The sequence below is a fragment of the Streptomyces sp. NPDC058880 genome (genome assembly GCF_042742535.1).
Taxonomy (GTDB): domain Bacteria; phylum Actinomycetota; class Actinomycetes; order Streptomycetales; family Streptomycetaceae; genus Streptomyces.
The window spans coordinates 169,026-225,439 of the sequence record NZ_JBHYMC010000001.1 but is presented as its reverse complement, the minus strand read 5'-3'; the positions used below and the strand labels follow the sequence as shown (position 1 = coordinate 225,439).

Here is a 56,414-nt window from a genome sequence, read left to right as displayed (position 1 = left end):
CGGCCGACCCACTGGTGCAGGCCGCCCTCCGGTACCCCCCGCCCGGCCTCCGTCGCGTCCGTCGCACCGCAGGCGACCAGCATCCGCAGCCACGCCCCGCCGTCGGTGGCCCCGTCCGGGAGGACCTCCACCAGGCCCGCGGCCACGGTGTCCGCCGGCGGATGGGCCGCCAGTACCGGGGAGGCGGCCGTCAGCAGAGCGAGGCGATCATGTTCCGGATCGTCGCACGCGCCACCGGCAGAGCGGCCGGGTGGGCGTGCCGCCTTCGCGCGCACGGCGCGTTCTAGGATCCGGACATGATCGCTCAACTGCAGTGTGTCGTGCTGGACTGTCCCGAGCCGCGGGTGCTCGCCGATTTCTACCAGTCGCTGCTGGGCGGCAACGTCAACCAGCCGGACCGGCGTTGGTCGCTCGACGAGGACTGGGCGACGCTGCACGCGCCGTCCGGCCTGGTGCTCGCCTTCCAGCGCGCTCCGGACCACGTGCCCCCGAGCTGGCCCGACCCCAGCCGGCCGCAGCAGTTCCACCTGGACTTCGGCGTCCCGGACCTGGACCGGGCGCAGGAGGAAGTGCTTGCGGCCGGCGGGACCCTGCTCGACGGATCGGACGGGCGCGGCTGGCGGGTCTACGCCGACCCGGCGGGGCACCCCTTCTGCCTGGTGCGCGACTGACCCGTCGGGCCGCCGGGTCCGCTCAGTCCGCCGACCGGGTCCAGCCGAAGGCCTCCAGGCGGGCCGCATCGTCGGGCCGGTCCTCCGCGAACAGCAGTCGGGCCGGTTCCGCCACACGGACGACGTCCACGTACACCCCGCGGCCGACGTAGCGGCCGGTGGCGGTGTGGCGGAACCGCAGCCGCACCTCGCGGCCGGCCCAGTCGGCGGTGAGGGGGGCCTCCAGGCGGTGCCAGATGCGTCCGGACCAGCCGCCGACCGACCCCTCCGGCCACTCCTCGGCGACACCGCCGGTGGACCGCAGGGTGGTGAACGGCAGCGGCGCCCAGTCCACTCCGTCGGCCGAGGCCTCCAGGTGCAGGGCGCCCGCGCCGGGCACGGTGTCCCACCACACGGCGCAGCGCAGCCGGGCGGCGGCCGTGGCGGGGGTGAGCGGCGGCAGGGTCAGGGTGCCGGAGACACCGGGCACGGTCCCGGAGAACCAGGCGGCGCCGCCGTGCCGGGTGCGGACGGGGACGGCCCGGGCGAAGCGGTTGCCGACGGCGACCCGCGGGGCGCTGCCGGCCCGCCAGGTGCGCACGGGGTGGACGGAGTTGCCGAGCAGGATCAGGAAGGAGTCGGTGGAGGGGTCCAGCACGAGGGAGGTGCCGGTGAACCCGGTGTGGCCGGCCGAATGCGGGGTGGCCATGGCTCCCATGTACCAGTGCTGGTAGAGCTCGAAGCCGAGGCCGTGGTCGTCGCCGGGGAAGGCCGTGTTGTAGTCGGTGAAGAGCAGCTCGACCGAGGCGGGGCGCAGGATGCGCCGGCCCGCGTAGGCCCCGCCGTCGAGGAGGGCGCGGGCCAGGACGGCCAGGTCCCAGGCGGTGCCGAAGACACCCGCGTGGCCCGCCACCCCGCCGAGGGCGTAGGCGTTCTCGTCGTGGACCTCGCCCCACACCAGACCGCGGTCCAGGCCGGACCAGGGCGGGCGTTGCACCTCGGTGGCCGCGGTGACCCGACGCCAGGAGAGCGGCGGGTTGTAGCGAGTGCGGTGCATGCCGAGCGGAGCGGTGATCTCGTCGTGGAGCAGGACGTCCAGAGTGCGGCCGGTGATCCGTTCCAGGAGCAGTTGCAGCGCGATCAGATTGAGGTCGGAGTAGCGGTAGACGGTCCCCGGGGGCTCCTGCGGCCGCACCGACCACAACAGCCTCATCCGGCCCTCGTGCGTGGACTCCTGGTAGAAGGGCGCCCACGAGCGCAGTCCCGAGGTGTGGGTGAGCAGCTGACGAACGGTGATGGCCTCTTTGCCTCCACCGGTGAACTCCGGCAGGTAGCGGTGCACCCGGGCCTCCAGCTCCAGGCGCCCCCGCTCCATCTGTTGGACCGCCAGGATCGAGGTGAACAGTTTGGTCAGGGAGGCCAGGTCGAAGACGGTGTCCTCGGCCATGTCGATCCGCTCGGCTGCGGGGAGCTCGCGGACCCGGTCGGTCCGCCCGTCGTACTCCGCGTACCGGACGGCATGGCCCATGGCCCGGTGCAGGGCGACGGTGCGGCCGCGCCCGGCGAGGACCACCGCCCCCGCGTAGTAGGGGTGTTCGGGTGAGGGGCCCAGGAACCGTCGCGCCTCGTCCGCGACCGCCTCCAAGTGCCGCTCCAGCAGCCCGGCCTGGCGCGCGGATCCGTACCGCAGCCGCAGCCCCTGCAGAGCGCGCCGTCCCACGGGGCCGCCGGCCGCGCCCGGCGCGGCGGGGAGCGCGGCGTGCAGGGCCAGCACTCCGCCGAGCGCGAGCAGCCGCGCCGCGAGCCGCCGCCGGCCGACTCCCGGCCGGGTCACGCGCACTCCGTCGTGCTGCTCCTCCGGCTCCGGCTCCGGCTCCTGAGCCGGCTCCGGCCGCGATTCGCGCCGTCCAGGGCCGGTTCCGCCCGCGCGTACCGCGCGTTTCGTGGGGACTTCCGCCACCGCCTCGGCCTCCGTGTGCACTGCCATGTCCGGCCCTCCTCGTCCGCAACCCGCAACCCGCAACCCGCAACCGAAATACGCGATCCGCGTTCCGCACCGCGCGATCCGCGCCCGCAGTCCCCCGCGGACGTGCCCGAAACCCCGCACCCGCCCGGTGCGCCGCAGGTGAGCGGCCCCGGGTCTGCTGAATCGGCCGAGCGTGCCGCAGGCTAACGGGTATCTGCCCGCAGCTCGGCCACCCTTCCCGCCGACCGGGCCGCAAAGAATCTGACACAGCATCAGAAAATGTCTTCCCTCGGCCGCCGGGCTGCGGCATCCTGCCGCCCATGGAGACGGAGCTGAGCAGGAAACTGGGAGTCGAGCACGCCATCTTCGGCTTCACACCCTTCCCCGCGGTCGCCGCCGCGATCACCCGGGCGGGCGGGTTCGGCGTCCTCGGGGCGGTCCGCTACACGGCACCGGACGACCTCAAACGCGACCTCGACTGGATGGAGGCGCACGCCGACGGCAAGCCCTACGGCCTCGACGTGGTCATGCCCGCGAAGAAGGCCGTCGACGGCATCAGTGAAGCCGACATCGAGGCGATGATCCCGGCCGGGCACCGCGCCTTCGTCCGCGACACCCTCGCCGAACACCGGGTACCCGAGCTCGCCGAGGGCGAGGCCTCCGGCTGGCGCATCACCGGCTGGATGGAGCAGGTCGCCCGCAGCCAGCTCGACGTCGCCTTCGACTACCCCGTCAAACTCCTGGCGAACGCCCTCGGTTCCCCGCCCGCCGACGTCATCGCCCGCGCCCACGAGCGCGGGATCCTCGTCGCCGCCCTCGCCGGCAGCGCCAAGCACGCCCGCCGCCACGCCGAAGCCGGCATCGACGTCGTCGTCGCACAGGGCTACGAGGCCGGCGGCCACACCGGCGACATCGCCACCATGGTCCTCGTCCCCGAGATCGTCGAGGCCGTCGCGCCGCTCCCGGTCCTCGCCGCCGGCGGCATCGGCAGCGGCGGGCAGATCGCCGCCGGCCTCGCCCTCGGCGCCCAGGGTGTGTGGCTCGGCTCCCTCTGGCTCACCACCACCGAGGCCGACCTCCACTCGCGCGCCCTCACCGAGAAGCTCCTCGCCGCCGGCTCCGGCGACACCGTCCGCTCCCGCGCCCTCACCGGCAAACCCGCACGCCAGCTGCGCACCGCGTGGACGGACGCCTGGGACGACCCGGAGGGCCCCGGCACGCTCCCCATGCCGCTCCAGGGCCTCCTCGTCGCCGAGGCCGTCTCCCGCATCCAGAAGTACGAGGTCCGGCCGCTGCTGGGCACGCCCGTCGGCCAGATCGTCGGCCGGATGAACAGTGAACGCAGCGTCCAGGCCGTCTTCGACGAGCTCACCGGAGACTTCGAGAAGGCCATCGACCGCATCAACCGCATCGCCGGCCGAGTCCGAGAGGCGTGACCGCCATGACCACCGCGACGTCCACGACCCCCTCCGTCGATCGGCAGCCGCCCAACGGCTTCTGGGCCCAGGCGGCAGCCGACCCGGGACGCATCGTCCTGACCGCCCCCGGCGGCGAGGAGTGGAGCGCCGGCCGACTGCACGCCGACGTCAACCGGCTCGTCCACGGGCTGCGCGCCGCCGGGCTGGAAAGGGGCGACTCCTTCGCCGTCGTCCTCCCCAACGGCGTCGAGTTCCTGACCGCCTACCTCGCCGCCTCCCAGGCCGGCTTCTACCTCGTCCCCGTCAACCACCACCTCGTGGGCCCCGAGATCGCCTGGATCGTCTCCGACTCCGGCGCCAAGGTCCTCGTCGCCCACGAGCGCTTCGCCGCGGCCGCCACCGCGGCGGCCGACGAGTCAGCCCTGCCCGCGAGCCACCGCTACGCCGTCGGAGCGGTCCCGGGCTTCCGTCCGTACGGGGACCTCCTCCATGGGCAGCCCGCCACGGCCCCCGCGGACCGCACCCTCGGCTGGGTCATGAACTACACCTCCGGCACCACCGGTCGCCCCCGCGGCATCCGCCGCCCCCTGCCCGGCAGGCTTCCGGAGGAGACCTACCTCGGCGGATTCCTCGGCATCTTCGGCATCCGCCCCTTCGACGGCAACGTCCACCTGGTCTGCTCGCCGCTCTACCACACGGCCGTCCTCCAGTTCGCGGGCGCCGCCCTGCACATCGGGCACCCCCTGGTCCTCATGGACAAGTGGGCCCCGCAGGAGATGCTGCGCCTGATCGACGCACACGCCTGCACGCACACCCACATGGTGCCGACGCAGTTCCACCGGCTGCTCGCCCTCCCGCAGGAGACGAAGGACGCCTACGACGTGTCCTCGATGAGGCACGCCATCCACGGCGCCGCCCCCTGCCCCGACCACGTCAAGCGGGCGATGATCGACTGGTGGGGCGGCTGCGTGGAGGAGTACTACGCGGCCAGCGAGGGCGGCGGCGCCTTCGCGACGGCCGAGGACTGGCTGAAGAAGCCGGGCACGGTGGGCAGGGCCTGGCCGATCAGCGAACTGGCCGTCTTCGACGACGACGGCAACCGGCTGCCCCCGGGCGAACTGGGCACCGTCTACATGAGGATGAACACCGGCGGCTTCAGTTACCACAAGGACGAGGACAAGACGAGGAAGAACCGCATCGGAGACTTCTTCACCGTCGGGGACCTCGGCCTGATGGACGAGGAGGGCTACCTCTTCCTCCGCGACCGCAAGATCGACATGATCATCTCCGGCGGGGTCAACATCTACCCGGCCGAGATCGAGTCTGCGCTGCTCGCCCACCCGGCCGTCGCGGACGCCGCCGTCTTCGGCATCCCGCACGCCGACTGGGGCGAGGAGGTCAAGGCGGTCATCGAACCGGCGGAGGGCGTCGCGGCCGGCGGCGCCCTGGCGGCCGAGATCCTGCACCACTGCGAGCAGCGGCTCGCCGGGTACAAGCGACCCCGGACCGTCGACTTCGTCGAGCACATGCCCCGCGACCCGAACGGCAAGCTCTACAAGCGCCGGCTGCGGGACCCGTACTGGGAGGGCCGCGAGCGCGCGATGTGATCCACCAGGGAGCCCGCGAGCCCGTCGTGCCGCGAGGATCCGTGAGAAACACCACGTCAAGGCGCCAGGAGCGCGCCGTGCGACGCACCAGGGGAACACTTCTGGCAAGTTGGACGATATGGGTACGACGAAGCGCAGATCCCCCCTGGCCGACTGGACCGTCCTGGTCCCCGTGGTGGCGCTGATCGCGCTGGTCCTCAGCTGGGGGCGGGAGCTACCCGGCTTCGCCGTGCTGGTCGTCGCCCTGTGCTTGGCCGGTGCCGTGTTGGCGGCCGTGCACCACGCCGAGGTCGTCGCCCACCGGGTGGGCGAACCCTTCGGCTCCCTCATCCTCGCCGTGGCGGTCACCGTCATCGAAGTGGCCCTCATCGTCACCCTGATGGCCGACGGCGGGGACAAGAGCGCGACCCTGGCCCGGGACACCGTCTTCGCCGCCGTCATGATCACCTGCAACGGCGTCGTCGGCGTGTCCCTGCTCGTCGGCGCCCTGCGCAACCGGATCGCCGTCTTCAACCCCGAGGGTTCCGGCGCCGCCCTCGCCACCGTCGCGACGCTCGCCACCCTCAGCCTCGTCCTGCCCACCTTCACCACGAGCAAGCCCGGCCCGGAGTTCTCCACCGGGCAGCTGACCTTCGCCGCCGTCGCCTCACTCGCCCTGTACGGGCTGTTCATCGCCGTGCAGACGGTCCGCCACCGGGACTACTTCCTGCCCGTGAACACCGGCCGGGCCACCGGCCGCGCCGCGGACCCGCAGGACGACCACGCGGCGCCGCCCACCTCCCGAGCCGCCCTGCTCAGCCTTGGCCTGCTGCTGGTCGCGCTCGTCGCGGTCGTCGGCGACGCCAAGGCCGTCTCGCCGACCATCGAGTCGGCGGTGGCGAAGGCCGGCCTGCCCCAGGCGGTCGTCGGTGTGATCATCGCCCTGCTCGTGCTGCTGCCGGAGACCCTCGCCGCCGTCCGCGCCGCCCGACGCGACCGCGTGCAGACCAGCCTCAACCTCGCCTACGGGTCCGCCATCGCCAGCATCGGCCTGACCATCCCGGCCATCGCACTGGCCTCCATCTGGCTCGCCGGCCCGCTCACGCTCGGCCTCGGACCGGTCCACATGGTGCTGCTCGCCCTGACCGTGGTGGTCAGCACGCTCACCCTCGCCCCCGGCCGCGCCACGCTGCTCCAGGGCGGAGTGCACATCGTGCTGCTGGCCGCGTACCTCTTCCTGGCCGTCAGCCCGTGAGGCACAGGGCCGGGGCAGGGGCGAGGCGTGCGCCCCCGGCCACCGCCCTCCCGTCTCCGGCAGGCCACCGTCCTGCCGGAGACGGCACCGCGTCCCGCCCCTCCGGACGGACCGACAACCTGTCAGCATCCCGCCGGGGAGCGCGTCATTGACCCCGGCCCGCCCGACGGCGAGGATCACGCCCATGACGTCAGCACGCACGGGGCAGCCGGGACAGGCGGGGCCGGCGGCCGGCGCCGTACGGGGCAACACGATCGACGGGCTGGTGCGCGACAGCGCGCGGCGGGTTCCCGACCGCCTCGCCGTCCGCCACGGCGAGCGGACCTGGACCTACGCGGAACTCGACGCGGCGGTGACCACGGGGGCCGCCCTGCTGCGGGAGCACCACGCGCTGGCCGCAGGCGACCGGGTCGCCACCTACGCCCACAACTCCGGCGCCTACTTGCTGGCCTTCCTCGCCTGCGCCCGGGCCGGGCTCATCCACGTCCCGGTCAACCAGAACCTCACCGGAGAGGACCTCGCGCACATCCTGGACGACTCCGGGAGCACCCTCGTCCTCGCCGATCCCGACCTGGCCGGGCGGGTCCCCGACGGCTTTCCCGTACGGGCCCTGCGCGACGCCCCCGACTCCTTCTTGACCGCTCTGGCCGAGCCGCTCCCCTTCGCGCCCGACCCCGATCCCGACCGCATGGCGCAGCTGCTCTACACCTCGGGAACCACCGCCCTGCCCAAGGGCGCGATGATGACCCACCGGGCCCTCGCCCACGAGTATGAGAGTGCGATCGGGGCGCTGGACCTGGCCGAGGGGGACCGGCCGCTCCACGCTCTGCCGCTCTATCATTCGGCGCAGATGCACGTCTTCCTGCTGCCCTACCTGGCGGTGGGGGCCCGCAACACGATCGTCGAGGCGCCGGTCGCCGAAGAGCTCTTCGACCTCGTGGAGGCGGGTGAGGCGGACAGCCTCTTCGCCCCGCCGACGGTGTGGATCGGCCTGGCCGGCCATCCGCGGTTCGCCGCGGGCGGGCTCGCCGGACTGCGGAAGGCGTACTACGGAGCCTCGGTCATGCCCGTCCCGGTTCTGGAGCGGCTGCGCGAACGGCTGCCGGGGCTCGCCTTCTACAATTGCTTCGGCCAGAGCGAGATCGGGCCGTTGGCCACGGTGCTCGGCCCCCGCGAACACGAGGGGCGGAGCGACTCCTGTGGGCGTCCGGTGCGCCATGTGGAGGCGAAGGTCGTCGACGAGGACGGCGCGGACGTACCGGACGGCACCCCGGGCGAGATGGTGTACCGCTCACCTCAGCTCTGCCTGGGCTACTGGAACGACTCGGCGGCGACCGGCCAGGCCTTCCGGGACGGCTGGTTCCGCTCGGGCGACCTCGTGGTGCGGGACGCGGAGGGCTACTTCACGGTCGTGGACCGGGTGAAGGACGTCATCAACTCGGGCGGGGTGCTGGTCGCGTCGAGGCAGGTGGAGGACGTGCTCTACACCCATCCGGGGGTGGCCGAGGCGGCGGTGATCGGGCTCCCCGACGACCGGTGGATCGAGGCTGTCACAGCGGTGGTGGTGCCGCGCGGTGCGGTGACCGAGGCGGAGCTGGTGGCCTACGCCCGGGAGAGACTCGCCCACTTCAAGGCCCCGAAGCGGGTGCTGTTCGTGACCGCTCTTCCGCGCAACGCGAGCGGCAAGATCCTCAAGCGGGAGCTGCGGGACCGTTTCGGAGGGCGGGCCCGCTGACACCCGTACGGGAAGGCGCGGCCGGTGTCAGTCCGGTGCTGCGTGGTGCTGGGCTCCGTCCCGGGGGAGGAACCCGCTGCGGCGCAGGCGCCGCAGGGTGAGGTGCTCGTGCGCCAGGCGTCCGACGAGCGCGCCGCCGTAGACCACGAAGCCGACCCCGACGAGCCAGGACTGGACGACCAGCAGCGTGCCGAAGGGGCCGTAGGTCACGGCGTTGGACGCGATCAGGGGCGAGAACACCAGCTGAGAGAAGATCCGCAGCCCCAGCAGCCCGAGGCTGGTGGCCACCGCTCCCGGCACCAGAGCCCGCCAGCGCACCCGGCCGCCGAGCAGCAGGCGCTGGGAGGCGATGAAGAAGAGGCAGGTGCCGAAGAGGTCGCCGAGCGTGCCCAGGACCGTGCCGAAGACGTCGTCCGACGGTGCGGGGATCACCACGAGCAGCGCGAGGTAGCAGACGAGCATGGCGAGCCAGACCACGTGCCGCCACATGGTGTGCCAGCGGGCCGTCGGCAGGTCCCACACCTTCTCGTAGCCGGTCTGCACGGCCGAGCCGAAGGTCAGACCGAAGACGGCGAGCGCGGCCAGCCCGAAGGCGGTGGTCCGTTCCAGTGCGGTGTCCGCCGCACCGAAGACCATCTCGATCCTGATGCGCGAGGACGCCGTCACGCCGAGGGCCTGCCCGAGCCAGCGCCCGAACCCCGAGCCGCTCCCGGGCACCGCGGCGGCCACGACCACCAGGAGCGGCACCAGGGTGAGGAATCCGAGGGCCGCGAAGCCCATCGACCGGTGCATCAGCTCCATCTCCCGGCCACGGCTCCAGGCCAGCCCGGCATAGGAGCCCTGGAAGCGGTCGTGGAGCCGCCGAAGGGTCGAGGTCACGCCTCATGCACTACCCGGACCGGTGCGCCGCCTCCCGGAGCCCGGACCGAAATGGGCCCGAAGGGGTGGTTTCGGCGACCCGACTCGGCGTCAGCCCGGTCAGCGGGCCGTGGTCGACGCTCCGCGCGAGGCGGGGCAGGCCTGCCGGGCCCGCTCCGATGCGTCGCGGAGTCGTCTGGTCAACTGGTCGCATGACGCGCACCCTGTACCTCCTGTGTTCGGCCGCCCCACCCGTGTTCGACGTCGCCCGCGTGATCGAGGACGCGCAGGTACGCGGTTGGGACGTGTGTCTCGGACTGAGCCCGACGGCGGCGGACTGGCTCGCGGAAGGCACCGACGGCCTGGCCGCGCTCACCGGGCACCCGGTTCGCAGCCGGTACAAGCGGCCGGCCGATCCCGACGTGTGGCCCTCGGCGGACGCGATCCTCGTCGCCCCCGCCACGTTCAACACGGTCAACGGGTGGGCGCTCGGACTCACCGACCGGTTCGTGGTGGGCGTGGCGGCCGAGGCCCTGGGCAAGGGCACGCCATTGGCCGTCATGCCGTGCGTGAACACGGCGTTCGTCCGGCACCCGCAGTTCGAGCAGAGCTTGGCCGTGCTCCGCGGTGCGGGGGTCCGGGTGCTGTACGGCGATGACGGCTTCACCCCCCACCCGCCGGGACAGGGCGCTGCGCGGCCGTACCCGTGGACCCTCGCGCTGGATGCCGTGGACGACCTCGTCCGCGGGGACTTCCAGGAGCGGGGGAGGTAGCCCCGGAGCCGGGCGGGGGAGACGGGCCCGACGGGTCCGGGCCCGCCGCGCCTGGTCGGCGCGAGCGCCGTGACCTGCGCAGACGTCACTCGTCCCGACATGTGGCCCGATCCATGCCGGTCGGCCCGAAGGGGGTATCGTCCCCCGGTCACGGACGGCGATCGGACCGCCGCCCGGCCAGACCGAGGGAGCCGATATGACTGATCTGACTGCGCTGCGGGCGAGTCTGGCGTCGGGCGAGCACGAGTTCGCCGACACCCTGGCCTTCGTCGCCGCGTGCTACGAGTACCGGCCGCAGGCCTTCCGCAACGGGGAACTGGGAAACGCCGCGGGCGAGAACGAGGGCTCCTGCAAGACGCTGGGACTGGCCGTGTTGGAGGGTCTGAGCGATCAGGAGGCGCTGCTGGCGTTCGGTGAGCACTATCGCAGTGTGCTGGCGACGCCCGACGGTACTGATCACGGCAACATCCGCAACCTCATGGCCCATGGCCTGGCGGGGGTGAGCTTCGCGGGGCAGCCGCTGGCCCGCAGGAGCTGAAGGCCGCGCCTCGTGCCGCCCCACCCCCGCTCCGGCCGGGCAGGTGCCACCCGGCGACCGGCACCCGCGTGCCCCCTGCCCTGCTCCCTCGGACAGGCCCTACTCGGAGTCGAGTTGGTGGTCGTCCCAGACGTAGCTCTCGGGGAGCAGTTCGGTGATGGGGACCGCGCGGATCGTCTCGCCCGATCCGACGATGACCTCGATGGCGGGGAAGTAGTCGAGGAGGACCTGGCGGCACCGGCCGCACGGGGGAACGACCCCCCGGTCGCGGTCGCCCACGGCGACGATCCGGTCGAGCGCGTAGACGCCCTGGGCGGCCGCCGTGCCGATGAGGACCAGCTCGGCGCACGGTCCGCCGGTGAAGTGGTAGGCGTTCACCGCGGTGACGATGCGGCCGTCCCGCGCCCGGGCCGCCGCCGCCATGGTGTGGTGGTCGCCCCGGCAGCGGTTGCGGGCCACGTCGGCCGCGGCCTCGACGAGCGCGTGGTCGACGGGGCGGGTCCTGATGGTCATCCTCTCCGCCTTCTCAGGTGGTCCGTGGCCGGGGCGAGGCCGGGTCGGGACACTGGATGTGGGTGTAGGGCCATGATCCTGACTGGACGTCGCCGTTGGTGACGGTGTCGGCCACGTTCTGGTCGGCATAGTACGTGGCGCGACAGACGGCGCTGCCGGAGCCCTCGGACCGGACGACGCGGACGGTGAACGTCCGGCGCCCGCGGAGGTTGGCGCCGACCCAGCGGTTCAGCAGCAGGGCCGCGGTCTCCTCGCTCACATCGGGCGCCAGCAACTCGGCCGCGTCGCCAGTGTCCTTGAGGACCCGGTGGGCGGGGGTGGGCTTGCCCTCGTCGCTCATGCCCGCGTGGTCGGCGTCGGGGTCGGCGCAGCCGGTCAGTGCGAGCAGGACGGCCGCCCCGACCGCTGCGGCCGTGTGGTGTGTACGCATCACACCAGGCTGGCCCGGTCCGGACGACCGTAGGGCTGCTGTGACAGCCCTGTTACGCGCCGAAGTGTCCTGTCAGGGAGCCGGGGGCCGGCCCGGGGCTCGGAGGTCAACAAGCCTTTTGATCTTGCCCACCGAGCGTTCCAGGGTCTCCGGGGCGAGCACCTCGACCCGGACGGAGACGCCGATCCCCGCCTTGACCGCCTGGACCACGGCGGCGGCCGCGGCCTCCCGCAGGGAGGCGTCCGACTCCCGACGGGCCTCCACCCGGACTGTCAGGGTGTCCATCCGGCCCTCCCGGGCCAGCCTCAGCTGGAAGTGGGGCGCCAGCCCCGGCGTCCGCAGCAGGATTTCCTCGATCTGGGTCGGGTACAGGTTCACCCCGCGCAGGATGATCATGTCGTCGCTTCGGCCCGTGACCTTCTCCATCCGGCGGAAGGCCGGTCGGGCCGTGCCGGGGAGCAGCCGTGTCAGGTCCCGCGTGCGGTAGCGGATCACCGGCATGGCCTCCTTGGTGAGGGAGGTGAACACCAGCTCCCCGAGCTCGCCCTCCGGCATCACCGCACCCGTCAGGGGGTCCACCACCTCGGGATAGAAGTGGTCCTCCCAGATGTGCAGGCCGTCCTTGGTCTCGACGCATTCCTGCGCCACACCGGGCCCGATGACCTCCGACAGGCCGTAGATGTCCACCGCGTCCATGCCGAGGCGCTCCTCGATCTCCCGCCGCATCTCCTCGGTCCACGGCTCCGCGCCGAAGATCCCCGTCCGCAGCGAGGTCGTGCGCGGGTCGACGCCCTGGCGCTCCATCTCGTCCAGCAGGGTCAGCATGTAGGAGGGGGTCACCATGATGACCTCCGGCCGGAAGTCCTGGATCAGCCGGACCTGGCGGTCCGTCATGCCGCCCGAGGCGGGTACGACGGTGCAGCCGAGGCGCTCGGCGCCGTAGTGCGCGCCCAGGCCGCCTGTGAACAGGCCGTAGCCGTAGGCGATGTGGACGATCTGGCCGGGCCTGCCACCCGCGGCGCGTATCGACCGGGCGACGACGTCGGACCAGGTGGACAGATCCCCGTCGGTGTATCCGACGACGGTCGGGCGCCCGGTGGTGCCGCTGGAGGCGTGGATGCGGCGCACCTCGGAACGCGGCACCGCGAACATGCCGAAGGGGTAGTGGTCGCGCAGGTCGGCCTTGGTGGTGAGGGGGAACAGGGCGAGATCGGACAGGGAGCGGCAGTCGTCGGGATGCGCACCGGCCTTGTCGAACGCCTGCCGATAGAAGGGCACCCGCTCGTACGCGCGGTGCAGGGTCGCTCGCAGCCGCGTGAGCTGGAGTGCCGCCAGTTCGTCGCGGCCCAGCCGCTCGCCCTCGTCGTGGAACCCCGCCTGCACCGCCATGTCGTCACCCCATCGTGAGCGCGCCCAAGAACCAACCGATCATTCGGTAGATTGCCAGGGGTGTGCAGGCTAAAGCAATGACTCGAACGGGTGATCGCCTGATCTGGCGGCCTCCATGCCGCGCTTCACCACGCGCGGCGGCCTCGCCCCGGACCCGCCGGTCCCCTCAGTGCGCGGGACGGGTGGTCGTGCCGCCGGTGTCCGCCTCCGTCGCGACCGCCTTCGCCCAGCGGTAGTCCGCCTTGCCGCTCGGTGAACGCTGCACGGCCGGCGTGATGACAAGCTGCCGCGGGATCTTGTAGCCGGCGAGCCTGGTGCGGCAGTGGCTCTGGATTTCGTCCAGCGTCGGGGCCTCCGCTCCCGGCCGCACCTGGACCACCGCGGCGACATGGCTGCCCCAGGTCGGGTCCGGGACCCCGGCCACCAGCGCGTCGTACACGTCGGGGTGCGACTTCAGTGCCTGCTCGACCTCCTCCGGATAGACTTTCTCGCCGCCCGTGTTGATGCACTGCGAGCCTCGGCCGAGCACCGTGACGATGCCCTGTTCGTCGACGGTCGCCATGTCTCCCAGCAGTACCCAGCGCTCACCGTCCTTCTGGAAGAAGGTGTCGGCGGTCTTCTCCGGGTCGTTGTAGTAGCCGAGCGGCACGTGGCCGCGCTGGGCGAGGCGCCCCGGCTCGCCGACCGCCACCGGTTCGTGCGTCACCGGGTCCACCACCCGGGTGCGGTCGTTGACCTCCAGGCGGAACCCCTTCTCCGGGCCGGAGTCGTCCGTGGCGCGGCCGTTGGAGCCGGACTCGGAGGACCCGAAGTTGTTCAGGAGCAGGACGCCGGGCACCAGGCTCCGGAATTCGGCGCGCACCGTCTCGGACATGATCGCCCCGGACGAGGAGACACTGAACAGGGATGACAGGTCGGTGCCCCGGAGCGGTCCCCTGAGGGCGTCGATGAGCGGCCTGAGCATTGCGTCGCCGACCAGCGACACGCTCGACACCTTCTCCTTCTCGATCGTCCGCAGCACCTCCTCGGGGGCGTACTTGCGGTGGATGACCACTCGCTGGCCGTAGTTGAAGGCGATGAACGACGTCAGCGTCGACGTCCCGTGCATCAGCGGGGGAGCCGGGAAGAAGGTCAGCCCGGCGCCGCGCGCCGCCACCCGCTCCGCCAACTCCTCCGGCCGTTTCACCGGCTCGCCCGAGGGCTCGCCGCCGAAGAGTCCCGCGAAGAAGAGGTCCTCCGCCCGCCACATCACGCCCTTGGGCATGCCCGTGGTCCCGCCGGTGTAGATGATGAACAGGTCGTCCGCGCTGCGCGGCGGGAACCCGCGCCCGGGTGCCCCGGCCGCCTCAGCGTCCGCGTACGCGAGCGGGGCGATCGACGGCTCCGCGGCCCCCTCGGGCGCCTCGCCGACCCGGATCAGGTGCCGCAGTCTCGGCGTCTTCGGCAGCGCGGCCGCCACCCGCCCGGTGAACTCGCCCTCAAAGACGAGCGCGGCGAGATCGGCGTCGTTGTAGAGGTAGACCAGTTCCTCTTCGACATAACGGTAGTTGACGTTCACCGGGACGAGCCGGGCCTTGAGGCAGGCGAGCACGGTCTGGAGGTACTCGATCCCGTTGTAGAGGTGCAGCCCCAGGTGCTCGCCGGCGGTCAGGCCGCTGTCCAGCAGGTGGTGGGCGATCCGGTTCGCCGCCGTGTCCAGCTCCGCGTACGTCAGGCGGCGCTCCGCGCCCGTCCCGGGGTGGTCCACGTACACCAGGGCCTCGCGGTCCGGGACCACGTCCACGACCGACTCGAACAGGTCGGCAAGGTTGTACTCCACCGTTCCTCCTGACCCCGTTGTTCCCGATGGCCGGCCCCGCGGCCGGCGGCTCCGGCGGTCATTAGAGCGCCGTGGCCGGCAACTGGGAAGGGCACCGTCCAAGAAAACTGACTGAGTGTCAGAAAACTCTTGAAGTGCACCCTCCCCTACTGCAACCTGTTCTAGGTCTTGAGACGGGAGGACGGCAATGGGTGGGACGGAACACCTGACCGTGGAACGCCGCGGCGCCACGCTGGTGCTCACCATGAACAGGCCCGAGGCGAAGAACGCGCTCTCGCTGCCGCTGCTGGTGGGGCTGTACGACGGCTGGCTGGAGGCGGACGCCGACGACGAGATCCGCTCCGTGGTCCTGACCGGTGCCGGCGGCGACTTCTGCGCAGGCATGGACCTCAAAGCGCTGGCCGGCCGGGGCATGGCGGGAGACCAGTACCGGGACCGCCTCAAGGCCGACCCCGACCTGCACTGGAAGGCGATGCTCCGCCACCACCGGCCGCGCAAGCCGGTGATCGCGGCGGTGGAGGGCCACTGCGTGGCCGGCGGCACCGAGATCCTCCAGGGCACCGACATCCGGGTGGCCGCCGAGGGTGCCACCTTCGGGCTGTTCGAGGTCAGGCGGGGGCTCTTCCCGATCGGCGGCTCCACGGTGCGCCTGCCCCGGCAGATCCCGCGCACGCACGCGCTGGAGATGCTGCTGACCGGACGTTCGTACGCGGCGCAGGAGGCGGCACGGATCGGGCTCGTGGGGCGGGTCGTTCCCGACGGCGCGGCGCTCGCGACGGCCCTGGAGATCGCCGAGCAGATCAACGCATGTGGGCCGCTGGCGGTCGAGGCGGTCAAGGCGTCGGTCTACGAGACCGCTGAGCTGACGGAGCGGGAGGGCCTGGCGTCGGAACTCCTGCGGGGGTGGCCGATCTTCGACACGGCCGACGCGAAGGAGGGGGCGCGGGCCTTCACGGAGAAGCGGCCCGCGGTGTACCGGCGAGAGTAGTCCGGTCGGGGCCCGGCCGCGGCCCCGATCGTGCGCCGGGTCCGGCGCCGTGACCGCCGCCGGGAGGCGCCCGCCCCCTGCCCCCACCCCCTGCCCCCTGCCCCTGCCCCCGACCGCCGGCGGGGCCGAACACACCGGAACCAACCGCATCGGAGAGCCCCATGACAGCTGCCTCCCCGCCGGAGGTGCTCCGCGCGCCCCTCGTCGTCGAGTTCCCGTTCACCCGCTCCCTCGGGCCCGTCCAGAGCGCCTTCCTCACCGGGCTGCGCGAGGGTGTCGTCCTCGGCGTGCAGGCCTCGGACGGCAGGGTGGTGGTCCCGCCCGTCGAGTACGACCCCGTCACCTCGGAGGAGATCCGCGACCTCGTCGAGGTCGCCACCACCGGCACCGTCACCACCTGGGCCTGGAACGACCGACCCCGCCCGAACCAGCCCCTCGACACCCCCTTCGCCTGGGCACTGGTCAGGCTGGACGGGGCCGACACCGCCCTGCTGCACGCCCTCGACGCCCCCGGCCCCGACGCCGTGCGCACCGGCATGCGGGTACGCATCCGCTGGGCCCCCGAACGCACCGGGGCCATCACCGACATCGCCTGCTTCGAACCGTGCGACGCCACCACCGCCCCCCAGAGCCTCCCCGCCCCGCACGACGGCACCTTCCGCGAAGCCGTCACCGGCATCGTCGCCGAGGCCCGCCTGGACTACGTCTACAGCCCCGGCCGCGCCCAGACCGGCTACATCAACGCCCTGTCCGAGCGGCAGACCGTCGGAGAGCGCTGCCCCTCCTGCCACAAGGTGTACGTCCCCCCGCGCGGAGCGTGCCCCACCTGCGGGGTGGCCACCACCGACCGGGTCGAGGTCGGCCCGGCCGGGACGGTCACCACCTTCTGCATCGTCAACATCAAGGCGGCGAACCTCGACATCGAGGTTCCCTACGTCTACGCCCACATCGCCCTCGACGGCGCCGGCCTCGCCCTCCACGGCCGGATCGGCGGCATCCCCTACGACCAGGTCCGCATGGGCCTGCGCGTCGAGCCCGTCTGGACCGAAGGCGGCCGCTACCCCGACCACTACCGCCCCACCGGAGAACCGGACGCGGAGTATGACGCGTACAAGGAGCTCATCTGATGACCGGGCCCAGGACGACCGGGTACGCGAGGGACGTGGCCGTCGTCGCCTTCGCGCAGAGCGACCACCTGCGCCGCACCGACGAGCTCAGCGAAGTCGAGATGGTCATGCCCGTCCTCCACGAGGTGCTGGCCGCCACCGGGCTGAAGGCCGGCGAGATCGGCTTCACCTGCTCCGGCTCCAGCGACTACCTGGCCGGCCGCGCCTTCTCCTTCACCATGACCCTCGACGGGGTCGGCGCCTGGCCACCGATCTCCGAGTCCCACGTCGAGATGGACGGCGCCTGGGCCCTGTACGAGGCCTGGGTCAAGATCCAGACCGGCGATGCGGACACCGCGCTCGTCTACGCGTACGGGAAGTCCTCACCCGGATCCGTGCGCGACGTGCTCACCCGCCAGCTGGACCCGTACTACCTCGCCCCCCTCTGGCCCGACTCGGTGGCCCTGGCCGCCCTCCAGGCCCAGGCCCTCATCGACGCGGGCGAGACCGACGAGCCCGGCCTGGCCGCCATCGCGGCGCGCAGCCGGGCCGACGCCGGGGCCAACCCGCACGCCCAGCTGCGCGGTGCGGTCCCGCACGGCGACTACCAGGTCCGGCCCCTGCGCACCGGCGACTGCCCGCCCGTCGGCGACGGCGTGGCAGCCGTCGTCCTGGCCGCCGGCGACCTCGCGCGGCAGCTGTGCCGACGCCCCGCCTGGATCACCGGCATCGACCACCGGATCGAGGCGCACGGCCTGGGTCTGCGCGACCTCACCGACTCCCCGTCCACCCGAACCGCCGCCGAACACGCGGGCCTCTTCGACGCCCCCGTGGACACGGCGGAACTGCATGCGCCGTTCTCCTCCCAGGAGGTGGTGCTCCGCACGGCACTCCGGCTCGGCGACGGCGTCACGATCAACCCGTCCGGCGGGGCACTCGCCGCCAACCCGATGATGGCCGCCGGACTGATCCGCATCGGCGAGGCCGCCGCCCGCATCCACCGCGGCGCATCCGACCGGGCCGTCGCGCACGCCACCTCCGGCCCCTGCCTTCAGCAGAACCTGGTCGCCGTCCTGGAAGGGGACCGCGCATGAGCACCTCCGCCACCTCCGCCACCTCCGCCACCTCCGGTTCACGGGGCGCCACCGGCAAGGAGCCGGTCGCGGTCGTCGGCATCGGCCAGACCAAACACGTCGCCGCCCGCCATGACGTCTCCATCGCCGGGTTGGTCCGCGAGGCCGCCACCCGCGCCCTCGCCGACGCCGAACTGACCTGGGCGGACATCGACGCGGTCGTCATCGGCAAGGCCCCCGACTTCTTCGAGGGCGTGATGATGCCGGAGCTGTACCTGGCGGATGCGCTCGGAGCCGTCGGCAAGCCGATGCTGCGCGTGCACACGGCCGGATCGGTCGGCGGGTCCACCGCGCTGGTCGCCGCCGGCCTGGTGGCCGCCCGCGTCCACCGCACCGTCCTCACCCTCGCCTTCGAGAAGCAGTCCGAGTCGAACGCCATGTGGGGCCTCTCCCTCCCCGTTCCGTTCCAGCAGCCCCTGCTCGCCGGCGCCGGCGGATTCTTCGCCCCGCACGTGCGCGCGTACATGCGGCGCACCGGCGCGCCCGACGGGGTCGGCTCGCTCGTGGCGTACAAGGACCGGCGCAACGCCCTGAAGAACCCGTACGCGCACCTGCACGAGCACGACATCACGCTGGAGAAGGTCCAGGCCTCACCCATGCTGTGGGACCCGATCCGGTACTCCGAGACCTGCCCGTCCTCCGACGGCGCGTGCGCGATGGTCCTCACCGACCGGGCGGGCGCGGCCCGCTCGCCGCTGCCGCCCGCGTGGGTGCACGGCGGGGCGATGCGCAGCGAGCCCACCCTCTTCGCCGGCAAGGACTTTGTCTCTCCGCAGGCCGGCAAGGACTGCGCGGCCGACGTCTACCGGCAGGCCGGGATCACCGACCCGCGCCGGGAGATCGACGTGGTGGAGATGTACGTGCCGTTCTCCTGGTACGAGCCGATGTGGCTGGAGAACCTGGGCTTCGCAGAGGAGGGCGGGGGCTGGAAGCTGACCGAGGCGGGCGTCACCGAGATCGACGGAGACCTTCCGGTCAACCCGTCCGGCGGCGTGTTGTCCACCAACCCGATCGGCGCGTCCGGCATGATCCGTTTCGCCGAGGCCGCCCTCCAGGTGCGCGGCGGGGCCGGGGAACACCAGGTCCCCGGAGCACGCCGGGCGCTGGGGCACGCATACGGCGGCGGCGCACAGTTCTTCGCGATGTGGCTGGTGGGGGCGCAGGAACCCACCACGTGAACGGAAACGGCCGTCCGGCCCGGGGCCCGGACCGGTCACGAGTGACTCACCGTGGCCTGTGCGGCACCGGCTGCGATGGTTAACCTGGCCCCCGGACGACGTACCGGGAGGAGCACGCACGTGGCCGAGAGCATGACTTCGCAGCCCCTCGCTGGCTGGGGGAAGCCGGACCTCGATCTCACCGAGGCGGACTGGCAGTCGAGCAGCCGGGGAGCGGGCGACGTCCAGATCGCCTTCGTCGAGGGCTTCATCGCGATGCGCAACAGCGAGCGCCCCGAAAGCCCCTCCCTGATCTTCTCGCCGGACGAGTGGCACAAGTTCGTGCTGAACGCCCGGGGAGGGGAGTTCGACCTCACCTGACCGCCCGCCACCGCCCGGTCCGGCCCCGCCCCGCCGGGGCCGGCGAGCGGCGGTCACCGCGGACGGGGCACTGCCGGCTGTCGCAGGAGGTGCCGCCTGCCGCGAGGCGGCGCACCGCGGGCCCGCACCCCCCGACCGACCCCGCCCGGTCGGTAGGCTGGCGGCATGAACGCAGAGAGAGACCTGCGGACCCTGCTGAGCGGGATGCGGCCCGAGCTGAACGAGGGCGTGTACGTGTTCTGCACCGTTCCTTGCGGTACGGTCCCCGCCGGAACGGCGCCCGTCGCCACCATCCTGGAACCCGAGGGCCTCACGCTCGTGCTGCGCCAGGAGGACGCCGACGCGGCCGGACTGGCCTACGACTACACCGCCGGCTGGATCACCCTGAGGATCCACTCCGCGCTCGACGCCGTCGGTCTCACCGCAGCCTTCGCCACCGAACTCGGCGCCCACGGCCTGAGCTGCAACGTCATCGCCGGCCATCACCACGACCACCTCTTCGTGGCCGCGGACCGGGCCGCCGAGGCCGTGGCCGTCCTGGAAGACCTGGCGGCACGTTCCGGACCGGACCGGTCGGCCCGGGGTCCGCACCCGGACCTTTCCTGAACCCGGCCGGAACCCCTTCGAAATCCGCCCACGAGCCCGCCGCGCGTCCGCCGGGAGCCCGACCGGGGCCCGTCGGTAAAGAAGATCGGATTCTTTCCGGCAGTGGGGCACCCCGAGATGTGCGCGGGCGTACGCTGATCTCCCGGAACAGGCCTGGGGGGTACCAGCCATGACGGACCACCGGACGCGCACACGGCGCACCATGGTCGAACGCGACGCCGAACTCGCCATCGTCGAAGAGGCCCTGGAGCGGCTCACCGGTCCCGGGCCCGACGCCGGCGGCGCGCTGCTGGCCTTCTCCGGCCCCGCCGGCCTCGGCAAGACCACCCTGCTCGCCGAGCTGCGCCGCCGCGCACACGCCCGCTCCTGCACCGTCCTCGCCGCCCGCGGCGGCGAACAGGAGCAGAGCCAGCCCTTCCACGTCGCCCGCCAGCTCATCCAGCCCCAGCTCGCCGGCACCTCCGAACCGGAACTGCGCGCCGCCCTCGGCGGCTGGTACTCCATCGTCGGCCCCGCCCTCGGACTCTGCGCCCCCGAACAGGGCGCCCCGCCCGACCCGCAGGGCCTGCGCGACGGCCTCGACTGGATCCTCACCCACCTCGTCGTCAAGCGCGCCCCCGTCACCCTCGTCCTCGACGACGCGCACTGGGCCGACCCCGAGTCGCTGAGCTGGCTCGCCGCCTTCGCCCCGCGCGCCGAACACCTGCCGCTGCTCCTCGTCGTCGCCTACCGCCCCGACGAACTGCCCGCGCACGCCGACGCCTTCCGCACCCTGCCCGGCCGCGCGGGGCACCGCCCCCTGCCGCTCTCCCCGCTCACCCCGGCCGCCGTCGCGGCGCTCGTCCGCGGGGTCATCGGCGACCACGCCGACGACGCCTTCTGCCAAGAGGCCTGGAACGTCACCGCAGGCAATCCCTTCGAAGCCGTCGAACTCACCGCCAAGGTCCGCGGCAGGGGGCTGCGCCCCGTCCAGGAGAACGCTGCCCAGCTGGCCGACCTCGCCGCCGCCCAGCGCGGCAGCGGCCTCGTCGCCCGCCTCGAACGCCTCGGCCCCTCCACCGTCCGCTTCGCCTGGGCCTGCGCCGTCCTCGGCACCGCCATCCCGCAGGACATAGCCGCCAGGGTCGCCGCCCTCGGCACCGAGGAGGCCGCAGGCGCCACCGCACGCCTGCGGGACGCCCGCATCCTGTCGGCCGCCGGAACCACGCCGGGCCATGAACCGGAAACCGGACTGGAGTTCGTCCACCCCCTCATCGCCACCGCCATCTACCGCGCCATCCCCGACGCGCTGCGCGTCGCCCTGCACGGGAAGGCCGCCGCGGCCGTCGTCGACGCGGGACTGGGCTCCTCCGCCGCAGCCCGCCACCTGCTGGAGACCCACCCCGAGAACGACCCCTGGGTGGTGCGCACCCTGCGCGAGGCGGCCGCGGAGAACCTCCGCGCCGGAGCCCCGGACGCCGCCCGCCGCCAGCTCGCCCGCGCCCTGCGCGAGCCACCCGACTTCGACGAACGCGCCGCCGTCCTCTACGAACTGGGCTGCGCCTCCCTGCTGACCGAGCCCGCCAACACCGTCAACCACCTGCGGGCGGCCCTCACCGAATCCTTCGACGACCCCGCCCTGCGCCAGGGCATCGTCATCCGGCTCGCCCAGGTCCTCGCGCACAGCGACCGCCTCGCCGAGGCCTCGGAATGCCTGGCCCGCGAGATCGCCCAGACCCCGGACGTACGGGCCCGACTGCGCCTACAGTCCGAGCAGTTCATGTGGGACGCCTTCAACGCCGCCGAGACCGACTCCCCGGCCCGGTCCCGGCGCCTCACCCGGCTCGCCGACCGCCTCACCGGCCGCGACCTCACCGAGCGGTACGTGATCGCACTGCGCGCCTGGGACGCCTGCCTGCGCGGCGAGCCGGTCGACGTGGTGCTGCACCACGCCGGCCGGGTGCTGGAGCAGCCCTTCAGCTGGGCCCACGAGGACCGCGGCTTCGAAGTACCCGTACTGGCCGCGATGGTCCACATGTACGCCGACCGACCCGGCCGCGCGGAGGAGCTGTTCGAGGCCGGTACCGCCGAGTTCGAGCGCCAGGGCTGGCGCGGGGCCCACCTGTCCTTCGCGTACAGCCTGCGCGCCTACATCCGCTACCGGCGGGGACGGCTCGTGGAGGCCGAGGAACTGGCCCGGTCCGGCCTGCGGCTCGCCGAACGGGTGGGCCGGCGCACCCCCGTCCACTGGTACGCCATCGCGATCCTCCTCACGACACTGCTCGCCCGCGGCCGCGTCGACGAGGCCTGGGAGCTGGCCCAGGAGCACGAGTTCGGCGCGCCCTTCCCGGCCGCCGTGGTCTTCCCCGACTCGCAGACCGTCTACGCCGAACTGCTGCTCGCCCGGGGCGAGGCACGGGCCGCGATCGCCGAACTGGAGGCGGTGGAGCGGCGGCTGACCCCGCGCGGGATCCAGAACCCGGCCTGGTGCCCGTGGCAGCTGCACCTCGCGCGGGCCGTCGTCGCGGACGATCCGCAGCGGGCCCGCGCCCTGGCCGCCGACGCCGTCCGGCGGGCCAGGGCCTTCGGTGCCCCCTCCGCCATCGGCCAGGCCCTCAGGGTCGCGGCGGAGGTCGCCGCCCCACAGGACCGGACAGCACTCCTCCGGGAAGCCGTCACCCTGCTTTCGGCGGCACCCGCCGGATACGAACTCGCCCGCGCCCTGAACGCGCTCGGCTACGGGCTGCGCGACGCGGACCTGCTGACCGCGGCCGTGGTCACGGCCCGGGAGTGCGGCGCGGACGCACTGGCGGAAGAGGCCACCGAGACGCTGCTGGGCCTCGGCGGCACGCTGCCCGGCGGGTCGCCCCGGGTGGACTGGGTCACCGAGGAGGAGATCCGGGCCGCGGACCGGGCCGTGCGTCACGGCAAGGACCCCGAGCCGGCGTCACCCGACTGGGTGCTGTCCGCGGCCTGCCGCAAACTCGGCACCGACCGGTCCGGGCTGCGCGCCGCACTGGAGTCGTTCGCCCGTAGCTCAACGTGAGCGGGGCCGCCTCCCGGCGGGCAGGGTCACCCCATGGACCACACCGACAGAATCCCTCTGTTCCGGGCCGAGGCGGCGGCCTTCGAGGCGGCGGTCCGCCGGTCTGCGACCAGGGCGATCCGGTGCCGGAGGTTCCCGCGGGCCCCGGCTGGACGGTCACCGACCTGGTCCGCCATCTCGGCGGAGTGCACCGCTTCCTCGCGCACGTACTGCGTGGACGGCTCACCGTCCCACCCGACCCGGCCGGGCTCGACCTCCCTGCGGTCCCCGACGCTCCGGGAGGGCCGGCCGACTGGTTCGCCCGGGGCGCCCACGAGCTCGTGGAGATCTCGCACGAGCTGGGGACGGACACCCCCGTGTGGATCTGGTCGGCGGAGCAGACCTCTGGCTTCTGGCTGCGGATGCAGTGGATCGAGCCGGCCGTCCACCGGTGGGACGCCGAATCGGCGATGGGCACCCCGCTCCGCTCGCGGCCGCCGTGGACGCCGTCCCCCAGCCCCTCGACGTCATGGCCCCGGCCCGCCGCGCCTGGCAGCAGGCGCCGCCGGGTACGGGGAAAAGTACCGCTTCCGGTGTACGGACGGTCCGCAGTCCTGGACCGTCCTCCTCTCGGGTGACCAGGTGCTGCGCGACCCTGGATCCACCGGGCCGGTCGCCGTCGAGGCCGCCGGTCCTGCCGCGGACCTGGCCCTCTTCCTCCGGCGGCGCGTCCCGCCCTCCGTCCTGCACGCCATGGGCGACACCCGCCTGCTCCGGCACTGGTTCACCCTGGTCCCGCCCGTCTGAGGGGCCCGCCCGCGCACCGCGGCGGGATGAGGGGCCCCCGGGCCGTGAAACCCCCGCGGCCACGTACCATGGCCGCATGTCCTTCCTCCGCCGCCACCGCGCCGCCACACCCGCCGGCCCGGACTTCGATGTCCTGGCCATGGACCCGGGGGACTGGCCGGGCAATCTCGGGGCCGGGCTGCTGCCCGCGCCCGACGGCAGCTGCCAGGGGGTCTTCCTCCGCTACGACCTGTTCGGCGGACGCGGCCCCGCGATGATCATCGGAAACCTCCCCGAGGGCTCCCCGGCCCGGGACCTCACCGACGGCCAGGTCCCCTTCGAGGTGGCCCAGCTCCTCGACGCGCTGGAGAACGACGAGGACGTCGAGGTCACCGGTGTCGAGGACTGCCCCGTCATGCAGGGCGACAACCTCCTCATCGTCCGGAAGATCAAGCTGTCGGAGTCCCGCATCTCCTGCGTCCAGTTCGACCGCAGCGACAACGTGCTGGTCACCATCGCCAGCTGGGACCGCCCGATCACCGACGACCTCTACGCGCTCCTGAAGCCGCTCCCCGCCGAGCTCTTCCAGCAGGGCTGACCCCACCGGTTCCCCCGACCGGCCCCGCGGGTTCCCCGGAGCGACCCCGCGAGGCGACCGGTGGCGAGCCCGCGCGGTCGGCGCCACCCGATCACGCGTCCGCGATGTCGTTCGCCGCCACGTAGCCGAACGTCATCGCGGGGCCGATCGTCGACCCGGCGCCCGCGTAGCTGTGGCCCATCACCGCGGCACTGGCGTTGCCCGCCGCATAGAGGCCCCGGATCACCGAACCGTCCGGGCGCAGCGCCCGGGCCCGCGCGTCCGTGACGATGCCGCCCTTGGTGCCGAGATCACCGGGCACGATCTTGAACGCGTAGAAGGGCGGGACCCAGATCGGCGCCAGGCACGAATTCGGCTGGACGTTCGGGTCCGTGTAGTAGTGGTCGTACGCGGTGTCACCCCGATGGAAATCGGGATCGGTGCCGTTCCACGCCTGCGCGTTGAACCGCCCCAGCGTCGCTCGCAGGGCCGCCGCCGGCACGCCGATCCGGCCCGCCAGCGCGTCCCACGTCCACGCCTTGTGCGCCGCACCCGCCTCGTACCACGAGTCCGGGAAGGGCAGCGTCGGCAGGATGTCCTTGAACAGGTACTTGTTGCGGTAGTGCTGATCCACGATCAGCCACGCCGGGATGTGCGAACCGGTCGCGCCGCGGTCCTTCTCGTACATCACGTGCACCACATCGCTGTACGGGGCCGCCTCGTTGACGAACCGCGTCCCGTGGGCGTTCACGATCAGCCCGCCCGGGAGGGTCCGTTCGGCCAGGCAGAAGTACGGCTCCCCGGGCAGCGGGATCGACGGCCCCCACCACGCGTCCTCCATCAACGCCAGCGACGCCCCGGCCCGCCGGCCCGCCAGGATGCCGTCGCCCGTGTTCTCCTTCGCGCCCACCGACCACTGGGTGCCAATCGGCTGCTGCTGGTACTGCGCCCGCATCGCCGCGTTGTGCTCGAAGCCACCCGATCCGACGATCACCCCCTTGCGGGCGCGTACGACGCCGCGCGCACCCTCCTTGTCCACCACCACACCGGTGACGGCACCCCCCTCCTGGACCAGGTCCACCAGAGGACTGTTCAGCCACAGCGGTACTCCGGCGCGCTGGAGCCCGGCCCGCAGCCCGGCCGCCAGGGCCTGGCCCATCGTCAGCGGCTTCTCGCCGCGCAGGGCCGCCTTCGTACCGCGCGCCAGACACTCGGCGGACACGGCCAGGCCCCGCGCGCTCACCGCCGCGAGGTTCAGCCACTTGTAGTCCTGGCCGAAGACCACCATCCCGGCCGGCACCGGCATGTACGCCGGGTTCAGGCGGGCCAGTTCACCGCCCAGGATGTTGCCGTCGATCTGGTCGGGCTCGATGGACCGGCCGTTCGGCAGTCCGCCCGGCAGGTCAGGGTAGTAGTCGCTGTACCCCTCCATGAAGCGGAACCGCAGCGGGCTGTTGGCCATCACGAAGTCCAGCATGCGCGGGCCGTTGGCGAGGAACGCGGCCTGGCGGTCGGCCGGTACCTCGGGCCCGACGACGGCCGCCAGGTACGTCGCCGCCTTCTGCGGGGTGTCGGGTACGCCCGCGGCCAGGATGACCGCATTGTTGGGCAGCCAGATTCCGGCCCCCGAACGCGCGGCCGACCCGCCGAACGTGGGGGCCTTCTCGATCACCAGGACAGTCAGTCCGCGCCTCGCGGCGGTGAGCGCGGCCGTCATCCCGGCCGCCCCGGAACCGACCACGACCACGTCGTACTCGCCGAGCAGCGGCTCGGTCTGGACATCCTCGGCCCGGGCCGTGCCGGACGGCAGCACGGCGGCGGCGAGCACCCCGGCCCCGGTGCCGGCGAGGACGGCGCGTCTGGACGGGAGGGGGGCGGGGGAGGTGCGTGAAGCGCTTGCGGACATGGGCAGGCTCCAGCGGAGTGGGGAGGAGTGGATCACTCCAGCATGTCTGATGCTGAGTCAGAAAAGGTGTTCGGGGGATCATGTGATGTCAAGCCATCCGGCATCCCGCATCCGGGCCCGAGGCCGGTCGCCCAGCCCGCGCCGACGGGGCCTCGCGCGGCACCCCGGGCCGTGAACGAGCGAAGTCCCGTGGCGGTGGGAGCCACGGGACTTCGCGTTCAGGGGGAGAGCGGGTCAGCGGGTGCCCACCGCCGCGCGGACCGCTCTGCGGGCCATGCCCGCGTCGTCGTGCAGGCGGCGGAGCAGCAGTCGCTGCTCCTCCCCGGAGGACAGGGCGCCGGCCGCCAGCGGCTGGGCCGGGGCGGTCGCCAGCATCGAGCGCTGCACCGCCGTCTCGGACATCCGGATCTCCCGGGTCAGTACCAGCATCAGGTTGATCAGGAAGGCGTCCCGGGCCACCGGGCCGGCCGACTGCGCCAGCCGGCTGATCTGGGCGCGGGCGGCGGGCGCGTCACCGAGCACCGCCCACAGGGTGGCGAGGTCGTAGCCGGGCAGGTACCAGCCCGCGTGCTCCCAGTCGAGCAGCACCGGACCGGCGGGGGACAGCAGCAGGTTCGACAGCAGCGCGTCGCCGTGGTTGAACTGGAGAGCCGCCCCGGCCAGCTTGACCCCGCGCAGCAGCTTCTGCAGGTCGCCGAGGTCCCGGTCGGTGAGCAGACCCAGCTCGTAGTCGCGGGCGATCCGCCGCGCGTAGTTCATCGGGGTTCCGAACAACTCGGCCGACGGCCGCCACTGGTTGACCCGGCACACCGCGCCCAGCGCGGCCCGGAGGTCGACCCGCGGCGGCGGCTCCACCGGGTGCCGCTGCAGCGCCGCGACCCGGCCCGCCATCCGCTCCACCACCAGGGTGCAGTTCTCCGGGTCGGCGGCGATCAGCCGCGGCACCCGAACCGGTGGGCGGTGCCGGACGAACGCCCGGTACGCCGCTATTTCGTGCCGGTAGCGTTCACGCCACTCCGGGGAGTGGTCCAGTAAAACCTTCGCGACGGCGGTCATCCGTCCGGTCGTGCCCACCAGAAGGACCGAACGGCCGCTGCGCCGCAGCACCTGCACCGGCGCGAACTCCGGACAGATCCGGTGCACCGAGGCGAGCGCGGTGCGCAGTTGCGCCCCCTGCGGCCCGGAGAGGTCGATTCTTCCGCTGACGGGCTGCGATCCCGTACCCGGCATCCGCCGCGCCCGGACAGTGCCCTGCGCCGGGGCCGACGGGCGGCCGGGGGCGAGGTAGGGGCCGCCGCCGACGGGGAGCGTGCGGTGCGACCGGACCGGTGCGGACACGGAGGACGGTGCTGCGTACATGGTGATACGGATCCCTTCGTGCGCCGACGAGTTGCGTACGCCACCCCGCCGATCCCGTACTTCACCCTGGGGAGTTCCGCCGGTGACCGGGGCGGGGAGGCGCATTCCTACCTGACACCCGGCGCAAGGTGGCGAACCATCGGGCGTGCCCTGGCGAAGCCTGGCGAATAGTCGCTGGGCATCTGACGGGGGGCTACTGTCAACTCAGCCGAGAACCTGGGGGCTTGACGTGAGCAAAGGTCCAAACACCCGCTTGAACGACCTGTTCGGCCTGGCCGGCTGGTCGAAGGGCGAACTGGCGAGGATGGTGAACCGGCAGGCGGCGGCCATGGGCCACCCACAGCTGGCCACCGACACCTCCCGGGTGCGGCGCTGGATCGATATGGGGGAGAGCCCCCGCGAGCCGGTGCCCACGGTACTGGCAGCCCTGTTCACCGAGCGGCTCGGTCGTGTCGTGACCATCGAGGACCTCGGGTTCGTACGGCAGCGGCGCACCTCCAGACGGCAGCCGGACGGGGTTCGCGAGAACCCCGACGGCATGCCGTGGGCGCCCGAACGCACAGCCGCGGTCCTCACCGAATTCACGGGAATGGACCTCATGCTCAACCGTCGCGGTCTGATGGGCGCGGGTGCGGTGCTCACCGCCGGCTCCGCCCTCACCAACGCCATGTACGACTGGCTGCACACCGCCCCCGCCCCGTCGATGCGGGCCCCCGGGCGCTTCGGCGACTCCTTCCAGGCCGACCCAGCGGGATACGACCGCTACGAGGCCGCCCCGATCGGGTCCCAGGAGATCGAGGCGCTGGAGCGCTCCGTCGAGGTGTTCCGGGCCTGGGACGCCTCCAGGGGCGGCGGGCTGCAGCGCAAGGCCGTGGTCGGCCAGCTCAACGAGGTGGGCGGGATGCTCGCCTACCACCACCCCGACCACCTCCAGCGGCGGCTGTGGGGGGTGGCGGCCAACCTGGCGGTCCTCGCCGGCTGGATGTCGCACGACGTGGGACTGGAGCCCACGGCGCAGAAGTACTTCGTCATCGCCGCACACGCGGCCCGTGAGGGCGGCGACCGCCCGCGCGCGGGGGAGGCGCTCTCCCGCGCCGCCCGCCAGATGGTCCACCTCGGCAAGCCGCACGAGGCCCTGGACCTGATGAAGCTCGCCAAGTCCGGGTCCGGCGAGCAGACTCTCCCACGCACCCGTGCCATGCTGCACACCATCGAGGCCTGGGCGCAGGCCGCCATGGGCAAGGGCCAGGCGATGCGCCGGACCCTGGGCGAGGCCGAGGAGCTCTTCGTCTCCGACAAGGGCGATGTGCCGCCGCCGAGCTGGATGCAGCACTTCGACGAAGCGGACCTGCACGGCATGCAGGCGCTCGCCTACCGGACCCTCGCCGACCATGACGCCACGGCGGCTCCGGTCGCCGCGCGCCATGCCAAGGAGGCCCTGCGGCTACGGGGTGAGGGCTACCAGCGCTCGCAGATCTTCGACTACATCTCCATGGCTTCCGCCTGCTTCATCGCCGACGAGCCGGAACAGGCGGACCGCTACGCGCGCCTCGCCCTGGTCTCGATGAACGAGACCTCCTCGCACCGGACGTGGGACCGGTTGCGCGAGATGTACCGGCTCACCGCGCAGTACGCCGGTTACGCGCGCATCGAGGACCTGCGTCAGGAGATCAAGCTGGCGCTCCCCGACGCCCCGGCGCCAAGTGGCCGGCCGGCCACGGGCGTGTAGGCCCCGGCCGCCCCGCCCACGGGTTCCGCATGCCCGCCACGCCCCCCCGCGCGGCCGGTACCAGGACGAGACCGGCAGGTCGGGACCGGGTACGCCGACGACAGCAACAGGTACGCCGCAAGGCGCTGTGCCCACAGGTACGCAGACGCGAAGGGCCGCGCCCTCCGGCGCGGCCCCGAAGTCCCCACGATCGGCTCCGCGGCCGGCCGTGACCGGACCGGCTATCCGGCGACGCGGGCGACCAGCACGCAGGCGTCGTCCTCCCGCTCGTTCTCGGTGAACTCCTCGATCACGAGCCGCATACAGTCCTGCGCCGACCGCGCCGCACAGAGCCGCGGCGCGAGGGCCAGCAGCCGCTCGGTCCCGTCCGCCCGGCTGAACTCGATGCTGCGCGGTGTCAGGCCGTCGGTGTGCAGGACCAGCAGGTCGCCCACCTCCAGCCGCTCCTCGGCCTGTCCGTACGAGGCCCCTGAGGTCGCGCCCAGCAGCACGCCCTCCGGCGGGGTCAGGGCGCGGCCCGAACCACGGCGGAACAGCAGGGGGGCGGGGTGGCCTGCCTGGGCCCAGGACAGTACCCGGCGCGCGGGATCGTAGCGGCAGCAGACGGCCGAGCCGAGCGCGGGCTGGACGGAGGTCTCCAGGAGCTGGTTGAGCCATCCCATCAGCGGGCCCGGCGCGATCCCGGCCATGGCCATACCGCGCAGGGCGCCCAGCATCATCGCCATTCCGGAGGTGGCCGTCACACCGTGCCCGGTGAGGTCGCCGACCGTCAGCATCGATCCGCCGTCGGGGAGTTCGAGTGCGTCGTACCAGTCCCCGCCGATCAGCGCGCTGGTCGCGGAGGGCAGGTAGTGCGCGGCCACGTCCAGCGTGCCGGTGTCGCTGTGCGGGAACCGCAGGGAGCCGCGCCACGGGGGGAGCACGGCTTCCTGCAGCTCGACCGCCAGCCGGTGCTCGGTCTGCGCGATCTCCCGCTGGCGCTGCAGCGAGTCACGGGACTCGCGCACCGCCCGCTGGCTCCGGCGCAGTTCACTCACGTCCCGCAGTACGGCCCACATGGAGGCCGCACAGCCGTCGGAGTCGAGTACCGGCTCGCCCCTCATGTGTAACGTCCGGACCCGGCCGTCGGCCCGGACGATGCGGAACTCGCCGTCGATGGGCCTGCCGTCCACGAGGCAGGCGGTGACCCACGCGGTGAGCAGCGGCTGGTCTTCCGAGAACAGGGTGGAGCCCAGTTCGTCGAGGGGGAGCGCACCCGACTCGGGGGACCGGCCGAAGATCTGGAACAGCTCGTCGGACCAGTGGACCTCGTCCGTCAGCAGGTTCCACTCGGCGCTGCCGACGCGGGTCTGGGCCTCAGGTGCCACTTCCGGCGCCGCCCGCGGGAACGCCACCGCCTCGGGGACCGGGGGCAGGCCCTCCTTGAGCTGACCGAGGTGCTCGCGGAGGTCATCGAGGTGGTGCACGGCGAGGTCGCACAGCGCGCGCTGCCAGCGGCCCTGGGCGTCGTCGTCGTCCACGACGGTTTCGCGGCGGACCGCGTCCACGTCTCCCCGCAGACGCCGGGTCTGAGAGATCAGTGCGTCCACCGACCCCGGCTCCGGCGGCTGCGCGGGACGGTCCGCGAAGAGGTGGGACGGCATGAGAACTCCGATACAGGCGCGGCACGGCCAAGTCTGAAGGAAGGACCGGTAACGACTGTTGCACAGGCGGCGACACTGTGTAAGGCGTTTGGCAACATCCGCTACGTTCTTGCTTCTGACATATGCCCGAGTCCTGTCGGGCCCTTCGCGACGTGCGAACGAATCCGGTCAGAGGGGGCTCGGCGGCTCGGTGCGCAAGTCGGCCGGTGGGGCGGGTGGTGCGTCCGCGGCAGGTGGCTGGAATTCGGCCACCCATCCCCTGTGGCTCGATCAAACGCCCGATGTGTGCGAGGTGTTCACGCGGACGTGTGCCCGCGGCAGTCGGTTCAGTGCGCGCCTCGCGATACCCCCGAACGGATGACACCTTCCGAGTGGGGCGACGGTCTCGAGGCTTCCCACCGGCCCGCCCGATCGCTACTCTACGTGCCGGTAATAAACCGGAGGCGGTCCGTACGGTCGTCAGCCACGCCCCGATGGAGACCAACTGCGCTGTCGCGGACGTGCGCGACGACCGCGCCGAGATCTGGTCCGGCCTCACGTCACCCGTCGTCGCCCGCCAGACCATCGCCGCCGACCTCGGACTGCCCTTGGACAAGGTGACGGTGCACGTCGTCCAGGCCGGCGGCTCCTTCGGTCGACGGCTCTTCTTCGACGCCGCCCTGGAGGCCGCCCGGGTCTCCAGGGCCTGCCGCCTCCCGGTCAGGCTGATGTGGACCCGGGTGGACGACACCCGCCATGGGCGGATGCGCCCCGCCACCCACCACAAGATCCGCGCCACGCACCTGCTGGGCGAGGTCCTCAGCTTCGAACACCGTGTTGCCGCCGCCGAGACCGACTTCCGGCACGGGCTAGGCGAGATCATCAGCGCGACGGCGGCGCACCTGCCGCCCGGCATCGGCAACGCCACCCTCGCCCAGACCCTGTTCCTGACCACCGTGAAGTCCCCGTACCACTTCGGCCTCACCACCCAGGCGCTCGCCGAGGTGCAGACCGGGATCCCCACCGCCTCGTGGCGCTCGGTGTACTCCGCCAACACGCGCGGGGCCGAGGAGATCATGGTCGACGAACTGGCCGCCGCCACCGGCAGGGACCCGTACCGCTTCCGGCGCACCTTCCTGAAGACCGACGCCCAGCGCGCTGTACTGGACAAGGTGGCGGCGGAGGGCCACTGGGGGCGGGCGATGGAGCCCGGCTGCGCGCAGGGCATCGCCTTCCACGAGGAGTACAAGTCCCGCACGGCCTGCCTCGTCGAGATCGACACCCGCGACCGGCGGCACGTGCGCGTCACCAGGGCCGTCATCGCCGTGGACGTGGGCCTTCCGGTCAACCCGCGCGGGTTGGAGGCCCAGATGGCGGGCGGCCTCACCGACGCGATCTCCACCACGCTGCGCGCCGGACTCCACATCGACAAGGGGCTCCCGATGGAGGGCAGTTACAGCCAATTCCACTGGGCGCAGCAACGCGACACCCCGCGGGACCTGCGCGTCTTCGTGCTCCCCGCCACCGGCGCGGAGCCGGGCGGCGCGGGCGAGCTCGGCGTGCCCGCCGCGGTCGGCGCGATCGCCAACGCATGGGCCCGGGCCACCGGTTCGAAGCCGCGCAGCTTTCCCCTCGACTTCGACGTCGACTTCACCCCCTACCCCCGCTAGTGCTGTGACCGGAAGAGTTCACCGCCTCACGGCCCCCGGCACGGCGCCTCGCTGCGTCGTCGGACCGCGCGAGTACGCCGAGTACGAGCCGCGGCCCTCTCCGCCGTGCGATGCACCGCACCGGACGCCGCGAGCCGGCGCACCCTTCCGGCCACCGCACTGGCCGCAGAGCCAGGAGTACGCCATGCCGTCGCACACCTTCACCGTCAATGGGCGGAGCGTCACCGTGGAGGCGCCCGACGACCTGCCCTTGCTGTGGGTGCTCCGCGACCTACTGGGTGTACGCGGCCCCAAGTACGGCTGCGGGGTGGACGTCTGCAAGGCGTGCACCAGCCACCTCGACGGGGTGGACGTCCGCCCCTGCGTGGTGCCCGTGTCGGCGTGCGCGGGCCGGGCGGTGACGACGATCGAGGGCCTCGCGAACGGGGAGGACCTCCATCCGGTGCAGGAGGCCTGGCTCGAACAGAACGTCGCCCAGTGCGGTTTCTGTCAGCCCGGTCAGATCATGGCCGCCGTCGCGCTGCTCAGGCGCACCAGCGAGCCCACGGACGAGGACATCGACGAGATCGCCAACATCTGCCGGTGCGGCACCTACTTCAGCATCCGGGAGGCCATCCGCAGCGCGGCAGCCAGGATGTGAGCGGCGGATCCCGGCGCCTCCCCCGTGGTGTTTCCTGTGGACCCCGGGACCCGTCCGCTCGTGGACCAACTTATGCGGGAGAGCGCCCGTACGCAGGCTTCGACCTGCCCAGTGAGCGGGCGAGACCGGTATCACAGCGCACAGTGTGCGACGGGTGGTTGAATGCGCCGGTGTCACGGTCCGACGACGTACTGAAAGTCCACCGGCTCGCCCACGGCGGAGGGTCGGCCGCGCTGCTGGAATGGCTCGCCACCCGCCTCGGCGGATGGACCGGGGTGGTGCACTCCGATCCCGCCGCCGAGCACGGCGCCTTCGCCTCGGAAGCAGCCCGGCGGGGGCAGCGGCCGCCCGAGGCCGCCGTCCGCGGCGCCGCCGAGATGAGCGCCCGCGGCGTACGGTCGGCCGTCCTGCACGGCGCCGGATCCGCCACCCTGCTGTTCGCGCTGGACGCCGGGCGCGTGCTGGCCGCCGTACTGCCCGCGTCGCACCCGCCCGACGCGCCCGCGCTGATGGCGGACGCGGCTGTGCCGCTGGCCCTCGTGCTGCGCGCCGAGGACGCGGAGCGGCGGGAGGAGCGCGCCGCCGTCGCCGAGGCGCGCGCCCGCGAAGCCGTGCTCCACCTGCTGATGAACGGCAGGCTCTCCACCGCCCACCAGATCGCCGAGGCGCTGCGGCCGCCGCTGCCCGACCCGATGCGGATGTACATCGCCGAGTGCCGGACCGGCCGGCGCGCCGAAGTGGCGAGGCTGTGCCAGGAGTTGACCGGAGGCCGGGCCTGGATCGTGCGCTGCCCGGTCTACGTGAGCCACCTCATCATCCTGGTGCCCGCCGACGCGGAGGCGGTGTCCGTCGACCACGACCCCCTCGCCGGGGCGCTGGCGGCGGTGGCCCCGGACTGCGCCATCGGGGTCAGCGGGGAAGTCGCCTTGAGCCAGGCGCCGACCGCCTACTCCCAGGCCTTCCACGCCCTGGCGGTCGCCCGCGGCCGCGGTGAACGGCACGCCCGCTTCGGCCCGGGCCCGGAGCTGGCGCTCGCGGCCCACGAGGCCGGGGCCGACTGGGCCGCAGCTCTGCTGGCGCCGCTGCACGCGTACGAGCCCCGGCGTCCGCAGGACCCCGGCGGGCAGGAACTGCGCGCCACCGCCCATGCCTGGCTCGACTTCGGCTCGCACGCCACCCGGCTGCTGAAGGTCCACCGCAACACCCTGTCTGCCAGGATCCGGCTGGTGGAGACGCTGCTCGGACTGGACCTCGCGCGCCTGGGCGACCAGGCGGCGCTCTCGCTGGCGCTGCGGCTGACGCCGGGAGCCGGGCCGGGCGGCGGCGCGCCGGCCCCGGTGGCCGCCTCCGGGCTCGACGCGGTCCTGCGCGATCCGCGGCTGACCGACTGGGCCCGTGCCCACCTGGGCAGGCTGACCGGACCGGAGGCCCCCGCGGGGGCCCGCGCGACCGTCCGCACCTGGCTGGCGCACGACGCCCGGCTCGTTCCGGCCGCGGCCGCGCTCGGGGTCTCCGTACCCGGCGCCCGCAAGCGGCTGGCGCGCATCGAGGCCGTACTGGAGCGTTCGCTGCTGCAGTCCCCGAGCGTCCGGTACGACCTGTGGCTGGCCCACCGGGCCGAGGAGCTCGCCGAGTGACACAGCCCTGCAAAGGGATGTCCACCGGGGGAAATGGACGATCATGCCCGAATGAGGCGAATCCATGCGAAGCGTGTGCTGGTCGGTGAACCCCTCGACACCGCACGGCTCGGCGAGACCCTGCTTCCCAAACGGCTCGCCCTGCCGATCTTCTGCAGCGACCCCCTCTCCTCGGTGGCCTACGCCACCGAGGAGATCCTGCTGATCCTGGCCCTCGGCGGGGTCGCCCTGCTCCACCTCACCTGGTATGCGGCCGCCGCCATCGTCTTCCTGCTCGTCGTCGTCATCGCCTCCTACCGCCAGACCTGCCACGCCTACCCGGGCGGAGGCGGCGCGTACGTCGTCAGCTCCGAGAACCTCGGGCAGACCGCCGCGCTCACCGCGGCCAGCGCCCTCCTCGTCGACTACGTGATGACCGTCGCGGTCTCCGTCGTCTCCGGGGTCTCGGCCATCACCTCGGCGATCCCCGCCCTGACCGAGCACGACGTGGTCCTGTCGGTCGCCTTCGTGGCGCTGCTCACCCTGATGAACCTGCGCGGCGTCCGGGAGTCGGGCCGCGTCTTCGCCGTTCCCACCTACGGCTTCGTGCTCGTCATCTACCTCATGTTCGCCGTCGCCGCCGTACGGCTCGGCACCGGTCAGACCATCCGCGCCGAATCCGCGGACCTGCCGATCGTCGCGGAGGGCACCTACACCGGGCTCGCCCTCGTGCTCCTGGCGATGCGCGCCTTCGCCTCCGGCTGCACCGCGCTCACGGGCGTCGAGGCGATCAGCAACGGCGTCCCCGCCTTCCGCAAGCCCAAGGCGAGGAACGCGGCGACCACCCTTGCCGCGATGGGCTTCCTCTCGGTGACGATGTTCGCCGGCATCACCGCCCTCGCGATGGCCTACGAGGTGCACGTCGCGGCCGACCCCACCGAACTGGGCCTGCCCCCCGGGACCGCGACCTCCACCGCCCTCGCCCAGATCGGCCGGGCCACCTTCGGCAGCTGGCACTTCCTCTTCTACCTGCTCCAGGCCGTCACCGCCGGGGTGCTGATCCTCGCCGCGAACACCGCCTTCAACGGCTTCCCCACGCTCGCCTCGATCCTCGCCAGGGACCGCTACGCGCCCCGCCAGCTCTACAACCGCGGCGACCGGCTCGTCTACTCCAACGGCGTCGTGCTCCTCGCCCTCGCCGCCGTCGCCCTCATCGTGGCCTTCGACGCGGAGCTGACCCGCCTCATCCAGCTCTACATCATCGGCGTGTTCGTCTCCTTCACCCTCTCCCAGTCGGGCATGGTCCGGCACTGGCGCAAGGCGCTCGCCTCGCCCGCCACCCCGCGCGAGGAGCGGGTCCACATCCACCGCAGGCTGGCCATCAACGCGGTGGGCGCCACCCTGACCGCCCTGGTCCTCGTCATCGTCCTCGTCACCAAGTTCACCCACGGGGCCTGGCTGGTCGTCATCGCCATGCCCCTGCTCTTCCTCGGCATGAAGGGAGTGCGCCGCCACTATGACCAGGTCGCCCGGCAGGTGGACGTCGCACCCGGCGGCACGCCGCGTCGGCCCGCCCGCCACCATGTGCTCGTCCTGGTCGCCGCCGTGCACGCGCCCACCCTCAAGGCCATCGGCTACGCGCAGGGGCTGCGCCCCGACACCCTGACCGCGGTGACCGTCGCCGCCGAGGAGGCGGAGGCGGCACGGCTGCGCGAGGCGTGGGAGGAGCACGATCCCGGGCTGCCGCTGAAGATCCTCCACTCGCCCTATCGCGAGGTGGTGGGCCCGATCCTGGCGCACGTCGAGGAACTGGCCGCCGACCCGGCCACGGACATCCTGTCCGTGGTCATCCCGGAGTACGTCGTGGGTCACTGGTGGGAGCAGCCCCTGCACAACCAGAACGCCCTGCGGCTCAAGGCGCGCCTGCTGTTCACGCCGGGCGTCGCCGTCATCGACGTGCCGTTCCTGCTGGAGTCGGCGAGGCAACGGAAGGCGGCGGGGGCCGCCGGGCGGGAAGGGTAGCGGGCGCAGGCCCCCGGGGGAGGCCGGAGAGGCCGGGGAGGCGGGGGAGGCCGGAGGCAAGGCGTCCGCTACCGTGGGCAAAGCACTGCACATGCAGTGATCCCGAGTGCCGGGAATCCGGCCGGAAGCCCGCTGGGGAGCGGGCGCCCACCGACCCAGGGAACCGCCCCATGCGCCAGAACCCGCAGCGCCGCACCGCGCTGCTCGACGCCGCCATCGAGGTACTGGCGCGCGAGGGCTCGCGCGGCCTGACGCTGCGCGCGGTGGACGCGGAGGCCGCGGTGCCCACCGGCACCGCCTCCAACTACTTCGCCAACCGGGCCCAGCTGCTCGTGCAGATCCTCCACCGCACCCGGGAACGACTGGTGCCGGACCAGGCGGACCTGACCGGCCCGCTCGACACGAAGGTGCTGCTCGGGCGGCTCCTGGAGCGCATGCGGCGCGAGCGCAGCGTCCACATCGCGATGCTGGAGCTGCGGCTCGAAGGCCTGCGGCGCCCGGAGCTCCAGGCCGAGCTGGCCGCCTTCCACGGCGCGGAGCTGGAGGCGAACATCGACTGGCACCTGGGGGCCGGCCTGCCCGGCGACCGGCAGGGCGTGGTCCTGCTCTACCTGGCGATGCTGGGGCTGATCGTGGACGACCTGACCGTTCCGGCCATGCTGGAGGCCCACCCGGTGGAGGGCCTCATCGAGACGATGGTCGAGCGGCTCCTCCCACAGCGGCCCGCGGACTGACTATCGTGCCGGTGGGGGAAGCATCAGCGTCGCGGCAGGACCGTGGGGAGCGCAGGATGACCGACATCGCCGAGAGCAGGACCTACGGGATCCAGTGGCTGGCGGACTGGGGTGAATGGTTCGCCGGCCTCACCTTCGCCCGGGGTATCGAGCCCGGCGAGCTGGCCGTGCGGCTCGGCGCGGTGGCGGGCGTCCGCCCCGGGCCGCTCGACGCGCCGGCCGCCTGGAACATGGTCGGCGAGACCGAGGACGGCGACGGCGTGGCGCGGGTCGGCAGCTGGGGCGGCTGGTCCTTCGCCGTCGAGCACGGACTGCCGGCCGGGGCGGAACGCCTCGCAGAGGTCTCCCGGGCCGGCGCCGAGGCCGTTCACCTCGACCCGCAGCCCGACCGTCCGCCGAAGCAGTTCGCGTACGCCCGGGACGGCGAGCTGGTGTGCTGCTTCGGGCTCGGCGAGGAGTGCTGGCGCGGCGGCCACCGGCCGGACTTCCTGCTCCCGGAGCTGGTCGGGGCGGGCATCCTGGGCCCCGACGGCGCCGACGCCGGAGCGGGTGATGAGCCGGACGGGGACCGCGAGCGGCGCTTCCTCGCCGTCCTGGAGCGCCGCTTCGGGCTGGCCCTGCCGCACCGCCTGATCGCGGACACCCCGCTCCCCGCGTACGTCACCCGCACCCGCTGACCGGCACCCGGGTCCGGTGATCTTATGCTCGGGTTTACGCGAGTCCGCTGGTTTTGCGGCCTGCGAAGGACTTTGATGGTTCCGCCAGGCGTCGTAACGGAGCAGGGGGACCATTCATGGGGACCGACCGCATCCACAAAGACAGCACACCCACCCTGATCGGTTCCGTGCAGCGGGCCCTGCGGCTCGTGGAGGCGATGCACGCGGAGGGCGGGGCGACCGCCAAACGGCTCGCGCGGGTCACCGGGATCCCCCTGCCGACCGTCTACCACCTTCTCCGCACCCTCAGCCACGAGGGCTACGTCGAGCGGGAGGGCGGCGCGTTCCGCCTCGCTGACGATCTTCCGCTGGCTTCGTGATCAATTTCCGACGCGTTCCGGCCAAGCTCTTACACGCTGAATGGCATGTTCCAGCGGAAAATGCCAGAACGCCCTTTCGCCCTGCCGAACTTGAGTAAGTTCCCTCCTGTCGCGCCGCACAACCGTGCACACCGCACGTCCGGCCGGGAGGGGAGCCCGCGTGCCCGGGATCGACGAATGCCTGCTCGAAGCCATGGCCCTGCCTGGTGCGCGGGGGGCCGCGCTGGTCGACTGGAGCAGCGGGCTGGCTCTCGGCACCATCGGGGAATCACCCGTGGGGGACCACGAGACCACCGCCGCCGAGACCGCCGAGCTGGCCCGTGCGGCCGCGGAGTACGAGTCCTTCGCCCGCGCCGAGGAGGGTCCGGCCCTCGGTGACGTGGTGGGCCCGCCCGGCCCGCCCGTCGAGGACCTGATCGTCACCACCCGCAGTGGCTACCACGTCCTGCGCTTCGTCGAGACGAGCTTCGACAGCAGCGTCTTCCTGCACGTCTGGCTCGACCGGGCCGAGGGCAACCTCGCCCTCGCCCGCCTCAAACTCAGGGCCCTGGCCGAAGGGCTGGTGCTCCGGTGACCACCCCGGCAACGGCCTCGAACGCCCTGGCGGCCGTGTCCCCCCTCCTCACCCGGCTCGCCGCGGAGCGGGCCACCGGTGCCCTGCTCCGCGACCGCGGCACCCTCTTCCTGGAGGACGGCCGAATAGTCCACGCGGAGAGCCCCGCCACCCCCGGTCTCGACGTCCTCCTCACCACCGGTGGCGGCCTCGCCCCCGAACGGTGGCGCGAGGCGGTGGACCGGGCCGGGGCCCGCCGCCAGGTCGCCCGCTTCCTCGTGGACAGCGGCGGGCTGGCCGGCGGGGAGCTCGAAATATGCCATCTCGCCGCCATCTTCGACGCCGCCTTCTTCGCCCTGTCCCCGGGGAGCGGCCCCTCTCGGTTCCGCCGAGGAGCCACCCACTGGATCGGCTCCGTCCGCTCCGTTCCGGCTGCCGCCGTCGAACGGGAGACCCGGCGCCGCCGTGAACTGCTCGACGCGGTCTGGCCGTACCCGCTGCTCGACACCGCCCCGGTGGTGCCGCGGGCGGCCGCGCCGGGTCAGACCGTCACCGCGCGGCAGCGGACCCTGCTGGAGCGGGCGGACGGTGTGCGCACCCCGGCCGACCTGGCCTGGGTACTGGGGCGGCCCGCCTTCCACACCCTGCTCGACGTACGCCGCCTCGCGGCCGCCGGACTGGTCGAAACGCCGCACAGCCCGGCCCCCCCGCCGGTCGACGTACCCCTGCCCGACTGGATGACCCAGGCCCAATCCCCGGACGTGGCGCTGCTCCGCCGGTTACGCGACGCACTGGAGGCAAGCCTGTGAGGCTCCCGCTGCGACCGGCCCTACGCGCCGACCGCTCCGAGCGTAGGCAGCCCGAAAGGAGAAAGGCCGACATGAGTACGGTGCCCCCCGAGGCGGAGGCCGAGATACTCGCCGAGCTCCGCAGGCTGCGGGCCCGCGTACCCCAGCTCACCGGTGCCCTCGCCGCGAGCTCCGACGGCTTCGTCCTCGCCCAGGACAGCGCCGCCGCCGAGGCCGAGGCCGTCGCGGCACTGACCGCCGCCGCCCTCGGCGTGGCCCAGCGGCTCAGTGACAGCACCGGTCAGGGAGCGTTCCGCGAGCTGCTCGTACGCGGCGCCGACGGGTACGTGGCCACCTACGCGGCGGGCGCGGCGGCCGTCCTGACCCTGACCGCCGAGCCGCGCGTCAATGTCGGGCGCCTCCATCTGGAGGCGCGGCGCTCCAGCGTGCGCATCGCTGAACTCATCGAACGCGTGCTCGCGCGCCGGGGCTCCGGCGCCGGGCCGGTCTGATCCGGGCACGGGCCCGACCGCACACGGGCCCCGCCGCGCGCGGGGCGACTCCAGCACGTCACATCACATCGCAATCGGTTACAGCACAACGAGAAAGAGGTACCTCTCATGGTCAACGTGGAGACCGCGCTCAAGGAAGCCACCACCCTCATCGAGGGCGCGATCGGCGCGGCCCTGGTCGACTACGGCAGCGGCATGGCCCTCGGCACCATCGGCGGTGGCAAGGACCTCGACCTCTCGGTCGCCGCGGCCGGCAACACCGACGTAGTGCGTGCCAAGGTCCGCACGATGGAGCTCCTCGGCCTGAACGACGAGATCGAGGACATCCTCATCACGCTGGGGAGTCAGTACCACCTGATCCGGCTCATGAAGGGGCGGACGTCCGTGGGCTTCTTCCTCTACCTGGCGCTCGACAAGAAGCGGGCCAACCTCGCCATGGCACGCCATCAGCTGAAGAGGATCGAGGCCGAACTGGAGATCTGAACCGGCCGCCGACCGGGACGGACAGCGTTCCATCGCAGCGTCGAAGTGGCGGACGGCTGAATTCTTTGCCGTCCGCTCCGGCGATCAGTTCCCGATGCCCCATATGGGTGGAGTTTATAGCTCTGTTACAGAGTAAGATGCTGTGAGCTGATCATCGAACAAGCAAAAAAACGCTGGAGAAACCGCCACCCATGCCCCCGCGCCTGAGCATCGTCGTCCCCGTCTACAACGTCGAGCTCTACCTCGACGAGTGCCTGGAATCCATCGCCGCTCAGACCTTCGGCGACTTCGAGGCCATCCTGGTGGACGACGGCTCCACGGACACCAGTGCCGTCATAGCCAAGGCCTTCGCCGCGCGTGACAAGCGCTTCCGGGTTGTCATGCAGGAGAACGCCGGTCTCGGCGCGGCCCGCAACGCCGGCGCCCGCCACATCCACCCGGACAGCGAGTACCTGGCCTTCGTCGACAGCGACGACACCATGCCGGACTACGCCTACCAGCGGCTGATCGAAGCCCTCGACGAGACGGGCTCCGACTTCGCCGGAGGCAACGTCAAGCGCTTCCGCTCGGTCGGCATGAACCCGTCGTGGGGCCACCGGGCCGCCTTCGCCAGGACGCAGTTGCGGACGCATATCTCCAGGTTCCCGGCGCTGGTCACCGACCGCACCGCCTGGAACAAGGTCTACCGGCGCACCTTCTGGGACGAGCACGGCTTCCAGTACCCGGAGGGCATCCTCTACGAGGACGCCCCCGTCAGCATCCCCGCGCACTACTTCGCCTCCAGCGTCGACATCCTCAGCGACTTCGTCTACAACTGGCGCGTCCGCGAGACCGGAGAGCGCTCCATCACCCAGCGCTCCACCGACCCGGTCTCCCTCATCGACCGCGTGAAGTCCGTCCGCCTGGTCCGCGAGTCGCTCAAGGCGAAGCCGGGCGCCACGTACGAGCGCTATCTGCGCGACTACGACCACAACGTGCTGAGCGAGGAACTCCCGCTCATCTACAAGTACGTCGCCGAGGGCGGCCCCGACTTCCGCGCCGCGTTCGTCAAGGAGGTTGGCGGCCTCGTCCGTGAGATCGGCACCGGTCCCTGGTCCGACCTGACCGTCGCGGACCGTCTCAAGGCCTACCTCGCCGGCGAAGGCCGCGTCGAGGACTTCATCGCGCTCCTGAACCACCAGCGCGACTTCAGCTACAGCGTGCCGGTCAAGGGCCTCGCCCGCCCGCAGGCCGACTACCCCTTCCTGCAGGGCCGCCCGCCGGTCCCCGCCAGGATCCTCACCCTGGGCACGCGCGAGCTCCGCGTCGTCAGCCGCTTGGAGCAGGCGGCGTGGTCCGACGGCAAGCTGCTGCTGCGCGGCTACGCCCTGCCCGGCCACCTCGGTGCGGAGAGCCGCCTCGGTTCGCGCAAGATGCTGGTCTTCCGCGAGCGCGGCAAGCGGCGCCGCTCCGTCGTCAGCACTCGTACGGTCGCCTCCCCGATGGCCACCGTGAAGTCGCCGCACCTCGCCCTCCGGCACGCCGACTGGGCCGGCTTCACCGCCGTCGTCGACCCCGCGATCTTCCAGTCGGGCGGCAAGTGGCACGACGGGACGTGGACCACCTCCATCGCCGTCACCGGCGCCGGCGGCCTGCACCGTGCCCGCCTCCGCGGCGGTGAGCACGACACCGGCCAGAACCCGCCCCCGTTCTGGGTCGCCCCCGACGTCCGCATCGTCCCGGCCGTCTCCGGCGCCCTCACCATCCAGGTCGAGACGACCCGCGCCCGCGGGCTGGACGCCCGGCCCGCCGGTGACGACGCCGTCGAGATCATCGGCGAACTCTCCCCGGGGGTCGACGCCATCCGCCTCAAGGCCGTCCACGTCACCACCGGCACCAGCCTCGAATTCCCACTGGAGACGGGCGCCGCCACCGCCGGCCCGACCCCCTTCACCGCCCGGGTCGGGCTGGCCGACCTGGCCGCCGTACCGGACGCCGCGTGCGAGCCCGGCGGGTGGAGCCCCGAGCCGTGGAGCCTCTCCGTGGTCGGTGCCGACGGCGTCGAGCACCGCCTGGCCCACGACGAGCGCGGCGGCTTCAACGGCCTCGTCCTGCCCCTGCCCGGCCAGAGCGCGGGCCGCGCCCTGTTCGTCAAGCGCGGCAACACCGGCCACCTCACCCTCTCTGTGCAGCCCTCCCCGCCGCTCGTCGACGAGGTCCGGGCCGAGGACGGCACCCTGACCCTGCGGGGCCGTTTCGCGGCGCCCACCGACGAGCCCTACGAGCTTGTCCTGCACAACGCGCACGGCATGGAGTTCAGCTACCCCGTCACCCGGGACGGCGGCGCCTTCGAAGCCACCTTCCGGCCCGTGCTCCCCGAGCCCTTCGCCGGCCGCACCACGCTTCCCGAGGGCCGCTGGTGGCCCACGCTGCGCCCGGCCGCCGAGGGCGGCACCACCGCGGGCCTGCTCGGCGTGGACCGCGGTGCCCCGGTCCAGATGTGCCCCGGGCTCCTCTTCTCCGGTCCGCACCCCGTCACCGTCCAGGGCCGCCGGATGCGCATCGAGACCCGCTTCCACGACCGCATGGCGCTCGTCGCCGACCCGCTGCTGAGCCCGCACGACCGCTCCCGCCACGCGCAGCGCGTCGCCCGCTTCGAGACCTACCCGGCGCAGCGCGCCCTGCCGGTCAAGGACATCGTCGTCTACGACACCTTCCAGGGTTACGGCGCCGGCGACGCGCCGCGCGCCATCCACGAGGAACTGCTGCGCCGCGGCGAGAAGGTCGAGCACGTCTGGTTGGTCAAGGACGGCCGCGCCGAGGTCCCTGCGACCGCCCGCGCCGTGCAGTACGACAGCGTGGAGTCCTGGGAACTCATGGCCCGTGCCCGCTACGTCGTGACCAACGACAGCGTGCCGGCGCTGTTCCAGCGCCGCGCGGGCCAGGTGGTCGTGCAGACCTGGCACGGCACGCCGATCAAGCAGATCGGGCACGACTTCGTGCACGACTACTACACGAGCCCGGAAATCCTGGAGGGGCTCGCGCACGACAGCGCCCAGTGGTCGCTGCTGGCTTCGCCGAGCTCGTACGCGACGCCCGTGCTCAAGCGCGCCCTCGGCTACGACGGAGAGGTCATCGAGGTCGGCAGCCCGCGCACCGACGCGCTGGTGAAGCCGGACGCGCAGCGGATCGCCGAGGTCCGGCGCCGGCTCGGCCTGCCCGAGGGCAAGAAGGTCGTCCTCTACATGCCCACCTGGCGCGAGAACTGCGAGGGCTGGTCCGGCGGCTACAAGCTCGACCAGCGGATCGACCTGGAGCAGGCCCGCCGCGAGCTCGGCGAGGACCACGTCCTGCTGATCCGGGGCCACCACCACGTCACCGAGCAGGTCCGCGAGGGCGTTCGTGACGGTTTCGTCGTCGACGTGTCCCGCTGGCCCGACGCCACCGACCTGCTGCTGGTCGCCGACGTACTGATCTCGGACTACTCCTCCGCGATCTTCGACTTCGCGCTCACCGACCGGCCGATCCTGCTCTTCACGTACGACCTGGAGCACTACCGCGGCACGCTGCGCGGCTTCAACTTCGACCTGGAGGAGAAGGCCCCCGGCCCGCTGCTGGCCGACTCGCCGAGCCTGATCGAGGCCGTGCGCAACGTGGACGCGATCGGAGCCGAGTACGCCTCGGCGCGGGCTGCGTTCCGCGAGGAGTTCTGCGACCTGGACAACGGCGACGCCGCCGAGCGGGTCGTCGACCGGATGCTCGCCATGGGCGCGGAGCCCGCGAAGTAGGCCGTACGGTCGCATTCCCGGCCGAAGGAGGACCGGCCCCGGACCCGCCGATGAATTTCGGGTTCGGGGCCGGTCTGTATGGGTGGAGCGCTACCACCCGTCCACCCACCGGCCTGGAGGCAGAGATGAGCGGCAACGGATTCACCACGTGTCTGTGGTTCGACGGCGACGCGGAAGCGGCTGCCGCGTACTACCTGTCGGTCTTCAAGGACGGCAGGCTCGGGCGGATCGCGCGCTACACCGAGGCGAACCCCGAGTCGGAGGGGTCGGTGATGACCGTCGAGTTCGAGATCAACGGGCAGCGGTTCGTAGCCCTCAACGGTGGGCCGCAGTTCCGCTTCACCGAGGCGATCTCCTTCCAGATCGACTGCGCCGACGAGTCCGAGGCCGACTACTACTACGATGCGCTGACCAGGGACGGTGGCCAGGAGTCCGCCTGCGGGTGGGTCAAGGACCGGTTCGGTGTGTCCTGGCAGGTCATCCCGCCGGGGGTCGTCGACCTGGTCAGCGACCCGGACCCGCGGCGGGCCGCCCGGGCCATGGCCGCGATGATGACGATGAAGAAGCTGGACGTGGCGCGGATGCGCCGGGCCGCCGACGCGGATCAGCCCCGCTAGCGCTGTGGCCGGCAAGCCCTCCTGGTCACAGTGTCAGGCCGTCTCTTCCGGATCTTGCCTGACCCGTAAGACCCGAATGCGACAGCCTAGGCGCCGCGCTCGGCGATTCGGTCCAGCAGTGCCGGCAGCGCGGTTCCGATCGGCTCGCGCACGACCTCGTCGGCGAGGGCGTCGTACGGGGTCTCCTCCGCGTTCACGATGATCAGCCGGGCCCCGGCCTCCGCGGCCATTGCCACCAGCGAGGCGGCCGGCTGCACCTGCAGCGTCGACCCGACGGCGACGAAGATCTGGCACCCCTTCGCCACGGCCGTGGCCCGTCCCAGCACCACGGGGTCGAGCCGCTGGCCGAACATCACGGTGGCCGCCTTGAGGATCCCGCCGCACGCCAGGCAGGCGGGATCCGGTTCCCCGGCGGCCACCCGGGCCAGTGCCCGGTCCATTCCGGACCGCGCGTGACACGCCGTGCAGACCACCGACCGGGCGGTGCCGTGCAGCTCGAACACCTTCCGTTCGGGCATCCCGGCGCGCTGGTGCAGCCCGTCGACGTTCTGGGTGAGGACCCGGACCGGGGTGCCGGCGCGCTCAAGCCCGGCCACCGCCCTGTGCGCTGCGTTCGGCCGCGCTCCGAGGGCGCCGATCTCGGCCCGCATCAGCCAGGACCGCCGCCGGATCTCCGGATCGGCCATGTAGTACTCGTACGTCACGAGCTTCTCGGCTTCGGGTTCACGGCGCCACAGGCCCTGTGGTCCCCGGTAGTCCGCGATTCCGGAGTCCGTGGACACCCCGGCCCCGGTGAACACGGCTACGAGTGGCTTCCTCATGCCTCGACCCTACGTACGGCCGCCACCCGCCCGCGAGGCCTTTTGCGGCCCGGGGGCCGCAGGGGGCGGGCGTCTGCGGTGAATCCCGGCCCCCACAGGAGTGAGATCCGCGGCGAGTGCTTCCGGGGGACCGACCGGGCGGGTACAGACCGGACATGACGCTGACGTCCCACAGCCTTGGTGCCCTGCTGCTGCCCCTGCTGGCGCTGCCGTTCATGCCGCCCGACCCCGCGGTCGCCGCGCCCACCGTGCTCGCGGCCGTGGTGCCCGCACCCGTCGCGCCCCCGGTCGCCTCGCAAGGGCACACCGCGGATCGGATCGGCCGCTTCCTCACCCGCTTCTACCGGGAGCACGGCCCGTCCGAGCACGACCGCCTCCACCACGTCTCGCAGGTCCTGCGGGACAGGCAGCAGGCGAACGCGGAACGGGACGTCCTGCTCTGCGCGCAGGGCGAACCGCAGGACATCGGCATCGGTCCGGTCACCGTCGCCCCGGCGGCCGGGGTCGGCTGGGCCACCGTCACCACCCACTGGGGCTCGGACGGCACCGACACCTTCACCGCGTACGTACGACTCGACTCCCGGCCCATCCGGATCGACGACGTGATCTGCGCGGGCTGAGCGGTCCGTTCGGCGATCGGCCGCCGCCCCGCCAGCGCGGGCGCGCCTGCCCGCGACGGGCCCGGCGGACGGTGTCCGGTGCGCCGCCGACGAGGACGGCGGCCGATCGGGCGCTCCTGCGCACATCATCCGTATCTGGTACAACACGGCTATGACGGGATTCGAGATCATCGGGGCGAGCGCCGCGGACATGGAGATGATCCGCCGCTGGGCCGAGGACGAAGGCTGGAACCCGGGGGACTCGGACCGCTTCGCCTTCGCCGTGGCCGACCCCGAGGGCTTCCTCGTCGGGCGGCTCGACGGGGAGCCGGTCGCCTGCATCTCCGCCGTCCGCTACGGAGCAGGCTTCGGTTTCATCGGTTTCTACATCGCCCGCCCGGCCTTCCGGGGCCGCGGCTACGGCATCCGGCTCTGGCGTGCCGGGATGGAGCGCCTCGACGGCCGGCTCATCGGCCTGGACGGGGTCGTCGAGCAGCAGGACAACTACCGCAGGTCCGGGTTCCGTTCGGCCTGGAACAACATCCGTGTCGAAGGCGTGCCCCAGGGCGGTGACGACGCGACCAGTGAGGAAGGGGTCGAGATCGTGGACGCCGCCACGCTCCCCTTCGGCCTCCTCGCCGCCTACGACCGGCGTTTCTTCCCCGCGCCGCGGGACGCCTTCCTGTCCGCGTGGACCGGGCTGCCCGGCCGGACCGCGCTGGCGGCCGTCCGCGACGGCCGGATCGAGGGCCTCGGGGTGATCCGCCCGTGCAGTGCCGCCCACCGGATCGGTCCCCTGTACGCGGCCACCCCGGCGGTGGCGGCGGCCCTGCTGCGGCGGCTCGCACGGCATGCACCGGGCGGGCTGGTCGCGGTGGACGCCCCGGACGCGAACCCGGAGGCGACCGCGCTCTTCAAGGGCCTCGGGCTGGTTCCGACCTTCGAGGCCGCCCGGATGTACACCGGTCCGGTCCCCGAGCTCGCCCTGGCCGAGCTGTTCGGTGTGACCAGCCTCGAACTCGGCTGAGGAGCCGCCGACTCGGGCGGTGGGCCGGGCGGCGGTCGCACGGCGCCGCCCGGCCGGTCGCCTCACGCGGGATCAGAAGCCGAAGAGGGCGCCCGTGGTGTTCCGCAGCCCGCAGGGGTTGGCGAAGGTGTACGTGTAGTGCAGCCGGCGGCCCTGCCACACCCCGTCGGCCGTCACGGTCATCGGGTCCCACTCCCTCGTGCAGACGGCGTCGGGGGCTGGCGCCGCGAGCGGGTCCAGCTGCGAGCCGACCGCACGCAGCTCACGGCATGCGGTCACCGGGTTCGGGTGGGTTCCGCCGGGCCGGGGCGCGCAGACGAGCGTCACCGCCCGCAGTACCGTGCCGGTGTCGGCGTCCGGGCCGGCCGTCACACTGAGCACCAGCGCGGACGGCGCGTACAGACTCTGCGCGCCGGCCGGCGCGGCGCCGGCCGTGCCGGGCCAGGCCACCGCGGTGAGCGCGGTGAGCGCCACGGCGGCGGAGCCGAGTCCGAGACCCCTTGCAATGGACCGCATTTCGAACACTCCCTTGGGTTGGTGTTTCGGATAGCGGACGCAGTCTTGCCGACGCGGGCCGCGAACGCCCGTTCGCACCTCCAATTTTCGTCACTGATCGTGTGCGAATGACAGCAGACCGCAGCCGTGTGGGAGGGGTGACCTGTGCGGGAGCGGGTCCGTGAATCGGCCGAACACCGACCGGGACATCTCCCCGAAACATGCGGCGGCCCGCCGTAACCGGCCCGCAACAGGGCGGGGAGGGCCACGTCCGGGGGCTTTCTCCGCCCCGGACGCAGGGGCCTCGACTGCGGCTTCCCTTCGGCGCCGTCCGGAACGCCCGCTAGCCGGCCGCGCCGAGACGCGGGGCGTACAGGTCCAGCAGCCGGGTGCGGGTCTGCTGGAGCCGCATCGCGAGTACGCGGCCGACCCAGTGCCCGATCGCGGACCCGAAGGCCGGGTCGGCGTCCATCAGCATCCGTACGGCCGCCGCGTCGAACTCGTACGCGCGCACCGGCGTCATCGCCTCCGCACCCAGCTGCCAGACGTACGGCGGGAAGAGCCAGGACCAGCCGACCAACTCGCCGGGGCCGAGGTTCTCCACCTGCGCCGGCCGGCGGCCGGCCACCGGGACCTCCAGGGTCACTGTGCCGGAGCGCACGATCCAGAAGGACACCGCCCGGTGGCCCTCGTCGAAGATCCGCGCGTTCTCCGGGAAGTTGACCTCATGGGCCTGCGCCATCAGTCGTCCACGGTGCTCCGCGGACAGCACGGCGGCGATTCGGATGGGGGAAGGTGTGCTCACGACGGCCTCCGATCGGACCCCCCGCGACGCTCCTGCTGCTCCCAGTGTCGCCGAAGCGGGTCGAACGGGCCCTGGCCGTGGCGCTCCTTTCCCGCTGACGCGTGGGCCCCGGGTCGGGGCCGTGTCCGGCGGGGCAGGCGCCGGTCTAGTCCTCCGCGTTCGCCTCCATGCACGCCAGCTCCATCGCGTCCAGCACCGCCTCGTGGCTGCGCCCACTCAGCTCGGAGACGTTCTCGATCTGGGCCGTGGCCCAGGCCGCCAGCGTCATCACCAGGACCCGGAGCCCGTCGGTGCCGAACTCGGCCAGGACCGCGTCGGCCACGATCATGGCCTCCTCCGGGACCTGTTCCGGCGGCTCCAGGCCGGCGAGGCCGCGCAGCATGACGAGGGTGCGCCGGGAGATTTCGGGCGTCATCCCCGCCAGCCGCATGTCCTCTTCCTCGTTCATCCCGCCCCGCCCTCCGCTGCCGAGCCCCCGTTCCCTCAGGGCACGGTAGAGGGGCGCGGCCCCATGCGGGGCCGTTTCCGCAGGGTGGCCGTGGGTGAGCGGGCCAAGGCGGCCGGATCTGGTGGTTCCGGTCCGGGCCGCGACAGCGGTGGGGCTGCACCGAACGGGTTCGGGTGTGCGACTTCCCACGGTGGCGACCCGCCGGTAACTTGACCCGCGGCAACCGCCCGGCCGGGCGGCCGGACCCGGTAGGAGCGAGATGAAGAGCCTGTTACGCACCGCCCTGTGCGCCCTTCTGCTGGCGGCCGGCGCCGTGCCCGCCCAGGCCGCGCAGATCCCGGCGGCAGCCCCGGCGGCCGAGACCGTCACGGCCGCCGGTCCCGGTGACTCCTGGACCCCGCCGCTCTCCACGCGCGGCCGCTACATCGTCGACGCGCAGGGCAACCGGTTCCGCCTGCGCTCCGGCAACTGGGACGGTGCCCAGGGCTCCTGGAACGGCTCCGGCGACCGAAACGACCCCGCCACCCACCACAGCGGCCAGAACGCCAACGGGATCCCCCTCGGCCTGGACCGAGTACCCCTGCCCACCCTGCTCGCCGACTTCCGCGCCCTGGGTCTCAACAGCGTCCGGCTGCCCTTCTCCAACGAGATGCTGCACACCACCACCCCGGTCCCGGACGCGGCCGTGGCGGCCAACCCGGCCCTGCGCGGACGCACCCCGCTCCAGGTCTTCGACGCCGTGGTCGCCGCCCTCACCGAGGGTGGTTTCGCCGTCATCCTCAACAACCACACCGTCACCACCCGTTGGTGCTGTGGTCTCGATGGCAACGAACGCTGGAACAGCGGACGTTCCACGGCCCGATGGGCGGACGACTGGGTCTTCCTCGCCCGCCGCTACCGCGACAACCCGCGCGTGGTCGGAGCCGACCTCTACAACGAGGTCCGCCGGGACGTCTGGGACGACCCCAACTGGGGCCTCGGCGACAACCACGACTGGCACGCGGCGGCCCAGGAGGCCGCCGACCGCATCCTCACCGAGGCCAACCCGAACCTGCTGATCGTGGTCGAGGGCATCAACTGGTTCGGCCTGCCCGTGGACGGCTTCCCGCACGGCCGTCCCGCCCTCACCCCCGCGCGGACCCTGTCGCACACCCTGGTCGTTTCGAACAAGCTGGTCTACTCGGCCCACTTCTACGGCTACACCGGCCCCCGCCACAGCGGAGCCACCGGCATCGGCGAGACCAGCGACCTGCGCTACCAGGACATGACCGCCGCGCAGCTCGAACAAACCCTCTATGACCAGGCCTTCTTCGTGTCCGCGGAGACCGGCGCGCATTTCACCGCCCCCGTCTGGATCAGTGAGTTCGGTATCGGGGCCGACGAGACCGGTGCCGCCCCGCGCACCTGGTTCGACCGCCTCACCGGACACCTGGCCCGCACCGACGCCGACTTCGCGTACTGGCCCCTCGTCGGCTGGAGCACCGGCGCCCAGGGCGCCCCCGGCGGGGACACCTGGGCGCTGCTCCGCTACGACGAGGCCGGCCATCGCCGCGGCGTCCTGGACGCGGGGGACTGGCGGACCTCCCGCTGGTCCGGGCTCCTCGCCGCCCCCGGCCGTACCGGGTCCGTCCCCGCCGCCACGGCCTGGCACCAGTTGACCATCGACCACCGCGACCACAACGCCTCGCTGCTCACCCTGGCCGGCGGCGACTGGGACTCGGGCGCCCGCAAGGCCGTCTGCCCCGACGGCTCCCTCCTCGCGGGTCTCGCCCACACCGGGGGACGCGGCCTGTGCACCGGCTCCGGCCTGCGCGCCGCGACCGGCGGGCACAGCGTGGTCCGCGACGAGCGGTACGTCCCGGCGGGCGGCGACTGGGCCGGCGGATACACGAAGTTCCAGTGCCCGGCGGGGCAGTTCCTCATCGGCTACAGCGTGCGCGGAGAGCGGGTCTCGGCCGCGCTGTGCGCCCCGGCCCGCACCGCCCTGCCGACGGGCGGGCGTACGCTCTGGTTCGACCGCGGTGACAACCGTCCGGAGGATGGCCCCGGCGGCGACTACGCCCTCGGCCACTACAAGGGCCAGTGCCGGCCCACAGAGTACGCGGCGGGCATCGCCTTCACGACCCGGGTCGCCTCGCGTCCCTCCCCGGCCGCCCTGCTGTGCCGTCCCCTGCCCGGCCCCGAGGCGAACTGAGTCCGGGCCGCCCCACCGCCCACCGGCGCGGAAGCGGGGCGGCCTGCGGAGGCTCTCGGCCCGTTCGGGCGGCACGGGGCGAGCGGACGGGCGTCCGGGGCCGAGCGGCTCGGACGCTCGTGGAGGACCGCACGCCAGCCCCGGTTCTGGCGTGATCTCGTCGCCGAAATGCGCCAAGTGGGGTGAACCGAGCGCCGAACCGATCTAAAGTGCGCCCGTAAGCATCGTCGCGGACACCTGTTCGGCGGTTTTCGGCCATGCCTCGCCAGTGGCGCCTTCCGGCCGCACCGCACACTCAACTGGGGGGTTCATGCGCAGATCCCGTAGGCCGGCGCTCTCTCTCGCCCTGTCCCTGGCCCTGGCCGCCACCGGAGCCGGGCTGGGCCTCGCCGTCGCCCCGCAGGCGGCGGCCGTCACCCCGCCCGTCGCCTTCACCGCCGACGCGCTGTCCGCCTGGCAGCCCAACGGCGTCGTATGGGCCCTCGCCGAGGCAGGCGGACAGGTCTTCGCCGGCGGCACCTTCTCCACCGTGCGACCGCCCTCAGGCGGCTCTGGCAGCGAACGGGAGGCCGTGAACTTCGTTGCGCTGGACGCCGCGACGGGCACGCCGACCTCCTGCGAACTGTCCTTCACCCTGGCCTCCGGCACGGCGACGGTCCGGGCGCTCGCCCTGTCACCTGACAAGACGACCCTGTACGCCGGCGGGTACTTCGGCGCGGTGAACGGCACCGCCGTCTCCAGCATCGCCGCCATCGACGTGGCCAGCTGCACGGTGAAGACGGGTTTCCGCCCGGCGTTCGCAGCCACCGTCCGGGCCCTCGCCGTCACGGGCGACACCGTCTACGCGGGCGGTGACTTCCTCACCGTCTCGGGCCAGCCCCGCCGGCGCTTCGCCGCCGTGGGCGCCACCGACGGGTCCCTGAAGCCCTTCACCGCGGACGCCGACGAGCCCGGCCGCGCCGTCGAGGTCACCCCCGACGGTGAGAACGTGGTCCTCGGCGGTGACTTCTTCACCGTCAACGGCACGAACACGCACGCGCTGGCTGTCGTCGACGCGGCCAGCGGTGCGCTGACCAAGGCCTACCCCGGCTTCATCGAGACCAACTCCGTCGTCAAGGACATCGCGACCGACGCGACCGGCTTCTACACCGCCAACGAGGGCACCGGCGGCGGCGTCTTCGACGGCCGCATCGCACTCGACCTGCCCGGCTTCGGCCAGCGCTGGCGCGACACCTGCCTGGGTGCCACTCAAGCCGTCCTGCCGTACCAGAACGTCCTCTACAGCGCCTCGCACGCCCACGACTGCGCCAGTGTGGGGGAGTTCCCCGACGGCCGGCGCCACCACCTGCTCGCCCAGCCGACCACCGCCGTCGGCAAGCTGGGCTGGTCCCCCGACACCAACGACGGCATCGGCGAGGGCATCGGCCCGCGCGTGATGACGGTCGCTTCGAAGAACGGGGTGCAGTACCTGTGGGTGGGCGGTGAGTTCACCACCGTCAACGGCGCGCCGCAGCAGAGCCTGACGCGGTTCGCCTCCACTGGCGATACGGGCGCCCCCACCGTTCCCGTGGCGAGCGCGGCGAGCTTCGCGCCGGGCGAGGTACAGGTGCGCTGGCGCACCAGTCTCGATCTCGACGACAGCGCGCTGACCTACCGGATCTACCGCAACGGCGCGGCCACCCCGATCGCCACGGTCGCTGCCGACTCGCTCTTCTTCACACGGCCGCAGGCCTCCTGGACCGACACCACCGTTGCGGCGGGCCAGACGTACACCTACCGGGTGACGGCCACCGACGCGGCCGGCAACACCAGCGCCCTGTCCGCCACGGCGAGCGTGACCGTCCCCACCGGGCCCGAGAGCTACCCCAGCCGGATCCGTGCCGACGGGGCCCAGCTGTACTGGCGCTACGACGACGCGATCTTGCCCTACGTCGCGGACTCCTCGGCCGGAGGGAACCAGAACGGCGTGCACATGAACGCCCCCGCCCTGCGCCAGACGCCCGGAGCGGTCTCCGGTGCGAGCACGGCGATCGGCTTCAACGGCACGGACTCCCGGATCTACGCGGACAAGCGGCAGACGGTGGGCAGCGCCTACACCGTCGAGACCTGGTTCAAGACGAACACCACCCGCGGCGGCAAGCTCTTCGGTTTCGGGAGCAACCAGGACCGCGGCAGCTATCAGTACGACAAGCACGTCTACATGACCAACAGTGGCCGGCTGGTGTTCGGCGTCTACACCGGGGCCACCCGCACCATCACCACGAGCGGCGCGTACAACGACAACCAGTGGCACCACGTCGTGGCCACCCAGGGCCCCGGCGGCATGACCCTCTACGTGGACGGCGTCCAGCGCGGAACCCTGGCCGTCACCGCCCACGAGAACTACTCCGGCTACTGGCACGCCGGCGGCGACAGCCTCGGAGGCTGGCCCGACCGCCCGACCAGCGATCTGTGGGCGGGACAGCTCGACGAGAGCGCCGTCTACCCGACCGTCCTGAGCGCGGCGCAGGTACAGAACCACTACGCCCTGGCCACCGCCCCCGCCGACTCGGTGGTCCAGGTCACCGCCGCCGAGGACACCTACGCCAATGCGGGCGCCCCCGGGAGCAACTTCGGCGCCTCCTCGTCGCTCGCGGTCCGTGGCACCTCCTTCTACGCGAGTTACCTGCGCTTCGACCTGCCGGCGGCGCCCGCCGGCACGGTACTGAAGTCGGCCGTGCTCAGCGTGAAGACGAGCACGATGAGCGGCGCCGGAACGACCGACACCGTCTCGGTCCTCCCGATCACCGGCACGTGGAGCGAGAGCGGCACGACGTACAACAACCGTCCCGCCCTGGGCGGCCCCGCCCTCGGCGCCTACCCGGGAGTCCCGGACGGCTCGGCGGTGCACACCACCGCGCTGACGACGGGCTCCGTCGCAGGGGCGCTCGGAGGCAGCCTCTCCCTGGCGCTCAGCAGCTCCGGCACGGACGCCCTGTGGCTGTGGTCCTCCGAAGCCCAGGCCAACGACGGTACGCCGCAGCTGACCCTCACCTTCGGCGCACCGTGACCCGAGGCCGACCGGGCGCCGGGGGCGCGGACCACTGCGGTCCGCGCCCCCGGGCGCGTCCGACGGGTGCTCAGTCCAACGTGTAGGTGAAGGCGTACTCGACGGAGCTGGCGCCGTGGCGGCAGGTGAAACCGCCCGAACCCGTCAGGCCCACGAGGTCCCCGGTTCCGGAGCCGGGGACCACCTCGAAACGGCAGACGGTGCCATCGGCGTCGAAGGTGCCGCGCTCCTCCAGCACGAACCGTCCCTCGCGGCCGTCGACACGGCCCGACAACAGCTCCATCCCGCTGTAGCTCCCGGTGCTCTCGCCGGTGTACGCGATCGTGTAGTCGCAGCTGGTGCCGGTTGCCTCGACGCCGCCGGTGAAGCTGTTGGTGACGCGGGCGTGAGCGAGCCGAGGCGCCCCCTCCGCCGCTCCGACGGCGGTCTCCTCCCAGTCGGCGAAGGTGAAGCGGCCGCGGGTCTCCACGGGTGTGGGCATGAGGTCCTCCCGGTGGCCGGACGGTCCCTCCGCCCGGCGCCCTGCCAGGCTGGCAGCCGTACCTGACACCTTCTGTCAGGTACGGCGAGAATGGGCGCCATGCGTGCCGACCGGCTCCTCTCCCTGCTCCTGCTGCTGCAGAACCGCGGCCGGATGACCGCCCCCGAGATCGCCCACGCGCTGGAGGTGTCCACGCGCACCGTTTACCGCGACATCGACGCGCTCGGCGCCGCGGGCGTGCCCGTGCTGGCCGACCGGGGTCCGGCGGGCGGCTACCGGTTGGCCGACGGCTACCGCACGCGCCTCACCGGCCTCACCGACGTCCAGGCGGGCTCGCTCTTCCTGGCGGGCGTCCCGGGGCCCGCCCAGGACCTCGGGCTCGGCGCGGATCTGGCCGCCGCCACGCTGAAGCTCCAGGCGGCGCTGCCCGCCCAGCTCGCCGGACGGGCCCGGCGGGTCCAGGACCGCTTCCACCTCGATGCGACGGCCTGGTTCCGGGATGCCGACCCCGTGCCGTACCTCGCGCGGATCGCCCAGGCCGTCTGGGACCAGCGGGTCCTGTACGCCCACTACCGTCGCTGGAGCGGTGAGGTGCGGCGCGCACTCCACCCGCTGGGCCTCGTCCTCAAGGGCGGCATCTGGTACCTGGTGGCCGGGACCGGGGCGGGGACCGGATCCGGGGCGGGCGCCGGGGGGAACGGGGTCGACAGCGTACGGACCTACCGCGTCGCCCGGTTCCTCGGGGTGGACACCGCCGAGGACGGCTTCGAACG

General features: G+C 72.7%; 50 protein-coding genes (1 of these 50 only partly in view). 36 read left to right on the top strand and 14 right to left on the bottom strand.

Translation table 11 applies throughout. From position 1 onward, the window contains the following. Positions 1-296: 296 nt before the first annotated feature. The gene (locus tag ACFW2G_RS01005; RefSeq protein ID WP_037921946.1) at positions 297-671 is read left to right on the top strand and encodes a VOC family protein; all 375 of its coding nucleotides are present in this window, start codon (positions 297-299) and stop codon (positions 669-671) included. Positions 672-693: 22 nt separating this feature from the next. On the opposite strand, the gene ACFW2G_RS01000 is transcribed toward ACFW2G_RS01005, so the two are convergent. Next, entirely contained in the window at positions 694-2,637 is a 1,944-nt protein-coding gene (locus tag ACFW2G_RS01000) for a serine hydrolase (RefSeq protein WP_384580139.1), read from the bottom strand. Between the two features lie 299 nt (positions 2,638-2,936). Here ACFW2G_RS01000 and ACFW2G_RS00995 point away from each other — a divergent pair, with 299 nt between their 5' ends. From ACFW2G_RS00995 to ACFW2G_RS00980, 4 genes are all read left to right on the top strand, one after another. Then, the gene (locus tag ACFW2G_RS00995) at positions 2,937-4,052 is read left to right on the top strand and encodes a nitronate monooxygenase (RefSeq protein WP_037921948.1); all 1,116 of its coding nucleotides are present in this window, start codon (positions 2,937-2,939) and stop codon (positions 4,050-4,052) included. Positions 4,053-4,057: 5 nt separating this feature from the next. Then, complete coding sequence (locus tag ACFW2G_RS00990; protein ID WP_384580141.1) at positions 4,058-5,641, top strand: acyl-CoA synthetase; 1,584 nt, start codon at positions 4,058-4,060, stop codon at positions 5,639-5,641. Positions 5,642-5,759: 118 nt separating this feature from the next. Beyond that, positions 5,760-6,875 (top strand): calcium:proton antiporter, encoded by a 1,116-nt coding sequence (locus tag ACFW2G_RS00985; RefSeq protein ID WP_384444749.1) that lies wholly within the window; start codon positions 5,760-5,762, stop codon positions 6,873-6,875. A gap of 184 nt (positions 6,876-7,059) precedes the next feature. Then, positions 7,060-8,610, top strand: coding sequence for a fatty acyl-CoA synthetase (locus ACFW2G_RS00980; RefSeq protein ID WP_384580143.1), 1,551 nt, complete (start codon positions 7,060-7,062; stop codon positions 8,608-8,610). A gap of 27 nt (positions 8,611-8,637) precedes the next feature. Here ACFW2G_RS00980 and ACFW2G_RS00975 read toward each other — a convergent pair whose 3' ends face one another. Continuing rightward, the gene (locus tag ACFW2G_RS00975; RefSeq protein WP_384444745.1) at positions 8,638-9,489 is read right to left on the bottom strand and encodes a YhjD/YihY/BrkB family envelope integrity protein; all 852 of its coding nucleotides are present in this window, start codon (positions 9,487-9,489) and stop codon (positions 8,638-8,640) included. Between the two features lie 191 nt (positions 9,490-9,680). Between ACFW2G_RS00975 and ACFW2G_RS00970 the strand changes: the two genes are divergently transcribed. Both ACFW2G_RS00970 and ACFW2G_RS00965 read left to right on the top strand, forming a co-directional pair. Next, positions 9,681-10,241, top strand: a complete 561-nt coding sequence (locus tag ACFW2G_RS00970; protein ID WP_384444743.1) for a flavoprotein — start codon at positions 9,681-9,683, stop codon at positions 10,239-10,241. 196 nt (positions 10,242-10,437) lie between these two features. Further along, positions 10,438-10,779, top strand: coding sequence for a HopJ type III effector protein (locus ACFW2G_RS00965; RefSeq protein ID WP_384444741.1), 342 nt, complete (start codon positions 10,438-10,440; stop codon positions 10,777-10,779). Between the two features lie 99 nt (positions 10,780-10,878). Here ACFW2G_RS00965 and ACFW2G_RS00960 read toward each other — a convergent pair whose 3' ends face one another. The 4 genes from ACFW2G_RS00960 to ACFW2G_RS00945 all read right to left on the bottom strand — a co-directional run bounded on the left by ACFW2G_RS00960 (position 10,879) and on the right by ACFW2G_RS00945 (position 14,930). After that, entirely contained in the window at positions 10,879-11,292 is a 414-nt protein-coding gene (locus ACFW2G_RS00960; RefSeq protein ID WP_384444739.1) for a cytidine deaminase family protein, read from the bottom strand. 13 nt (positions 11,293-11,305) lie between these two features. Beyond that, positions 11,306-11,722, bottom strand: a complete 417-nt coding sequence (locus ACFW2G_RS00955) for a hypothetical protein (protein WP_384444737.1) — start codon at positions 11,720-11,722, stop codon at positions 11,306-11,308. A 72-nt stretch (positions 11,723-11,794) separates the two neighbouring features. Further along, complete coding sequence (gene paaK / locus ACFW2G_RS00950) at positions 11,795-13,111, bottom strand: phenylacetate--CoA ligase PaaK (RefSeq protein WP_384580146.1); 1,317 nt, start codon at positions 13,109-13,111, stop codon at positions 11,795-11,797. 166 nt (positions 13,112-13,277) lie between these two features. Next, positions 13,278-14,930: an acyl-CoA synthetase gene (locus ACFW2G_RS00945; RefSeq protein ID WP_384444733.1), complete on the bottom strand. Its 1,653-nt coding sequence runs from the start codon at positions 14,928-14,930 to the stop codon at positions 13,278-13,280. A gap of 187 nt (positions 14,931-15,117) precedes the next feature. Between ACFW2G_RS00945 and ACFW2G_RS00940 the strand changes: the two genes are divergently transcribed. The 10 genes from ACFW2G_RS00940 (at position 15,118) to ACFW2G_RS00895 (ending at position 24,689) form a co-directional block, all read left to right on the top strand. After that, positions 15,118-15,918, top strand: coding sequence for a crotonase/enoyl-CoA hydratase family protein (locus ACFW2G_RS00940; RefSeq protein WP_384444731.1), 801 nt, complete (start codon positions 15,118-15,120; stop codon positions 15,916-15,918). Positions 15,919-16,079: 161 nt separating this feature from the next. Beyond that, positions 16,080-17,045 carry a Zn-ribbon domain-containing OB-fold protein gene (locus ACFW2G_RS00935; protein ID WP_384580148.1) on the top strand — a complete coding sequence of 322 codons (966 nt, stop codon included), beginning with the start codon at positions 16,080-16,082 and terminating at the stop codon, positions 17,043-17,045. Beyond that, positions 17,045-18,118 (top strand): thiolase domain-containing protein, encoded by a 1,074-nt coding sequence (locus ACFW2G_RS00930; RefSeq protein WP_037921974.1) that lies wholly within the window; start codon positions 17,045-17,047, stop codon positions 18,116-18,118. The genes ACFW2G_RS00935 and ACFW2G_RS00930 overlap by 1 nt, the downstream gene beginning before the upstream one ends. After that, positions 18,115-19,335, top strand: coding sequence for a thiolase domain-containing protein (locus tag ACFW2G_RS00925; RefSeq protein ID WP_384444727.1), 1,221 nt, complete (start codon positions 18,115-18,117; stop codon positions 19,333-19,335). Before ACFW2G_RS00930 ends, ACFW2G_RS00925 begins: the two co-directional genes overlap by 4 nt. A 132-nt stretch (positions 19,336-19,467) precedes the next feature. Continuing rightward, a complete protein-coding gene (locus tag ACFW2G_RS00920) occupies positions 19,468-19,695 on the top strand; it encodes a DUF397 domain-containing protein (protein WP_370466718.1) in 228 nt (75 codons plus the stop codon). A 165-nt stretch (positions 19,696-19,860) separates the two neighbouring features. Next, complete coding sequence (locus ACFW2G_RS00915) at positions 19,861-20,301, top strand: ACT domain-containing protein (protein ID WP_384580150.1); 441 nt, start codon at positions 19,861-19,863, stop codon at positions 20,299-20,301. 169 nt (positions 20,302-20,470) lie between these two features. Continuing rightward, positions 20,471-23,326: an ATP-binding protein gene (locus tag ACFW2G_RS00910; protein WP_384580152.1), complete on the top strand. Its 2,856-nt coding sequence runs from the start codon at positions 20,471-20,473 to the stop codon at positions 23,324-23,326. Between the two features lie 122 nt (positions 23,327-23,448). Continuing rightward, the gene (locus ACFW2G_RS00905) at positions 23,449-23,943 is read left to right on the top strand and encodes a maleylpyruvate isomerase family mycothiol-dependent enzyme (RefSeq protein ID WP_384444721.1); all 495 of its coding nucleotides are present in this window, start codon (positions 23,449-23,451) and stop codon (positions 23,941-23,943) included. Between the two features lie 4 nt (positions 23,944-23,947). Further along, positions 23,948-24,112 carry a hypothetical protein gene (locus ACFW2G_RS00900; RefSeq protein WP_384444719.1) on the top strand — a complete coding sequence of 55 codons (165 nt, stop codon included), beginning with the start codon at positions 23,948-23,950 and terminating at the stop codon, positions 24,110-24,112. 76 nt (positions 24,113-24,188) lie between these two features. Then, positions 24,189-24,689: a hypothetical protein gene (locus tag ACFW2G_RS00895; RefSeq protein ID WP_030030746.1), complete on the top strand. Its 501-nt coding sequence runs from the start codon at positions 24,189-24,191 to the stop codon at positions 24,687-24,689. Between the two features lie 91 nt (positions 24,690-24,780). Here ACFW2G_RS00895 and kstD read toward each other — a convergent pair whose 3' ends face one another. Both kstD and ACFW2G_RS00885 read right to left on the bottom strand, forming a co-directional pair. Further along, positions 24,781-26,574 carry a 3-oxosteroid 1-dehydrogenase gene (gene kstD, locus ACFW2G_RS00890; RefSeq protein WP_384444717.1) on the bottom strand — a complete coding sequence of 598 codons (1,794 nt, stop codon included), beginning with the start codon at positions 26,572-26,574 and terminating at the stop codon, positions 24,781-24,783. A 234-nt stretch (positions 26,575-26,808) separates the two neighbouring features. Further along, entirely contained in the window at positions 26,809-27,933 is a 1,125-nt protein-coding gene (locus tag ACFW2G_RS00885; RefSeq protein ID WP_384580154.1) for an aminoglycoside phosphotransferase family protein, read from the bottom strand. A 229-nt stretch (positions 27,934-28,162) separates the two neighbouring features. On the opposite strand from ACFW2G_RS00885, the gene ACFW2G_RS00880 reads away from it, so the two are divergent. Next, positions 28,163-29,662 carry a hypothetical protein gene (locus tag ACFW2G_RS00880; RefSeq protein ID WP_037921988.1) on the top strand — a complete coding sequence of 500 codons (1,500 nt, stop codon included), beginning with the start codon at positions 28,163-28,165 and terminating at the stop codon, positions 29,660-29,662. Positions 29,663-29,883: 221 nt separating this feature from the next. Here ACFW2G_RS00880 and ACFW2G_RS00875 read toward each other — a convergent pair whose 3' ends face one another. Then, the gene (locus tag ACFW2G_RS00875) at positions 29,884-31,305 is read right to left on the bottom strand and encodes a PP2C family protein-serine/threonine phosphatase (protein WP_384444714.1); all 1,422 of its coding nucleotides are present in this window, start codon (positions 31,303-31,305) and stop codon (positions 29,884-29,886) included. A 122-nt stretch (positions 31,306-31,427) separates the two neighbouring features. Between ACFW2G_RS00875 and ACFW2G_RS00870 the strand changes: the two genes are divergently transcribed. From ACFW2G_RS00870 to ACFW2G_RS00810, 13 genes are all read left to right on the top strand, one after another. After that, a complete protein-coding gene (locus ACFW2G_RS00870; RefSeq protein ID WP_384680810.1) occupies positions 31,428-32,954 on the top strand; it encodes a molybdopterin cofactor-binding domain-containing protein in 1,527 nt (508 codons plus the stop codon). Positions 32,955-33,138: 184 nt separating this feature from the next. Then, the gene (locus ACFW2G_RS00865; protein ID WP_384580158.1) at positions 33,139-33,594 is read left to right on the top strand and encodes a (2Fe-2S)-binding protein; all 456 of its coding nucleotides are present in this window, start codon (positions 33,139-33,141) and stop codon (positions 33,592-33,594) included. 170 nt (positions 33,595-33,764) lie between these two features. Continuing rightward, positions 33,765-35,231, top strand: a complete 1,467-nt coding sequence (locus ACFW2G_RS00860) for a helix-turn-helix domain-containing protein (protein WP_384444710.1) — start codon at positions 33,765-33,767, stop codon at positions 35,229-35,231. A 51-nt stretch (positions 35,232-35,282) separates the two neighbouring features. Continuing rightward, entirely contained in the window at positions 35,283-37,232 is a 1,950-nt protein-coding gene (locus ACFW2G_RS00855) for an APC family permease (protein WP_384580160.1), read from the top strand. A 170-nt stretch (positions 37,233-37,402) separates the two neighbouring features. Further along, entirely contained in the window at positions 37,403-37,966 is a 564-nt protein-coding gene (locus ACFW2G_RS00850; protein ID WP_384444706.1) for a TetR/AcrR family transcriptional regulator, read from the top strand. 56 nt (positions 37,967-38,022) lie between these two features. Beyond that, positions 38,023-38,643, top strand: a complete 621-nt coding sequence (locus ACFW2G_RS00845; RefSeq protein ID WP_384444704.1) for a DUF6461 domain-containing protein — start codon at positions 38,023-38,025, stop codon at positions 38,641-38,643. 116 nt (positions 38,644-38,759) lie between these two features. Continuing rightward, entirely contained in the window at positions 38,760-39,002 is a 243-nt protein-coding gene (locus ACFW2G_RS00840) for a helix-turn-helix domain-containing protein (protein ID WP_037922002.1), read from the top strand. A 160-nt stretch (positions 39,003-39,162) separates the two neighbouring features. Then, entirely contained in the window at positions 39,163-39,576 is a 414-nt protein-coding gene (locus tag ACFW2G_RS00835) for a hypothetical protein (protein ID WP_037922004.1), read from the top strand. Continuing rightward, positions 39,573-40,364, top strand: a complete 792-nt coding sequence (locus ACFW2G_RS00830) for a transcriptional regulator (protein ID WP_384580162.1) — start codon at positions 39,573-39,575, stop codon at positions 40,362-40,364. Before ACFW2G_RS00835 ends, ACFW2G_RS00830 begins: the two co-directional genes overlap by 4 nt. A 71-nt stretch (positions 40,365-40,435) precedes the next feature. Further along, complete coding sequence (locus ACFW2G_RS00825) at positions 40,436-40,855, top strand: roadblock/LC7 domain-containing protein (RefSeq protein ID WP_037922006.1); 420 nt, start codon at positions 40,436-40,438, stop codon at positions 40,853-40,855. A gap of 108 nt (positions 40,856-40,963) precedes the next feature. Beyond that, positions 40,964-41,338 carry a hypothetical protein gene (locus ACFW2G_RS00820; protein WP_037922008.1) on the top strand — a complete coding sequence of 125 codons (375 nt, stop codon included), beginning with the start codon at positions 40,964-40,966 and terminating at the stop codon, positions 41,336-41,338. A 191-nt stretch (positions 41,339-41,529) separates the two neighbouring features. Further along, a complete protein-coding gene (locus tag ACFW2G_RS00815) occupies positions 41,530-45,105 on the top strand; it encodes a CDP-glycerol glycerophosphotransferase family protein (RefSeq protein WP_384580164.1) in 3,576 nt (1,191 codons plus the stop codon). Positions 45,106-45,230: 125 nt separating this feature from the next. After that, entirely contained in the window at positions 45,231-45,722 is a 492-nt protein-coding gene (locus ACFW2G_RS00810; protein ID WP_384444698.1) for a VOC family protein, read from the top strand. Between the two features lie 86 nt (positions 45,723-45,808). Here ACFW2G_RS00810 and ACFW2G_RS00805 read toward each other — a convergent pair whose 3' ends face one another. Beyond that, a complete protein-coding gene (locus ACFW2G_RS00805) occupies positions 45,809-46,543 on the bottom strand; it encodes an NAD-dependent deacetylase (RefSeq protein WP_384580165.1) in 735 nt (244 codons plus the stop codon). Between the two features lie 155 nt (positions 46,544-46,698). Here ACFW2G_RS00805 and ACFW2G_RS00800 point away from each other — a divergent pair, with 155 nt between their 5' ends. Next, complete coding sequence (locus tag ACFW2G_RS00800) at positions 46,699-47,163, top strand: hypothetical protein (protein ID WP_384580167.1); 465 nt, start codon at positions 46,699-46,701, stop codon at positions 47,161-47,163. A gap of 151 nt (positions 47,164-47,314) precedes the next feature. After that, on the top strand, positions 47,315-48,169 hold the full coding sequence (locus ACFW2G_RS00795; protein WP_384580169.1) for a GNAT family N-acetyltransferase: 855 nt from the start codon (positions 47,315-47,317) through the stop codon (positions 48,167-48,169). Between the two features lie 72 nt (positions 48,170-48,241). On the opposite strand, the gene ACFW2G_RS00790 is transcribed toward ACFW2G_RS00795, so the two are convergent. The 3 genes from ACFW2G_RS00790 to ACFW2G_RS00780 all read right to left on the bottom strand — a co-directional run bounded on the left by ACFW2G_RS00790 (position 48,242) and on the right by ACFW2G_RS00780 (position 49,917). Then, positions 48,242-48,685 carry a subtilase-type protease inhibitor gene (locus ACFW2G_RS00790; RefSeq protein WP_384444692.1) on the bottom strand — a complete coding sequence of 148 codons (444 nt, stop codon included), beginning with the start codon at positions 48,683-48,685 and terminating at the stop codon, positions 48,242-48,244. Positions 48,686-49,007: 322 nt separating this feature from the next. Further along, positions 49,008-49,469 (bottom strand): Crp/Fnr family transcriptional regulator, encoded by a 462-nt coding sequence (locus ACFW2G_RS00785; protein ID WP_037922024.1) that lies wholly within the window; start codon positions 49,467-49,469, stop codon positions 49,008-49,010. A gap of 145 nt (positions 49,470-49,614) precedes the next feature. Next, on the bottom strand, positions 49,615-49,917 hold the full coding sequence (locus ACFW2G_RS00780; RefSeq protein ID WP_037922027.1) for a hypothetical protein: 303 nt from the start codon (positions 49,915-49,917) through the stop codon (positions 49,615-49,617). 259 nt (positions 49,918-50,176) lie between these two features. Here ACFW2G_RS00780 and ACFW2G_RS00775 point away from each other — a divergent pair, with 259 nt between their 5' ends. Both ACFW2G_RS00775 and ACFW2G_RS00770 read left to right on the top strand, forming a co-directional pair. Then, the gene (locus ACFW2G_RS00775; protein ID WP_384580171.1) at positions 50,177-52,111 is read left to right on the top strand and encodes a glycoside hydrolase family 5 protein; all 1,935 of its coding nucleotides are present in this window, start codon (positions 50,177-50,179) and stop codon (positions 52,109-52,111) included. Between the two features lie 310 nt (positions 52,112-52,421). Then, the gene (locus ACFW2G_RS00770) at positions 52,422-55,160 is read left to right on the top strand and encodes a DNRLRE domain-containing protein (RefSeq protein WP_384444687.1); all 2,739 of its coding nucleotides are present in this window, start codon (positions 52,422-52,424) and stop codon (positions 55,158-55,160) included. 70 nt (positions 55,161-55,230) lie between these two features. Here the strand turns inward: ACFW2G_RS00770 and ACFW2G_RS00765 are convergent, their stop codons facing one another. Continuing rightward, positions 55,231-55,641: a DUF3224 domain-containing protein gene (locus ACFW2G_RS00765; RefSeq protein WP_384580172.1), complete on the bottom strand. Its 411-nt coding sequence runs from the start codon at positions 55,639-55,641 to the stop codon at positions 55,231-55,233. 99 nt (positions 55,642-55,740) lie between these two features. Between ACFW2G_RS00765 and ACFW2G_RS00760 the strand changes: the two genes are divergently transcribed. Beyond that, on the top strand, positions 55,741-56,414 hold the 5' portion of the coding sequence (locus tag ACFW2G_RS00760; protein ID WP_384580174.1) for a helix-turn-helix transcriptional regulator. The gene runs 331 nt beyond the window's last position; the window shows 674 of its 1,005 coding nt (coding positions 1-674); the start codon lies at positions 55,741-55,743; the stop codon falls past the right edge of the window.

Excerpts from the sequence above, each read along its gene's own strand:
- ACFW2G_RS00965 (WP_384444741.1), top strand. The coding sequence starts at position 10,438 with ATGACTGATCTGACTGCGCTGCGGGCGAGTCTGGCGTCGGGCGAGCAC.
- ACFW2G_RS00770 (WP_384444687.1), top strand. The coding sequence starts at position 52,422 with ATGCGCAGATCCCGTAGGCCGGCGCTCTCTCTCGCCCTGTCCCTGGCC.
- ACFW2G_RS00940 (WP_384444731.1), top strand. The coding sequence starts at position 15,118 with ATGGGTGGGACGGAACACCTGACCGTGGAACGCCGCGGCGCCACGCTG.
- ACFW2G_RS00875 (WP_384444714.1), bottom strand. The coding sequence starts at position 31,305 with ATGCCGTCCCACCTCTTCGCGGACCGTCCCGCGCAGCCGCCGGAGCCG.
- ACFW2G_RS00980 (WP_384580143.1), top strand. The coding sequence starts at position 7,060 with ATGACGTCAGCACGCACGGGGCAGCCGGGACAGGCGGGGCCGGCGGCC.
- kstD (WP_384444717.1), bottom strand. The coding sequence starts at position 26,574 with ATGTCCGCAAGCGCTTCACGCACCTCCCCCGCCCCCCTCCCGTCCAGA.
- ACFW2G_RS00815 (WP_384580164.1), top strand. The coding sequence starts at position 41,530 with ATGCCCCCGCGCCTGAGCATCGTCGTCCCCGTCTACAACGTCGAGCTC.
- ACFW2G_RS00825 (WP_037922006.1), top strand. The coding sequence starts at position 40,436 with ATGAGTACGGTGCCCCCCGAGGCGGAGGCCGAGATACTCGCCGAGCTC.
- ACFW2G_RS00855 (WP_384580160.1), top strand. The coding sequence starts at position 35,283 with ATGAGGCGAATCCATGCGAAGCGTGTGCTGGTCGGTGAACCCCTCGAC.
- ACFW2G_RS00995 (WP_037921948.1), top strand. The coding sequence starts at position 2,937 with ATGGAGACGGAGCTGAGCAGGAAACTGGGAGTCGAGCACGCCATCTTC.
- paaK (WP_384580146.1), bottom strand. The coding sequence starts at position 13,111 with ATGGCGGTGCAGGCGGGGTTCCACGACGAGGGCGAGCGGCTGGGCCGC.
- ACFW2G_RS00775 (WP_384580171.1), top strand. The coding sequence starts at position 50,177 with ATGAAGAGCCTGTTACGCACCGCCCTGTGCGCCCTTCTGCTGGCGGCC.
- ACFW2G_RS00820 (WP_037922008.1), top strand. The coding sequence starts at position 40,964 with ATGGTCAACGTGGAGACCGCGCTCAAGGAAGCCACCACCCTCATCGAG.
- ACFW2G_RS00895 (WP_030030746.1), top strand. The coding sequence starts at position 24,189 with ATGTCCTTCCTCCGCCGCCACCGCGCCGCCACACCCGCCGGCCCGGAC.
- ACFW2G_RS00850 (WP_384444706.1), top strand. The coding sequence starts at position 37,403 with ATGCGCCAGAACCCGCAGCGCCGCACCGCGCTGCTCGACGCCGCCATC.
- ACFW2G_RS00840 (WP_037922002.1), top strand. The coding sequence starts at position 38,760 with ATGGGGACCGACCGCATCCACAAAGACAGCACACCCACCCTGATCGGT.
- ACFW2G_RS00870 (WP_384680810.1), top strand. The coding sequence starts at position 31,428 with ATGCCCGAGTCCTGTCGGGCCCTTCGCGACGTGCGAACGAATCCGGTC.
- ACFW2G_RS00955 (WP_384444737.1), bottom strand. The coding sequence starts at position 11,722 with ATGCGTACACACCACACGGCCGCAGCGGTCGGGGCGGCCGTCCTGCTC.
- ACFW2G_RS00935 (WP_384580148.1), top strand. The coding sequence starts at position 16,080 with ATGACAGCTGCCTCCCCGCCGGAGGTGCTCCGCGCGCCCCTCGTCGTC.
- ACFW2G_RS00915 (WP_384580150.1), top strand. The coding sequence starts at position 19,861 with ATGAACGCAGAGAGAGACCTGCGGACCCTGCTGAGCGGGATGCGGCCC.
- ACFW2G_RS00885 (WP_384580154.1), bottom strand. The coding sequence starts at position 27,933 with ATGTACGCAGCACCGTCCTCCGTGTCCGCACCGGTCCGGTCGCACCGC.
- ACFW2G_RS00960 (WP_384444739.1), bottom strand. The coding sequence starts at position 11,292 with ATGACCATCAGGACCCGCCCCGTCGACCACGCGCTCGTCGAGGCCGCG.
- ACFW2G_RS00985 (WP_384444749.1), top strand. The coding sequence starts at position 5,760 with ATGGGTACGACGAAGCGCAGATCCCCCCTGGCCGACTGGACCGTCCTG.
- ACFW2G_RS00910 (WP_384580152.1), top strand. The coding sequence starts at position 20,471 with ATGACGGACCACCGGACGCGCACACGGCGCACCATGGTCGAACGCGAC.
- ACFW2G_RS00845 (WP_384444704.1), top strand. The coding sequence starts at position 38,023 with ATGACCGACATCGCCGAGAGCAGGACCTACGGGATCCAGTGGCTGGCG.
- ACFW2G_RS00920 (WP_370466718.1), top strand. The coding sequence starts at position 19,468 with ATGACTTCGCAGCCCCTCGCTGGCTGGGGGAAGCCGGACCTCGATCTC.
- ACFW2G_RS00865 (WP_384580158.1), top strand. The coding sequence starts at position 33,139 with ATGCCGTCGCACACCTTCACCGTCAATGGGCGGAGCGTCACCGTGGAG.
- ACFW2G_RS00970 (WP_384444743.1), top strand. The coding sequence starts at position 9,681 with ATGACGCGCACCCTGTACCTCCTGTGTTCGGCCGCCCCACCCGTGTTC.
- ACFW2G_RS00790 (WP_384444692.1), bottom strand. The coding sequence starts at position 48,685 with ATGCGGTCCATTGCAAGGGGTCTCGGACTCGGCTCCGCCGCCGTGGCG.
- ACFW2G_RS00800 (WP_384580167.1), top strand. The coding sequence starts at position 46,699 with ATGACGCTGACGTCCCACAGCCTTGGTGCCCTGCTGCTGCCCCTGCTG.
- ACFW2G_RS01005 (WP_037921946.1), top strand. The coding sequence starts at position 297 with ATGATCGCTCAACTGCAGTGTGTCGTGCTGGACTGTCCCGAGCCGCGG.
- ACFW2G_RS00990 (WP_384580141.1), top strand. The coding sequence starts at position 4,058 with ATGACCACCGCGACGTCCACGACCCCCTCCGTCGATCGGCAGCCGCCC.
- ACFW2G_RS00765 (WP_384580172.1), bottom strand. The coding sequence starts at position 55,641 with ATGCCCACACCCGTGGAGACCCGCGGCCGCTTCACCTTCGCCGACTGG.
- ACFW2G_RS00780 (WP_037922027.1), bottom strand. The coding sequence starts at position 49,917 with ATGAACGAGGAAGAGGACATGCGGCTGGCGGGGATGACGCCCGAAATC.
- ACFW2G_RS00930 (WP_037921974.1), top strand. The coding sequence starts at position 17,045 with ATGACCGGGCCCAGGACGACCGGGTACGCGAGGGACGTGGCCGTCGTC.
- ACFW2G_RS00925 (WP_384444727.1), top strand. The coding sequence starts at position 18,115 with ATGAGCACCTCCGCCACCTCCGCCACCTCCGCCACCTCCGGTTCACGG.
- ACFW2G_RS01000 (WP_384580139.1), bottom strand. The coding sequence starts at position 2,637 with ATGGCAGTGCACACGGAGGCCGAGGCGGTGGCGGAAGTCCCCACGAAA.
- ACFW2G_RS00805 (WP_384580165.1), bottom strand. The coding sequence starts at position 46,543 with ATGAGGAAGCCACTCGTAGCCGTGTTCACCGGGGCCGGGGTGTCCACG.
- ACFW2G_RS00810 (WP_384444698.1), top strand. The coding sequence starts at position 45,231 with ATGAGCGGCAACGGATTCACCACGTGTCTGTGGTTCGACGGCGACGCG.
- ACFW2G_RS00795 (WP_384580169.1), top strand. The coding sequence starts at position 47,315 with ATGACGGGATTCGAGATCATCGGGGCGAGCGCCGCGGACATGGAGATG.